The organism is Quyinboa ferrireducens, from assembly GCF_042436675.1.
GTDB lineage: Bacteria > Bacteroidota > Bacteroidia > Bacteroidales > UBA5342 > JBHJHP01.
Window position 1 is genome coordinate 57,672 of the sequence record NZ_JBHMVA010000003.1, and the last position, 57,671, is coordinate 115,342.

Here is a 57,671-nt window from a genome sequence, read left to right on the forward strand (position 1 = left end):
GTTGATAAAATACTCCCGCACCTCCATTTAGGATTATCGCGGGATAAAGCTGAAGGGATACATACAACATGGAAGCGAAGTGTGCTGCTTGTATTAGCGATCACCTTACATAACATACCTGAGGGACTGGCAGTTGGGGTAGCATTCGGGGCACTGGCTCACAATCCTGATCCTGCCCTTCTGGTTGGAGCAGTTGCTCTTGCTATGGGTATTGGCTTGCAAAACTTTCCCGAAGGAGCAGCAGTATCTATACCATTACGTCGGGAAGGTTTTTCAAGGCTAAAAGCATTCAACTACGGACAACTTTCCGGAATGGTTGAACCCATTGCCGGCGTGATTGGTGCATACCTGGTACTCTCAATGACACCTATCTTACCTTATGCCCTGGCATTTGCTGCCGGTGCCATGATCTTTGTGGTTGTAGAAGAACTGATTCCTGAATCTCAAACCGGTGACGAAACTGACTATTCTACCATTGGCGCCATGCTTGGTTTTGCAACTATGATGTTACTGGATGTGGCATTAGGTTGATCAGTTCGAATTATTGATCATGTCCATTGCCTCATGCACTGATTCTACAGGCTGCCTGCAGGTACTATCCTGGCACACATAGATTATGGTTTTGCCCTGAACCTGTCTGTTTTTAAGCAACGGAAGTGTACTGTTGCCATTTCCTCCGCAAAACAGCACATGTGGTAAATAATAATGATCCATTTCCTTACGCACCTCAACTGCTTCTTTACCTGCAATTGCCACTTCATACGGATTTTCCACGAACCAGGCTTTCAAAATACACCAGTTGGCAAAATAAGCACCTGATCGCTGCATCTCTTCCTTAACGCTGGTAAGCATGCGTTGGGCCATTTCAATGAACTCATTTTTCTCAAAATAGTGCCCCAGCATAAACAAATTTTTTGCCATAGCAGAATTTGAAGAAGGAATAACATTGTCAGTTACTTCATGGTTTCGGGCAATAAGTTTATGATCCATATCAGATGTATAGAAAAACATTCCCCCACTCTGATCATAAAAGTGCTCAACTGCATATTCTGTTAAAGCCAGAGCTTCATCAATATAAAACTCATTGAAGGTTGCTGTATACATTGCAATCAGTGCATCAATTAAAAATGCATAGTCATCAAGGAAACCATTTATAGATGATATTCCATCTTTGTAATTCCTGTCAAGCCTGTAATCCTGTTTCTTCAGCTTCGATAATAAAAATGCAAGATTTCGTGTGGCAATCTCCAGGTAATGCGGATCATCGAAAACACGGTAAGCATCAATAAAACCTTTACACATTAGGGCGTTCCATGAAGTAAGAATCTTATCATCCAGCCCCGGTTTTTCCCTGTTTTCCCTTTCATCAAAAAGCAGTTCATTCACTTTCTTAATTTTCCGGTGCAAGGCCTTTACGGAGATACCAAATTCATCTGCCACCTCCTTGTCCGAAAAGGAACGATGTAATATGTTCAATCCGTCTTCCCAGTTTCCGGTTTCGGTAATGCCATAATACTTATATACAATGGGAGCAATGTCGCCAAGTAAATGATCTAACTCCTTCTTTGTCCAGCTATAATATTTACCCTCAACACCTCCACTGTCAGCATCAAGCGCTGAATAGAACCCGCTTTCATGCGACATAAGTTCTTCTTCAACAAAATTCAGGGTTTGTAAAACAACGTTTTTATATTCATCCTTTTGTGCATTTTGGTAAGCATTAGCGTACAAACTTACCAGCTGACCATTATCATACAACATCTTTTCAAAATGTGGAACCTTCCAATCCTCATCGGTTGAATAACGGGCAAATCCACCTCCTAAATGATCATAAATTCCTCCCATAGCCATCTTATCCAAGGTCAGCATAACGGCTTCATTTGCTTCTTTATTTCCTGTTAAAAATGCGTAATGCATCAAAAACTGATAACTAACCGGCATGGGAAATTTAGGTGCACCCCGTGTTCCCCCTTTTTCAAGGTCAAGATGTTCTTTCCAGTTCTTAAAAATCGTATGAAGTTTTTCAAGCGAAAAAGATTCCAGATGTTGCACCGGTGTGACAATATCACTCTGAATAATTCCGTTTGTAAGATTCTCGGCATATTCCTCCATCTTTTCCGGATTCTTATCCGCAAAATCCACCAGCTGCTGTAACATATCAAGCCATTGTACCCTCGGAAAATAAGTTCCACCGTATACAGGTCTGCCATCCGGTAGAGCAATCACATTAAGCGGCCATCCACCTCGTCCACTAATCAGCTGAACGGCACTCATGTAGATATGGTCAATGTCAGGTCGCTCTTCCCTGTCAACCTTTATGGGAATAAAATGTTTGTTCATGAAGGCTGCCACCTCTTTATTCTCGAAACTTTCATGTTCCATCACATGACACCAGTGACATGCCGAATAACCGATACTGATAATCAGCATTTTTTGTTCCTTTGCTGCTTTTTCCAAAGTTTCATTACTCCATGGATGCCAGTCCACGGGATTGTGCGCATGTTGCAGTAAATACGGACTGCTCTCACTAATAAGTTGGTTGGAATGAAGATGTACGTGCATAGTTATACAGCTTAATGTTTTTTAAGAAACAATCCGGTAAAATGTAAGTTGATGATTTTAAGTTTTTTTGAATTTTATAGTCACTCTGGTTTAAAGCTGTTAAATTTCAACAATTACATAAACCGGGATGCTGTTGGAGCGTAGGTAAATTTGGATATTAAGACCAGCTAAAGTTTTTTATCAGACAATGAACCTTTATCGTCTGAAACGAGTTCTTTTGACAGTAACAACATTGTATATATGCGAATTTCATTCATTTTTCTTACCACTTTCATAATATTCTCCTGCAAAAACAAACCGGTTCAAAATAACGGATCAAATATGAACTCAGATTCAGCTGAAGTCTGTATTTCCCCTTCAACAGAATCAAGGTTTCAGTTGATGGTACAAAAGGGAAACAACACCTCTGATAACACGGTAATACAGGATAAAGATGGAAAACAAGATGAAATTCAGGTGCCTGATGACATGGTTCTGATTCCGTCAGGAGAATTTAACATGGGAGGACGGGATAAACAGTTTGCCAGATCCGATGAATTTCCGGTTCATAAGGTAAAAGTTAATGCATTTTTAATGGATCAACATGAAGTGACCAACCGCCAATTTTCAGCTTTTGTTGAGGCAACCGGCTACATCACTACTGCAGAAAAAGCCGTAAACTGGGATGAACTGAAAAAAGAGCTTCCAAAAGGAACACCAAAACCTCCTGATGAAATGTTACAGCCTGGGTCACTGATATTTAATCCGTCAGAAAAAGCAGTTCCCCTTGATAATCCAATGATATGGTGGAAATGGTCTAACGGAACAGACTGGAGACATCCCTTAGGAAAATACAGTTCTATAGAAGACAAAATGGATCAGCCCGTTGTACATGTAAGCTGGGAAGATGCAAACGCTTACGCTGAATGGGCAGGTAAGCGTTTACCAACTGAAGCCGAATGGGAATATGCCGCACGGGGTGGAAACGATGACTATATCTATCCATGGGGAAAGGAATCTGTTAATTCGGGTAGCCCTAAAGCCAACAGTTGGGAAGGAAAGTTTCCGTATCTCAATACCGAAGCTGACGGCTATTATTACACGGCACCGGTAATGCAGTTCAAACCTAATAATTTTGGATTATACGATATGGCCGGAAATGTTTGGGAATGGTGCAACGACTGGTACAACAATAGTTACTATTCCACATTTGACTTAAGCTCTGTGGCAGATAACCCTCAGGGGCCGAAAACAAGTTTTGATCCGAATGAGCCATATGCCCATAAGAAAGTGATTCGGGGCGGATCATTTTTGTGCAATGATGTATATTGTTCAGGATACAGAGCCGCAGCACGCATGAAATCCACTCCCGATACAAGCGCTCCTCATATCGGTTTTCGATGTGTAAAAGATGTGATGTAAAACTTAATCCACGATAAGATCTGAATGTCTGATCCTGATAAGAGGAATATTGGCTGTATTAAAAAAATTTACAGTCTCTTTATAATCACGGGTAAAACCTAACATATATCCCCCACCGGATCCAAGAAGTTTAAGATGAAACAGATCTGAATCCATCATACCTTGTAAATTTTCCGGAATAATATCGGAGTAGAACGCTTTCTGTTGCTGAGATAATTCTTTCAAATATTTAAACCAATCCGTATTATCACTATCTAAAATCGAACTAATAATCCGGTTAGTTAACGGCACCAGGTCTTCTGAATAACTCCTTTTAAACCCGGGATCTTCCATCCTTTTTTTAAAGGTTTGGATTAGCGCCCTTGTATTATTTTCCTGCTTTGCCTGTACAAGAAACAGTTTAATCTCATCCGTTAATTGTTGCTGCAAATTAGCAACATGTAATTCATTTTTGATTTTTGCAACCGGAACACAAAGGAAAGAGACTAAGGGATCCATTCCTGAACTGTTGCCATGAAAATTATTTTCAAGTGCAGCAAAAATCCGTTGTAGATTTTCTGTACTCTCTGCCAATACATTTATTCCGTAACGGTTTACAATTGTAGCAACCAGAGCACCGGAACTTCCAAAGCCGGATTGTCCCGGAATATCACTTTTGAACCAAAGACCACGCGACATGTCCGTTGCCATTTGTTCGATGTCAAACGAAAGGGAATAAGCTTTTGTATTTACGGTTTTTAATAAGTGATGATAAAACTCAAGCAATTGTCTGTTAGACCATCGTGCCATCTGTTCCTCTCCTTCAGCAGGTTCTTCCAGAGTTAACACACCACTATACCTTTTATATGGTAACTCAATGCAGTCTCCACCATAAAGCACTGTATATTCTCCAAAAAGCAACAGTTTGGCGTAGTTCATGATTTAGTTAATTAGTAGTAAGTTGTAAGTAATAAGTTGTAAGTAATATGTTAGTTATACATACCTTATAACATCCTTTTCGTATTCGTGAATCGTCAATCTTATGTCCTTTATTCTAATTCTTGTGTCTTATATCAGTCTTTCCGGCCCGGTCCCCATTTCATCGTCAATCCATTTTTTGTTTTCGCACAAATCCTTCAACTGATGTTTTATAAAATAGATTACTTCTTCCTTGTCCTCCTCAGGATATAATATATGAACATTAGGGCCAGCATCAAGTGTAAATGCCAATGGCACACCACTTTTTTCGCGGTATTCCCTTATCCGGTCAATAATATTTATGGTATTGGCTTTTATTTCAATATAGCCCGGAATGGATGACATCATTAGGGAATGTAAGGTTAAAGCCTCATGTTCTAAAAGTTCAGCAAACCCCATCTGGTCTCCATTTCTAAGTATTTCTATCATCCGGGATAAATTTACCCGTGCCTGACCGTACCGTTCCTGGGCAAAAGGATGATCTTCCATTAACTTGTGTCCACGAGTGCTCGCCATTGTTTTCTTTTTGCTGGATACAATCATCACAGCGTCCCTGTACGTTCGAAATACGGGCGAAACTTCAGTCACAGGTAATGCATACTTTGATGACGAATGAGGTATAAAAGCCGATTCTCCCCAAATAACAAAACCACCGTATAAAGAACGGGCAGCACTGCCGGATGCAAGACGACTAAATGAAGACGCCTCTTTGAGAAATTCCTCTTCATCCTTCTCAACACCAATAATTTCACTCTCTGCAACCAACATACATAATACAAAAGCGCTCATCGAGGATGCAGAAGAGGCCACACCAGCAGAATGTGGAAAACTATTGGATGAGCTCACTTTCATCTCCAGATTTCTCAGAAATGGTTTTTCACTACTGATATCATCCAGATAATGCATTAACCTGGCTGCAAATATCTCATCGTGCTTCCCCTGGAACCGAAAATCCAGAACAGGTCCGTTAGAGACGTTTCCAAATCTGTATTCCATTTCTGTTTCAGTATAACAGTTTTTCAACGTCATGCTAATAGACGGATTCCGGGGTAGCTGTCTCCCGTATTTTCCCCAGTATTTTATTAATGCTATATTCGACGGACTACGCCAAGCTACTTTTTTCCACGTTTGTGATGAACTCATACCATCAATTCATTTAGCTTTATTACCTGTTTAAATCCTTTTTCGGTAAAATATGCTTTTACCGATTTCTCATCCTCCCCTGTTAATGCCAGAATATAGTCGCCTCCCCACGCTCCCGAAGATTTTATCCAACCTTTAAAATCCCTGAAATACAAGTCTTTAATAGTCTTTCTTCTTAATACACCCGAAAGAAGCTTATCGTGCTCTTCCATCAATTTTCCATATTCAGAAACTGATTTTGCAACCACCATCTTATCAACAATGGCATTCATGGAAGCAACTGCTTTTTTCTTTGTCATCAACAATTTCAAATATAATGAAATTGATTTCTCGCTGTTCTCTTTTTTATTTAAATGAATCAAAAATAATTTATCAATTATTTCCGGTGCTATAATAACCTGTTGAATATCCGGTTCAGGACACTTTTTGACATAAGTGATGGCAGATTCGACCCTGGCAGTAGCAAGGTCGTATCCTGATCCCTTGCTCATAAGCCGGTTCAGCCGGTAAACATCCACATTGGCCCAATAGGCGATATTGGAAATCAGCGAAGAACTCTGACCAAAACCCGGTTTCAATCCTGTATCTAACACAGATTCGGCAACATAAAGTCCTTTTTCAGAAAGAAATTCCTTATTAATTTTTCGTGCTGAACGTAATAAACGTAAAAGATATCCACGTTCGCCTTCGGGTTTGTATCTTTGCTGATCAATATCTTCAATGGGAAAATTAAATTCAATGGGTTGTGATTCCCCTTCAAATGTTTTCCACAATACTTCGTGTGGTCCGTCAGCATTATAACTAATGGTTAGCTTTTGACCGAAATTTAAAGGTACGGAAAGGGATTTTGAACCGGCAAGCACCATGTACTCACCTGCCAGCATTAATTTACCTCTTGAATAAGCAGTGTAAATATCTTCCTCCATAGTTAATTGTTTTTTGTTAAAAATGAACGAACAGCACTTACAGAAACCGTCTTATCTTTAAAAAAACGTTGCGCTTCCTCAACTTGTTCGCTGGTGGCCCCCAACTGGTTTAAAATGTTCACCAGGTGCATTTTCATATGACCATGCTGAATACCGCTGGTTGTTAATGCCTTTACCGCAGAAAAATTGGATGCCAGGCCTGCTGCAGCAATCACCATCATCAACGTTTTAGCATCAGGTTCTTTTAGTATTTTCAACGCCGATGCCGCCAACGGATGTAATCTGGTTAAACCGCCAACCGTTCCCACAGCCAACGGAACTTCCAGTGATAAGCGAAATGAATTATCTGTCAGGGTCACCCCGGACAATGAAACATATTTACCGTTTTTGACCGCAAACGCATGACCCGCGGCTTCCACAGCCCGAAAATCGTTTCCCGTAGCCAGCAAAACAGCTGAAATACCGTTATAAATTCCCTTATTATGCGTTACGGCTCTCGATGTATCATTCAATGCAATATCCACTGCCTTTTTGAACCTAACCGCAAAATGTTTCCCGTCACCATTCGTATCAAATTTACCCAATGCCTCAAACGGTGCTTCAACATAACATTCCACCGTACATTCGGGAGTATGGTTCGAAAGAATGGCCATAATAATTTTCGCTTCCGGTTGATCCGGAAAATGCTGACCCATAAATTCCGGTATTTCTGTGGACATAATTTCCAGGCAGGAGTTAATGAAGTTCGCCCCCATAGAATCTGCGGTCTCAAACTCAACGTGCAGTTCAAAACACGCTTCAGAAACCGCCACATGATGAACCAGCGAATAGCCTGTAATTCCACCGCCACGCTTTTCCATGTTTTCAGTAATCGGCTTTGCAGCTTCATTCAATACAGCTGTAAGCTCAGGCAAAACTTTGTGTAACTGTTCAGGTGCGCCTTCCCACTCAAAAAATACCTGTCCAACTTTAACCGTATTTTTCACTACGCAGCGAAAGCCTCCATGTTGAGCCCAGAACCCTGCAGCAGCTGCAGCCGCTGCAACAACAGAACTTTCTTCGGTAACCATGGGAACCATGAAAAACGATCCGTTTATTAAGAAATTGGGAGCTACACTGAAAGGCAGATGATAGGATGACAGAACATTTTCGCTGAAACCTTCCAGCCTTTTGCGGAATTCAACCTGTGAATGTTCAGCCTTTATTAATTCAGTTAATTCGTTCTCAGAAATTAATCCTTCCCTGATAAGAATTTGCCGTTTTTCGTCTTTCGATAACCTTGAAAATCCTTTAAACATTGGGGTTGTTTTTCAGGTTTAATACTCTTTGTTAAGCTTTAAATATGCATATGCTATCTGCAGGCCCTTAATCTGGCTTTCAACAAAATCCCTTAATAATTCATATTCTTCCCTTGCATATTCCAGAAAAGCGGAAGCATGGCCATAAATCGTCTTAAACTGTGATTTTTGCAGAAAATAATATCCATCTAAATAATTCTTTAATCCTCCCGAAACAATAAGGTTTTCACATTTAAGATCGTTCTCCGATTGCATTATGGAATTGGCATAATCTAACATTTTATAGGCATCATTACCGATATAAGCCAGTGGCTCATACAATCTTTTACGTTCCGGGGTGCTACGTTCCAATTCTATCTGCGCAAAATTTGTACCTCCGAATGCACCAAACTCTACGGCAACCAGCGGAAGCTTCAGAAGTGCTTTTAAACTTTCGTAGCCCATTCCCTGACCAACCTCCTTTACAATAACAGGGATACCACTCTTCTCAATAAACGCCTGAACCGTTTCTATAGGCGGAACTTCAATTGCATCACCCTCAGGTTGTAACCATTCCTGAATAGGATTTATGTGAATGATGAGTCCGTCTGCCCTGATTTTTTCAACCATTGCAGCAATATCATCAACCGTATTATTTTTTATAGCTTTCTCAATCTGACTAATGCCAAGATTTGCAAAAAACGGCACTTCATTACCCAAATACTTCCGGAGGTCAAAGTGACTTAGATATTTGCCTTCTTCAAGTAAAACACGGCAGGAACCGAGGCCCATCCCCATTCCGAATTCACCACAGGCCCTCGCCAGATTTCGGTTTATATGCCCGGCATAATCAGTTCCTCCGGTCATACTTGAAACCCAGATTGGCACTCGTTGTTTTTTACCAGCCAAAACTGTTTCAGGAATATTATTCTTAGGATGTCCGCTAAACATCGGTTCATATATAAAGCGGTTATCAATTTCCGACATGTCAGTTCGCGACTGAAATGCCAGATTCAGGTGTTCTGTTTTCCGCTTCTTCATGTACTATCCGGGGTCTTTTTGTTTAAAAATTAAATGCCAATATACGCATTAAATACCTATGTGGCGCGAAATTACCAGCTTTAATATTTCCGATGTACCCTCACCAATCTGAAGGATACGCTGATCACGGTAAAAACGTTCTATATCGTTTTCATCTGTTAATCCATAAGCACCAAATATCTGAACTGCCTCATCTGCCACTTCTTTAGCAATTTCAGAACAATATAGTTTGGATATCGCGGCCTCTCTTCCAAATGGTTCACCCTGATCCTTTAACCAACAAGCGTTATACAAAGTATTCCTGGCCAGTTCAATTTTTTTATTCATATCAGCCAGCTTAAATGCCACCGTCTGAAATTTAGATATCGGACGGCCAAACTGGTTACGGTTCAACGCATATTCTTTTGCCATTTCGTAAGCTCCCTGTGCCAGTCCAAGCCCCATTGCTGCTATAGATAACCTACCGCCATCCAATGTTTCAAGCATGATTCTTGCACCCTGTCCCTTTTCCCCAAGCAGATTTTCTTTGGGCACAATACTGTTTTGAAAGAATAATCTTCCGGTGTCAGCGGCACGCCACATGAGTTTACCTGATATAAAACCGCGGGTAAAGCCTTTGGTATCCTTATCAACCAGAATTGCTGATAATTCCGGTTTGCCATTCTTTTCACCTGTTACAGCCTGAATTGTTACACCTGCAGACATGTCTGATGCGGAATTGGTAATGAATATTTTTGAACCGTTGATCAACCATTTATCACCCTGCAATTCTGCTTTGGTTTTAACGCCCTGAGCATCAGAACCTGCTGTCGGTTCTGTTATACCGAAAGCCCATAACTGATCTCCTGATGCAAGTTTTGGCAGGTACTTTTCCTTTTGTGCATCAGTGCCATATTTATAAATTGGATATAAACCAAGTGAATTATGAGCCGCAATGGTAGCAGCCTGAGAGCCGTCAACACGTGCAAGTTCCTCAACAGCAATTATATATGACAACGTGTCAAGCTCCTGTCCTCCATAAACCTTAGGAATCTGAATACCCAGCAAACCCAACTTTCCCATCTTTTTAGTTAATTCAACAGAAAAGCGGTTTTCCTTATCCAGCTGTCGTGCAATACCCTTAATCTCCTTTTCAGCAAACGTGCGTATTTTTTCTCTGTAGTTTCTGTGATCGTCCGTAATTAACGGATGTCTGTTAATACTATCCATTCAGTTTTTATTTATTCTAAACTATAACAATGTCGTACCGTTTTTGTTGTTCTAAATAAGGCGTGACGCTTAACAAACATCATTGAACAGTCTTATGTTTAATCCTGATGATTTTTTTATGATCATATAGTGAATGTGTAGATTACATTGAACAATGTCAATAAATGTTAAACAAGTGCATGAATTTATAGGCTATCCCATGTTTCAACCTATTATTCCAAAGCATGACACTCTGCACGATTAAAAATTTTGTTGTAATTTGAACCTAAATATTAAACTCTTATTTTTCCGTTATGACCCGAAAGAATTTAGTCCATTTAATGCTAACGGTCTTAGTTTTGATCGGTTTCGCATGCAAAAACAAACCAAAAGAACAATGTGCTGCAATAGAAGAAATTACAATTCCGGAGCTACAAGAATGTTATAAAGAAGGCACTAGAAGCGTTTCTGAAGTAGTAGCATATTACATTGAGCGTATCAAGACCATCGACTGGGACGGACCTGAATTGCATTCGGTCATAATGATTAATCCTGATGCGGTTGAAATTGCTGCAACACTGGATGAAGAACTCAAAAACGGACATTCAAGAGGGCCACTTCATGGGATTCCGGTTTTACTAAAGGACAATATCGATACGCATGACATGATGGAAACCACAGGTGGTTCAAGGGCTTTACTGGGATCCTATCCGACAAAAGACAGTTGGGTAGCAGCTAAACTGCGTGAAGCCGGTGCTGTAATCCTGGGTAAAACGAACTTAAGTGAGTGGGCCAATTTCAGATCATTCAATTCGTCCAGTGGCTGGAGCGGCGTAGGTGGTCAAACAAAAAATCCATACGTATTGACCCAAAATCCTTGCGGATCAAGTTCCGGTTCAGGAGTTGCTGTTTCTGCTAATCTGTGCATGGTGGCCATTGGCACAGAGACCAACGGATCCATTGTCTGTCCTTCCGGTGCAAACGGAATAGTTGGGATCAAGCCTACTGTGGGATTGATAAGCAGATCGGGAATTATTCCTATATCTTTCACGCAGGATACTCCGGGTCCTATGGCAAGAACCGTAACCGATGCAGCCATCTGTCTTGGATCACTAACAGGTATCGATTCTACCGATAGCAAAACATTTATGAGTAAAGGTATGCGTGAAAAGGATTATTCACAATATCTCAATCCAAAGGGACTTAAGGGTAAAAGAATAGCCGTGTATACAGGCCCGATTGGCATACTACCTGAGGTAGATTCACTTATGAGACTGGCAATAAAGGATATGAAATCCGGCGGTGCTGAATTTGTAACAGACATTCATTCGGTATTTGATACGTTAGCCTCGGATTATTCATTTGATGTTTTGTTATATGAATTTAAAGATGGCATTAACAATTACCTAGCTGCTCTCGGTGAAGCTGCACCTGTAAAATCGCTGTCAGAAATAATAGCCTTTAATAATTCTGATTCTGTTGAACTTAAATATTTCGATCAGAAAATACTTGAAATTGCTGAAGAAAAAGGAGATTTAACTTCACCCGAATATCAGAAGGCTTTAATGAAAATGAAAGAGATGGTAACAACAGGCGGTATTGACAAACTAATGGATGAATATGATCTGGATGCGATTATTGCACCTACCGGTTCACCGGCATGGCGAACTGACCTTGAAAACGGAGACAGCTTTGTACTTTCAAGTTCATCTCCTGCTGCCATGGCCGGATATCCCAATATCACAATTCCCATGGGATTTGTAAATGAACTCCCCGTTGGCATTTCGATTTTCGGCAGGGCATGGAGTGAACCAATACTGATTGAAATTGCATATGCTTATGAACAGGAAAACAAACACCGCAAAGCACCAAAATTTTTAAATTAATCGGATTGGGACTTCTCGCTACGCCCGAAGTGACAATCATTCATAAGTATACCGCGGATGCTAACCGAATCTTTAATTATGTTAGTACTTGCTGCATCCGCGAGGAGAAAAATGTTAGTGTCATTTCGAACGGAGTGAGAAATCTAAAAATTATTGCAACACAACGAACAGTAACAGATCTGCCCTCGTTTATTCATTTCAGTTGATTATATTTGAAATGAAATTGAGGCTGTCCAAAAAGTAATATTTGAAAAAATTTTACTTATGGATTGTAAGTAGCTTTTTATAAATCACCCCTAAGTCCCCTTGAGCCTCCGCTAAAGCTTCAGCGACACGCGGAAAGGGGACTTAAAGCCTCCCACTTTAGGGGAGGTTTGGAGGGGTATAAAGAAGAATAACTTTCAATTTATAAGTTCATAATATTTTTATTTGTCTTCTTAGACTGCCTCATAAAGCACAGTTTATGCAAACAACCACACGCAGTAAGTTTCCTCCTATCATAATCATAGGTGCACTTTTTTTTATATTTGGTTTTGTTACATGGTTAAACAGTATCCTGATTCCATACCTGCAAATATCCTGTGAACTCACCAATTTTGAAGCCATGTTCGTTGCTTTTATGTTTTACATTTCTTATTTCTTTATGGCTCTGCCATCGGCATGGATACTAAAACGAACAGGATACAAAAACGGGATGATGATCGGACTGTTTGTGATGTCATTTGGAACAATATTGTTTGTCCCTGCTGCTTTATCGAGAACTTATTCGGTTTTTTTATCTGGCTTATTTATCATGGGAACCGGACTTGCATTATTGCAAACAGCGGCCAATCCATACGTCACTATTTTAGGTCCTATCGAAAGTGCAGCAAAACGCATCAGCATTATGGGAATCTGCAATAAACTGGCCGGGGCCATTGCACCTCTCATTCTGGCCTATTACATTCTGAATGATGTTGATACTCTGACCAATAGTCTGGAGTTAATGGGAGCTGACGAAAGAATTATTACATTAAATGCTCTGGCCAGGCGAGTTATTGGACCATACATAGTGATGACAATCGCTCTTATTGCCATGGGAATTGGCGTAAAATTATCGCCTTTACCACAAATTGAACCCGACAAAAATGAAACGGTATCGGCTAAAAAAGACTCACATAAAACTGTTTTTAGCTATCCTAATCTTATTCTCGGCGTTATAGCACTGTTCTTTTATGTTGGTGTTGAAGTCATTGCCGGTGACACAATTGTGCGTCATGGGAATGCGATGGGAATCAGCATGAACCTGGCTAAAACATTTACATCTGCAACCATGGTGTTTATGACAATCGGTTATATCATTGGAATCATTACCGTTCCTAAATACATCAGTCAACAGGGAATACTTAAAATATCAGCCATATCAGGAATCTTGTTTTCCTTGGCAGCGATACTCCTAAAAGGTGAAATTTCAGTAGTCTTTATTGCCTTACTCGGACTTTCGAATGCAATGGTCTGGCCAGCAATATGGCCTCTGGCACTTAACGGTTTAGGTAAACATACTAATACTGGCTCTGCTATGCTGATAATGGCTATTCTTGGCGGTGCCCTTCTACCATTGTTATGGGGAAAACTTTTCGACCTTTACAATTCACAGGTAGCATACTGGATACTGGTTCCGTCATACCTGTTTATCCTGTATTATGCTATCAAAGGATATAAAATCCGGGGATGAATTTATTCACAGTTTATAAAGGTCGCTTGCTGCAATCAGTTCCAGTTTATGAGACTGCAAAACTTTAATGCACTGTTTAATATTATCAGGCTTTAATATAACATGAGCACTTTCATTTACTGAAAATGCATACAGATATTCAATCTCTAACCCTTCTCTGGAGATAATCTGAAGTGCTTTTGCAAGAGCTCCCGGTTCATTGGGACAACATAAACCTATTACCTCCGAAATCTTTACAGTAAATCCTGCAGCCTTAAGCACATTATATGCTTCCTTAGGGTCGGAAACAATCATTCTAAGGATTCCAAAATCAGAGGTATCGGCCAAAGTATACGCCGACATATTGATTCCTGCATCGCCAAGAAACTGAGCTACCTCAGTCAGCCGGCCGGTTTTGTTTTCTAAAAAAACTGAAAGTTGTTTCGCTATCATGATAGTATGTTATGTGTTTATTCTGTTGTGTCCTGTGTCTTGTGTCTCAATCATAATTTTCTGTTATCAATTACGCGTTTTGATTTCCCGGCTGTACGCTCAATTGTTTTTGGCTCCACCAGCTTTACATTAACAGAAATGCCAAGTGTTGACTGAATATTATGCCTGATTTTTTTACTCAATTCCTGCAGTACACGGATCTCATCAGAGAAAAACTGTTCCTGAACTTCCACCAATACCGTCAGCGTGTCCAGCGTTCCCTCACGTTCAACAATAAGCTGATAATGCGGCTCTGTTTCGCTCATTTCAAGCAATACACTTTCAATTTGGGAAGGAAATACGTTTACTCCCCTGATAATTAACATATCATCCGAACGGCCGGTACATTTTTTCATTCTAACCAGGGTTCTGCCACATTTACACGTTTCAAAATTCAATGACGTTAAATCCCGTGTCCTGTAACGGATCAAAGGTAAACCTTCCTTGGTAATGGTTGTAAATACCAGCTCGCCTTCATGTCCTTCCGGGAGAGGTTTTAGTGTAACCGGATCAATGATCTCAGGGATAAAATGATCTTCGTTGATGTGCAACCCGCATTGATGCTCACATTCAAAAGATACACCAGGACCTATTATTTCACTGAGGCCATAAATATCAATGGCTTTTATCTCCAGTTTTTGTTCTATTTCACGGCGCATGGTTTCGGTCCAGGGTTCCGCACCAAAAACACCTACCCGTAAATTCAGTTTCTTGCGATCGATCTTTTTTTCTTTGATCGCTTCTGCCAGAAAAAGTGCATAGGATGGTGTACAGGCGATAACATTGGTGCCGAAATCTTCCATCAACTGAAGCTGTTTATCTGTATTACCACCCGAAATTGGAATAACGGAGGCACCTATTTTTTCAGCACCATAATGTGCTCCCAGGCCTCCTGTAAAAAGACCGTATCCATATGCTATCTGTATGAAGTCGCTCTTTACCACTCCTGCTCCGGAAAAAGTCCGTGCCATCACTTCGCTCCATGTACCAATGTCCTTTCTGGTGTAACCAACAACCGTTGGTTTTCCCGTGGTTCCTGAAGAAGCATGCACCCTGACTATCTCACTCATCGGAACGCTGAACATACCAAAAGGATAATTATCTCTCAAATCGGTTTTTAATGTAAACGGAAGTCTTTGTAAATCTTCAACAGATTTAATATCGTCCGGTGCCAGGTTCAGTTCCTGAAGTTTTTTTCTGTAGAAAGGAGAATTGTGGTAAACTCTTTCAATCATATCATGGAGTCGCTTCCCCTGAACAATTCGCATTGATTCACGGTCCATGCATTCAAACGTTTCATTCCAGATCATGTGAGATTAATTTGAGTATAGTAAATTGTTTTGGAACGTATAAAACTATAAAATAAACGGCTTCTTAAAACACTTTGGCATAATTTAAAGACGTTCTAAATTTAATATGCAGAAATTTAAAATGCCATTAATTAGCAAGGTCGTGATCCTTTCATTCTGATTACAAACATTATTCATCATGACTTTTGGAAAGCTTCGATTTTATTATCTTTGCCACACTAAAAAATCAGGTTAAGCATTTTGCTTTACCAGACACATAAATAAAACAGAAATATGTCAACCGTTCGCGTAAGATTTGCACCAAGTCCAACTGGCCCGTTACATATGGGCGGAGTAAGAACAGCATTATTCAACTATCTTTTCGCAAAAAAAAATAACGGAACTTTTGTTCTTCGTATTGAAGATACAGATCAAAACCGCTTTGTACCCGGAGCAGAGGAATACATTATTGAATCACTAAAATGGTGTGGTATTTCACCTGAAGAAGGAGTCGGTTTTGGTAATGGTTCATTTGGTCCTTACAGGCAAAGCGAAAGGCGTGCTATTTATAAGGAATACAGCGAAAAACTCGTAAACAGTGGCTGGGCATATTATGCGTTTGATACACCGGAAGAATTAAATAATATCCGGTCATCCTATGAAGCAGGGAAAAAGACATTCATCTATAATCACACATCCCGTGGGAGCTTAAAAAACTCGCTTACCTTGAGCGACGATGAAGTTAAGGCAAAAATCAGTGCAGGTGAGGCTCACGTCGTACGTTTTAAGATGCCGGAAAATGAGACAGTAACAATCAGCGATATTGTTCGTGGTGATGTAACTTTCAATACCGGCGATCTGGACGATAAAATTCTGTTTAAAGCTGACGGATTACCAACCTATCACCTTGCTAACGTAGTTGATGATTACCTCATGCAAATCTCACACGTAATCCGTGGTGAAGAATGGTTACCGTCTCTCCCGCTTCATGCATTGCTTTACAGGGCTTTTGGCTGGGAGGATAAACGTCCGGAATTTGCTCATTTACCATTGATACTGAAACCGGTTGGACAAGGGAAACTTAGTAAACGTGACGGTGATAAAATGGGATTTCCGGTTTTTCCTCTTCAGTGGGCTGATCCGGAAAGCGGTGAAATTTCATCAGGATACCGCGAAGATGGCTATCTTCCGGAAGCATTTATTAATATGCTTGCCTTGCTGGGATGGAACCCGGGAACGGATCAGGAAATATTCTCGCTGGAAGAACTGAGCCAGATTTTTACGCTGGAGCGGGTGGGCAAATCAGGTTCAAAGTTTGACCCAGAAAAAACAAAATGGTTTAACCACCAGTATCTTGTGAATCTGGATAATCATAGCATTGCAGATCTTTACATGCCACTGCTTAAAGAAAAAGGAATTTCAGTTGATCAGGACAAACTTGCATTTATTTGCGGACTGGTTAAAGAAAGAGCAACCTTTGTTAAGGATTTATGGGAACAGTCATCATTTTTCTTTGAAGCTCCCGAGAGCTACGATGAAAAAACTGTCCGTAAGCGCTGGAAAGAACAAACCCCGGAGTTAATGCAACAACTGATTTCGGTTCTTGAAAAAGTTGAAATATTTGATACTGAACATACTGAAGAAGCGGTTAAAAACTGGATTACCGAAAACGAACTGGGTATGGGTGCCATAATGAATGCATTCCGCTTAGCAATTGTTGGTGAAGGTAAAGGGCCGCATATGTTTGACATTATTGCAATCATAGGCAAAGAAGAAACCATTCGCCGTTTGAAGAAAGCTATAGAAGTACTACCATAAAAACGATCTTCGGGTACTTTCAGATTTAATGGTCAGGTCTCCCGGAATCAGTTTTCCGATATCGGCAACACGTAAATGAATGATTCCGGCTTCTCGCCTGGATCGGATAATAACCTGACATTTGCCATTGTATGTGGATTTTACTGGTCCCTGAAAACTTTCTGTGTTCTGCGGATTTCCATTACCAATTCCCACAATTTCTCCGGGTCCATCCACCTGAAAATTTAAAGGGATTCTGTAATTTGGATTCAGAGCACCTTTATCATCGTGAATTTCAACATCCACAAATACCAAATCCTGCCCGTCTGCCAACATTTCGCTTTTTGAAGGTTTTAATACAATAACAGAGGGAAATCCTGCGGTTTTCAGAGTCGATGTTACTTCAGTTTTTTGGTTATTAATCCCGGCAGCAACCAATGTTCCAGGTTCATACTTCACTAAAAAAGTAACCGTATTTTTCATCGCCGGGGTCACTTCTTTTCCTGCCACTTCCTTACCGTTACTAAACAGTTTTACTTCGCTGCAATTTGTATAAACCACAGCTTCGAAAAACAACGATTCATATCCGTTCCAGGTCCAGACAGGACTAACATCATCCCAGCCCCATGCTATTTTACTGCGTTCTCCAAACAATGGTTTGGGATTTCTTACAAACAAATGAACTTCCGGTCTGGAACTCCAAAGCGTTGAACGATACTCTGCCTGAGGTCTTTTATTACCTGTAATATCGAAATCCCCGCAATATGCAGTAGTCCATGGATATAATATTTCCGGCTCATTCTGTCTGCTGTATTGCCCTAACCCGACATCTCCTAAATAATCAAATGCCGACCAGACGAAATCACCAATGACATAAGGATATTTTAGAACACTTTCCCAATAATTCCATGCCTCATACGGATAAGATGATGAATTCCATATTACTCTGGCGGGTACACGTTTATGATCTGCTGCATAGCTTTCCATTTCATAATTATAACCGGCAACATCCATCGTGCTAAAAAAGTTGTCAGCCCTTTTCCATTCAACTTTTCCCTTGCTGATTCCCGCAGTCACAGGTCGGGTATTATCATATTTTTTTATCTGATCTGATAACATTTTTGCCATATCCTCTACACCCGGATCAAACCGCTCAGGCACATCATCGCCAATGCTCCACATAATAACAGAGGGATGATTTCTGTCACGTAAAATAACCGATGTCAGATCGTCTTTCCAGTTATCATCAAAATACATATGATAATCCTGCGGCAACCTTGCCACACGCCATACGTCAAAGGTTTCCTCAACCACCATCATTCCCAGTTGATCGCAGGCATCCAGCAATCCTGACGAAGGTGGCGCATGAACAATCCTTACTGCATTATAACCTGCATCTTTCAACAATCTTACTTTTCTGTATTCTGCAGCATCAAATGATTTTGATCCAAGCGCGCCATTATCAGGCTGCAAGTTTCCACCTTTTAATACAATTGATTCACCGTTAATTCTCAATCCTTTATCCGGAGAAATATCTATGGTTCTCAATCCAAATGTAATGATATGCCCATCCATTGGTTTCAAACCTGAAAATAACGAAGAACGTAAGGTATACAAATTGGGGTGATCCGGACTCCAGAGTTTTGCATGGTCAATGTTCATCTTCATATTAAATTCATGAGGTCCACCAGCAAATACATTGATCATTTTTTCCTGAACGTGTACCTCCTCCCCATTTGCATCCTCTATCTGAACCAGCCATCGAAGCAAAATGGTATCTGAGGTAATATTCTTTACCCCGGCAACAAAATTTATGGCAGAAGATGCCGTGTCAACTTTCGGATAATCAATCCTGCAATACCGGTCATCGTGAAAGACCCTTTCACTCTTAATCAGCCATAAATGTCTGTATATACCGGAGCCGGAATACCAGCGACTGTTTTTACCGGTATTACTTACTTTAACGGCCAGCACGTTATCTTCTCCCGGTCTGATATATTCTGTTACATCGTATTCAAATGGCGTATAACCGTTGTTATGAATACCCATTTTGTGACCATTTATCCAGACCTCGGCATCTTTATAAACGCCATCGAATTTTAACCGGAATGCCCTGTTTATATCATTTTCGCTGACCCGAAATATTTTACGGTACCAGCCAGTGCCTCCAATCGTGTATCCGGTCTCAGGACCACCCTCGCTGTAAGAATCATAGGGACCACTGATTTTACGAATCGGTTTATCTTTATATATTCCCCCTTCACCAGTTTCCCGGAAGATACGTAAAGCCAATACATTTCTGCCGTTATAATTAATTGCAGACGGAGGAATCATATAAACCCTTTCTTCATTCTTTGCAGAAATAAATGCTGGTGGCATTTGTCCGCTTGAGCCAACCAGTTTACCATTGAAATAGAGTTCATCGGCATCACCTATTTTACCCAGTTGAACCGAAATATTTTTACCACGATCTTCTTCACCCAAAGATATTGAACGGCGGTACCATCCCCAGTGTGGATCAGCTTCCGGCAAAGGGTATGTCATCCAGTCAGCGGGAACCTGTACTAAATCCCAGTTTCCTTCAAAAACGCCATACTCTTTATACTCCATGTTATCGCCACGAATAAACTTCCAACGACCTGTAGATAAATTAATCACCTTATCATTTTCATCCGCAACAACAGGTAAATCTTCTATACTCCAGTCGTGCGGAAGGTTAACATCCCGCCATTTTTTATCGTTAAAATCAGATTGAGCAGCTCCGGCAATGGAACCTTTGGTGAATTTCCAGTCAAAATCGAACAACACCGTCTCACGCCCTGAAAACACCTGGGCGCGAAGCACGGACACAATCCATGCTGAAAACACGATTATTGTTACAATTCGTCTGATCATGGTCACTCAAACAGAGTCACCAATTTAGACAAATTGCATCAATTAAAACAATTAAGAAAGGCCTTACTTAAGAAAAGTTGGGAAATTACCCATGCTGACAAAATGTTAATATCAGGCAATCTTAGTCTTATAACCAGCTGATATTTTGCCCTTTGAGATGGCAATTAACTTATTTTTAATCAGTCTGCGTCTTAACGGAGATATTAAGTCCACAAATAACCGGCCGTCAATATGATCATATTCATGCTGAATTACGCGTGCAATCCAACCTTCGTATACTTCATCATGTGCTTCAAAATTCTCATCAAGGTATTTTATTCTTACCCTGTTTTTTCTTAATACACGTTCTCTTATATTCGGAATACTAAGACACCCTTCTTCCTCAAATTCATCATCTCCGGTTTTTTCCACAATTTGAGCGTTAATAAATGCTTTTTTAAACGTTGCAAATTCCGGATTTTCATTTCCCATGATGGAAAGATCAATGACAAACAAACGAATCGACAAACCCACCTGAGGAGCGGCCAAACCTATACCGTCAGCATTATGCATGGTTTGAAACATGTTTTCTATCAATTCATTCAAATGAGGATAGTCAGGTGTAATATCTTCACCAACTTTCCTTAATACAGGGTGTCCGTATACGACTACAGGAAGTATCATTTCATTTACCTTTTTGAATCCAACCAGGATTGTAATATAATTTGTGCACTGATTTCGTCCACCAGTGCTTTATTTTGTCTCTGTTTCTTTTTAAGTCCTCCCATCAACATGGCTTTTTGAGCCAAAACCGAAGTAAAGCGCTCATCCACCAGATCAACAGGAATTGTTTTAAACCGTTTTTTTAAACCATTAACAAATGGCTCCACATACTGCATTGATTCAGCCGGTGTATTATCCAGATTCATTGGCCATCCCACAACAAATGCTTCTATCTCCTCTTTTTCGGCATAAGATTTTAGAAATATATAAATCTGATCACTACTGACTGTTGTTAGTCCCTGGGCAAATAGTTTAAGCGGATCTGTCACTGCAAGACCTACCCTTTTTTTACCGTAATCAATTGCTACTATTCTGCCCATAAAATTTCTTGCAAATATAACCGAATATAATCGTTAATCAACTAACATCTTATGAGCTACCTCATTTGCAATATCCACTCCTTTTAACGCTTCTACTATTTTCAAAGCGAATTTTATTGCCACGCCAGGTCCTCTTCCGGTAACTACCTTACCTGAAATCAAAGCAGGTTCAATAACTTTAACAGCTCCATTGAGGTGATCCTCAAATCCGGGATAACAGGTTGCTTTTTCGCCTTCAAAAATTCCCAAATCTCCAAGTACATAAGGCGCAGCGCATACTGCACCTATCCATTTGCCTTCTTTTTTATACTGCAAAAGCTTTGATTCCAATCCTTTGTGTGCTCTTAAATTATGTGCACCGGGCAGTCCTCCCGGCAATACAAGCATATCTCCTTCAGAATAATCCGCATTTTCAAATAATACATCCGTCATGACAGGTATACTGTGATTTCCGGTAACAAGTTTATTGCCTGTAACCGATATCATTTTAACCGGTATTCCTGCTCTCCGAAGTACATCTACAATAGACACTGCCTCAATTTCCTCGAACCCTTCTGCGAAATGTACATATACCATAGTTTCGTGTTTTATTCAAAAGTTAAAACGTCGCCCGTTCTAACCTGGTTCATACCAAAAGTGTTAAAAAACATTGCCAAAGCGGGCAAATCAGTGCAATGCGACGGATAAACTTCTTTAATATCCAACTGCTTTATCTCTCTTATTGTCTGACGTGTAACTTCATCTGCCTTTTTAAGATGGAATCCTCCCATCACAGCCCTGACTTTTTCAATACCTGTAACCTTTTGGGCATGATTAATCGTATTAACTATTCCGGCATGAGCACATCCAGAAATAACGATCAGTCCGCCTTTTGTTCTTACTGCTACCCCGGTATCGTCAGGAATGTAATCTTCAGTTCCGGCATCATCAATAAAAGCTGTTGATTTAGATTCAAATTTATTCAGCCTGGGAATTTCACCAAGGAACCATATATTCCTGCCTAGCTGAAACGGTTTATCGGTAATATGCAGATCAAACCGCTCCTCAAAATCCGCCCTGTTAAAATCCAGACCAACATAATCTTCATTCCTTTCTTTATGATATCTTTTTTTAAACACCGCAGGATGCGCATAAAGTGGCAGACTTGGCAAGTATTTAAAACCATTGCCATGATCCCAGTGGCCATGGCTCAATACAACAGCATCAATATCGTACAAATCAATTCCAAGTTTATCAGCATTTTTCTTAAACACGTCACCCGGACCGGCATCCAGTAGTATTTTTCTGTCATCGGTTTGAATGTGAAAAGACAATCCATGTTCAGAAAGCATACCTCTTCCCGGGGTATTGTCATTTAATACAGTAATTGTAACCATGATTATCGTTTAAAAAGTGGCAAAGTAAAGAAGAACGTCGTTCCTTTATTTTCAACCGTTTCAAACCAGATATCGCCACCGGAGTTAATCACAATATTTTTTGTGATCGCCAGGCCAAGTCCCATTCCACTGGACTTTGTTGTAAAATTCGGTTCAAACAGTTTACTCCTGGAGTCTTCAGGAATACCTTTTCCGTTATCTGTTATCTGAACACGGGCAAAGCCGTTTTCTTCAGTAACAGTCACAGTTATAATCCCTTTTCGGTCCTGAGGTACAGATTGAATAGCATTCTTAATCAGATTATTAAAGACCTGTTTTAATTGCTCCCTGTCAGCATAAACAAGAATACTTTGACTGCTGTTTTTAAGTGATACTTTAACGTTGGGTGTATCCACGAAAAGATCCACTGCCACACCGGCCCGCTCAATAATATCAACTACTTCCGGTTTTGATTCCGGCATTTTAGAGAACGAAGAAAACTCTGAAGCAATCCGGCTCAGATTATCAATTTGTTCAACCAGTGTTTTGGTTGTTTTTTTGAAAAATTCATTAAACCGTTCATCGCCCTCTGTTCTTGCTCTTTGCAAATGCTGGATACTCAACTTCATTGGCGTTAACGGATTTTTAATCTCATGAGCAATCTGTCTTGCCATCTGCCTCCAGGCCATTGAACGTTCTGAAGTGGCTAACTGTTCAGCACTTTTCTCAAGTTCGTCCACAAGTCGGTTATAATCTTCAACCAGTTGGGCCACTTCGTCTCTGCCATGATAATCTATTTTTTCATTTGCTCCACGCAAACGGAATCCTGCAAGTTTTTCACGGATTAAAAGCAGCGGTCTGGTTATTTCCCGGGTCAACAATACTGTAAGAAATACCGCAATAATGACGAATATAAGATAGATATTCAACAGAACCACAATAAAATCACTCACATCATTTGACAGTTCATCAGAACTTACAAAATACGGCAGGTTAACATAACCCAGAAAGTTATTCTCCCAGTTACTAATGGGCTGATAAGCTGATAAATAATTGAGACCAACCAATGATTCATTGGTCAGCACAAAAGGTTGTTTATCATATTTAAGCTTATAGTAAGATGCAGGATCTATTCTCCGGCTTATTATTTCGCGTTGAAATACTTCAGGCCGGGAGGTAGCAGCCAGTCTTCCATCTGTATCGTATACATTAATGTCTATATACAAGGTATTGGAAAGATTCTGCAACAAAGATGTAAACTCACGTAAATCGATATCATTAAGAGAGCTGACCTGCCCCAGATAGCTATCCAGTGCCACGAGAACACTTTTATTTTTTTCCTGCAACACTTCAAGCTGCTTGTTTTTATATTGCCGTACGTTAAAATATATGGATGTAGCACCTATAAGCATAAAACTCAGAAGCAAAATCAGAATTACATTTTGCCTGATCCTGTATGCGAGTGTCCGGTTGTTTTTGGATCTTTGATTAAATAAACCTGTAAGGAAAATTGCGATATACGTTAAAATGAAAAGGTACAAAAACAGATAAACAAGGAATAATAACGTATCGAATGTTGAGCGTTCTGGCTTAGAAAGCACGAATAACTCATTGTTGCTTGTTTTATAGAACCGGTGAACATATCCGTTAAATACCTGAAGAGTCGTATCATTTTTTACCCAGTCACTTAAGGTATTATACTGGTAATTTCCGGCATAATTCACTAATTTACCGTCAACATACCGTGCAAAACTATAGTCATCATACAGGTTACTGAGATCAATATTATTGTCCGATAAAAGCTCAGGATAACCTATGCCTTTTGAAGTACTACGGGTTTCAAGATCGATAAATAAAGACACCTCATTATCCTGTCCCTGATTATATTTGATCCAGACAAAATAATTAACGCGACCGTTATAATTATCAAGATAGTATACATCAGATTCATTAATTTGCTCACCTATTTCATTAATCATCCCTGAAAAATAGCTGTAACAATCATTATTATCGCCATCCTCTCCCACATACAAATCTGTTCCGGGCCAGCATAATACCACCTGAATATCATATTTACGCCAAAACTCGTTCAGGTAAAACTTACGAAGGTACTCCTGAAGCTGGTCTACTTTTATATCTTCTCCTGAGACCATCTGCTTTATATAGTAATCATTGAAGATTCCTTCCGTTTTATTTATAAGGTTAATTTCAGTTATTGGATCGCGCTCTTTAAGAACACTGAAAGCAAGGTTACCAAGTAAGGTATCTTCCTTAGACCTGTCTGTTTCATCCTGCGTTTGCCAAAACATAATCCACCCCAGAATACTGAACAATAGAATAATGACAAAACGGTTCATAAAATTATAACCACCGGAAGTCCTGCTCCTGATAATATATGAAGCACCAGCAATTGCAATTGCCATCAAAGCTGGTAACGTAAGATTTATATCCCTGATAAAAGTAAACAACACCGTTGATGTGGCAAGAATTGCCAAAGATGAAAAAATGTATACTCTTGCATCTTTAACACAACTGATATATTTAGCAAATGCATCAACAATTAAGAACCATCCACCGAACATCAAAATAAAGATGAGATAAGCTAGTAAAGAATACATATCTACATCCTTAAGTAACTGCAATTGAAAATTGATAACTGAGTGCTCGATTACATTCACATACAATCGAATAATCTCCACAAAAATAACTCCCATCAGAATGGAGAATATCACGTTTTTGACATGAGTCAACTTTCCAAATGCAAACCTTTCCTTAAAAAGCAACGCTGACAGGATCCAGAGCATCCCAAAAACCAGTATCAATCCCAGGTTTTTAAATAACCCCGGCATTGCAAAAACAGAAGGTGAAAATAATTCTGTATAATTCAGCAAAACAGGATATTCCAAACCTCCGATAAATGCCACTATCAAAAAGATAATTCCGAAAGATAGCAGAATAAGAAGGTTTCTCTTTAACTTATTTCTTATTCTGGCAATATGTAACAGGAATGCGCCCCAAATAAAGAGCAGAAACAAAAGAAATGAAAAGAGCCCCACTATTTTGAAAATATTGGCTCTGGTATTAACCGGACCAATATCCAGATAACATAAAATCTGGTTATCAATTCCACGGATACTCGAAGTTTTTCCAAGATTGGTCAAATATATGACCGAATGCTCCGGAATTTCCAGTTCAGGCTGAAAATAACTCTTTATAAATCTATTTTCAATACGGTAAATAAATTCAATGGGATAAAACCCATACAGTGTTTTAGTGCCCACATTTACACTATCCCACACACAATATGAATTGGGAAATTCGACAACCGTATTAGCCAGGTGACCAATCTCAGTTGTATCGATGATTATCTTGTTGGAATTCCAGAATGACATTGCTCCGTCCTGAAAACCAAACAAATAGAATTCTTTTTCCGACTGATGAAGTAATGTATTAAAGTGGTCAATATAAAATGAATCAGAAGCCAGATCCAACCTATAAGAATTCAGCAAATTTTTGAGTTCAGCCTGTTTACTCTGAATGCGAGATTCTATTTTATTTTTTACTTCAGATTTCTTAGGTGGAGACAAATAAATATTTTCAGACAGGAGTCCGGTTATGATAAAAACCGTACTCAGAACCAATAAGGTAATAAAATATTTATTTTGTTTCTCTTTATTCATGATGATAGGGTTCACCTTTTATAATGGAAAATGCCCTGTAAAGCTGTTCTGCAAACAAAACGCGTACCAACTGATGTGAGAATGTCATTTTTGAGAGGGACAATTTATAATTACAACGTTCTTTTACGTCCTCGCTAAAGCCGTAAGGCCCTCCAATAACGAATACCAGCTGTTTAATTCCGCTGTTCATTCGCTTTTGAATATACTCCGCAAAATCAACAGATCGGAGTTCTTTCCCGTTTTCATCCAGTAAAACGAGAAAATCACCCGCCTGCAAATTTTCCAAAATCAGTTTCCCCTCCTGCTCTTTCTGAACTTCTTCCGATCTTTTTTTTGATTTCTTCAGATCAGGAATTGCCAGAATATCAAAATTTATATACCGTTTTATCCGTTTAGTATAAAGCTCTGTACCAACTTTAACATGTTCTGAATCGGTTTTTCCTACAGTTATCAGTTTAATGTTCATCAGTTCCTTTTTATGCAGGCCTTTACAAAGTTAACATTTATCCCAAATTTGTCATTGGATAATGATAAATTTGCCTTTATAGGTGAAGAAAGCATTGGAAAACAAAGCTTTGTCAGGATCAACCCTGACATTGAAAATACAAGAAGATCTTAATCAACAAAAATGTGTAAATTATTTCATTTTCAATCGTCAGCACGGAGTGCAAAAATGGCTAATGACATTTTTGGGTTTACCCAACAACCTGCTAAAAATGCCAAATAATTTTTATTATTGCGTATTGGTATTAAATTTGCATAAGGCAAAAGAAAATTGATGAAACAAATACTTATCATACTTACCTTGGTTTTATCCGCTACATTGCTAAAAGCTCAAACCGTGGATAATCTAACCTCTGCCATTAAAATGGGAAGTGCTGGTCAACTATCACAACTCTTTAATTCTTCTGTCGAGATTGTTATTAATGATGATGATAAAATGTACACTAAACCCCAGGCTCAAATGGTAATGAGCGAATTTTTCAAAAAGAATCCACCGGTCGATTTCAATATTGCCTACGACAGTACACGGGAAGATGCACGATATTTAATCGGAAATCTTACAACAAAGAATAATAAAACATACCGTATTACTTTTTTACTTCGTGGTAAAGGCAGTACAACGTTAATCCATCAGATCAGAATTAAATAAATAATATTCCCTACACATGATTTCAAACGCATACATTGATGCACTCATTGAGCTGGCATTTAAAGAAGACATTGGCGATGGCGACCATTCCACTCTTTCATGTATTCCGGCAGATGCCATAGGAAAATCACGTTTAATAATTAAGGAAGACGGCGTATTAGCAGGTGTTGAAGTAGCTAAACTGGTTTTTCACCGGTTTGATCCGGAATTAAAAATCAATGTTTTTATACAGGACGGATCGCGCGTAAAAGTTGGTGATATTGCTTTCGAAGTAGAAGGAAAAACACAAAGCCTGTTGCAAACCGAGCGTCTGATGCTAAACATTATGCAGCGCATGAGCGGTATTGCAACGCGCACTGCTGTTTACGTGGATAAGCTTAAAGGATTACACACAAAAGTACTTGATACCCGAAAAACAACGCCTGGCATGAGAATTCTGGAAAAGATGGCGGTAAAAATTGGTGGTGGTGAAAATCACAGAATGGGGCTTTTTGATATGGTGATGCTGAAAGACAACCACGTGGACTTTGCCGGAGGTATCGAAAAAGCAATTAAAACCACTCAAAAATATCTGAAGGATCATAACAAAGATCTGAAAATTGAAGTGGAAGTACGTAATTTCGATGAACTGAATCAGGTTCTGGAAGTGGGCGGAATCCACCGGATTATGCTGGATAATTTCAATACCGGGGATACAAAAAAAGCAGTGAACATTATCAACAACAGGTATGAAACAGAATCATCCGGCGGAATTACTCTTGAAACATTACGGGATTATGCTGAATGTGGTGTGGACTATATTTCGGTTGGTGCGCTGACTCATTCCGTAAAAAGTCTGGATATGAGTTTAAAAGCAATTTAAAAAATAAAACTTCATAAACGAAAAAGAAGCCATCTTTAATAGAAAGCCTCTTCTTAAATAATTTCCATTTTGGAATTTTCATGTTTCTTAATCATTATTTACCATTTAGTTTTTGACAAATAGTGATACTTTTATCGACTATATTCAAAACTAAAAGGATAATTGTGATTACAAAAATCACTACTTCCATATAAAAATTTTAAAATTATTCCAAAGCTATTGAAAAAAATTAAATATAGAATAACTTACCTTTAATCTCGCCATTAAATATTCATTATTAATTTTTAATCACTGTTATCCGGCTAAAAAATCAATATTACTTAAAGATTCTTCGCTTCATTTTATTACGCTCAGAATGACAGTCTCTTAGGTTCATATGGGGCTGGAGGAAGGGTTGGTTTTCGAATCTGTAGCAAACCAACCCTTCCTCCAGCCCAAGAGCCAGCAACTGCCTGTCGTTCCGAGTGAAGCGAGGAATCTCTGAAGCTTTAACCGGACAACAGAAATTTTTAATTATGCATTATTCCACCGGTTCCAATATTCCGGCAAAACCACCGCCTTTGGCCATTTTAACGTGAAGATTGGTTCCTTTCACAACCTTAGATTCTGACAGTTTATAATCTTCGGCCATACGGTTTGCGTTCACCCCATCACTAACCATGGTCAGTTTATATGTTTTACCGTCCGGCAAAAAATCAAGTGACAGCTCAAATTCGCGTTCAGTCCAGTCTGTCATGCCACCAATATACCATTTGTCTCCATGTCTTCTGACCAGTACCACATAGTCACCAACATTAGCTTCAAGTACTTTTATGTCGTCCCAGGTCGTAGGAAATTCAGCAATGAACCCGGTATATTCAGAATCTCTTAAATAATTGGACGGACAATCAGCCAGCATCTGCAATGGCGCTTCATAAATCACATACATGGCAGCCTGATGGCAGCGTGTACCCTGACTCATTGGACGTTCAAATGATATACTGAAATTAATTTCCTGGGCATTTCGCATGGCACCAGGGGTGTAATCCATTGGACCGGCGAGCATACGTGTAAACGGAAGTGTTACATCATGTTCGGGTGTTATGAGATCACTCCACTTATCGTTTTCAAGACCTTTTACTCCTTCATAGTTTACAACATTGGGATACAAAGCCTCAATACCCGACGGTTTAAATGCACCGTGAAAATCTACCAGCAAATGACGTTTTGCCGCTTCACGCGCAACATTTTCATAATATTCAACCATGAGTTGATCGGCACGTTGCATAAAATCGACCTTGATTCCTGCCACGCCCATCTTCTCATACAGATCAAGTGCCTCAGTTAGATGCTCTTCAAGCGGCTTCCATAAAACCCAAAGTATTATGTCCACATTTTTTTGTTTGCCATACGAAATCAACTCATCCAGATCAATATCATCTGTTGATTTCAAAATATCAGTTGTGGTTTTTGACCAACCTTCGTCCAGTATAATATATTCCAGCCCATACTTCGAAGCAAAATCAATATAATATTTGTAGGTTTCTGTATTGATCCCCGATTTAAAATCAACGCCGTAAATATTATTGGCATTCCACCAGTCCCAGGCCACTTTACCCGGTTTAATCCAGTCTGTCGGAATCTTTGCCCCACTATTAAGACACACAGGTAAATCGTTTTCCAGAAGGGCTTTATCGTTATCTGCAATCATAAACACGCGCCATGGCAGATCCTTTCCAGGCTTAACTTTAGCAATATAATCTGCCTCTTTCGTAATAACTACATTACGGTCTCCTCCACGTTCTGCAGGTTCAATTCCCAAGGGATATTGTGGATAAAGAGACGATAGTCCCATGCTGCCATTTCCCTTCAGAAACAATTGCGGGTAGCCCGTAACATCTGCCTCTGTTATTCCAATACGAATGCCGTTTACAGTTGCCAGCATGGGCAGGGAACAAAACATATCACGTTTTATATCATCAATTTTTAAATCAAGATATTGTCTTTCATAATGCGAAATTAACTGATCCTCTTTAGGAAAGAGCAACGACGAACCTGGTTCAAAACCAAATTGTACAACTTCATTTTCTATCGCTGATTCTTTTCTGAAATCAGTTAATATGCGGTATGCCACACCACTGTTATATACCCTGAATACCAGCGTTAATCCGTTTTTCAACACCAATCTATCCTGATTGTACTGAACGGTATGATCCGCATATTTTAACGGAACTGAAGGTTTTACATTTTGAATAACCAATCCTGTGTAAGATTTTCGAATCTTTTGTTTTTTCATTAAATCCTTCCCATTCGTAACCAGCCCAATCACTCCATTTTCAATAACTGGCTGACCATTGAATGAAACGCTCCATGTCACCTGATCCGAAACATCATATGTGAGTGTAATTTTTTGGTCAGGCGACTTAATCTGATTTTCAGAGAATACCGAAAACGATACAATCGTCATTACGGTAAATAGTAAAAGCTTTTTCATATAAGTATTATTAATCGGTTATAGTTTCCATAAATGCGTTCCATAAGTTATCATTTTTGGGTGGATCCGCCGTTATCGTGATTTCCTTTTTCTGAACAGGGTGAATAAACTGTACCTGTCTGGCATGCAACGAAATTCCTCCATCAGGGTTAGAACGTGCAAATCCGTATTTAAGGTCCCCTTTTATAGGAGATCCTATTTTAGCCAGCTGACTTCTTATCTGATGATGCCGGCCCGTTTCCAGCTTTACTTCCAGCAAACTATAGTTTGTAAGTATAGACAATGTACGGTAACTCAGGATAGCTTTTTTAGCATCCTTACGCTCACTTTCATAAGCATACGATTTATTCTGTTTTTGGATCCTAACCAGCCAGTGAACCAGTTTGTCCTCCGGCTTTTCTGGCTGTTGTTTCACCACAGCCCAGTAAATTTTGTCAACCTCCCTATCCTGAAAAATCTTATTCATTCTGGCCAGTGCTTTTGAAGTTCTGGCATAAATCACCACACCACTTACAGGCCTGTCCAGTCTGTGCACCACACCAAGAAAAACATCTCCGGGTTTATTATACTTAACCTTGATATACCTTTTTATTTTGTCTGCTAAAGTCTCGTCGCCTGTTTTGTCTCCCTGAACAAGATCTGAAGTGCTTTTATTTATTGCAATCAGGTGATTATCCTCGTATAAAATATTTATATCCTCCATCCGGTAAACCTGAATTAATAGGACTCTTTTTTATTTGGGAAGTCAACAGATTTTACATCCTGCACATAATTTTCAACGGCACCTTTAATTTCGGCAAATAAGTTATGATAGCGTCGTAAAAAACGGGGTGAAAATTCCTGATTTATGCCCAACATGTCATGCAACACAAGTACCTGTCCATCCACCCCCGGACCAGCTCCAATGCCAATTATCGGAATGGTCAGCTCTTTTGCAACTTTCTCGGCCAAAGCTGCAGGTACTTTTTCAAGTACTATGGCAAAGCATCCTGCTTCTTCAAGCAGTTTCGCATCCTCCACCAATTTATTGGCTTCAGCCTCCTCTTTTGCCCTAACGGAATACGTTCCGAATTTATGGATTGATTGCGGTGTCAGGCCCAAATGCCCCATAATTGGTATTCCTGCAGACAATATTCTGTTGACAGATTCAAGTACTTCACTTCCACCCTCCAGTTTTACAGCATCCGCATGTGTTTCTTTCATAATACGAATTGCACTGCTTAAGGCTTCCTTGGAGTTCCCCTGGTATGATCCAAACGGTAAATCCACCACAACAAGCGCTGTGTTCACAGCTTTTACTACCGAACTTCCGTGGTAAATCATCTGATCCAGTGTAATTGGCAGAGTGGTCTCATTTCCTGCCATAACATTTGATGCCGAATCACCGACAAGAATAACATCTATTCCTGCATGATCCACAATTCTGGCCATAGAATAATCGTAGGCTGTTAACATTGATATTTTTTCACCACGCAGTTTCATTTCAGAAAGGCGGTGTGTTGTTACTCTTTTTCTGTCTCCTGTAATTGCTGACATAATACATCTGTTTGCGGGAAAGCAAGTCCCTGATTCGATCAACAAAGGTAAAAAAAGTCTTTATATGGATTATTCAATTTATTTTTATATCCATAAAAAAAGGGAGGCCTAAGCACATCCCTAAAGACAAAATTTCTTAAATCAATTTTTAAATCACGTATTTCATTTTTTAATAAAACGCTTAACAACAGCGTTCTTCCCATCAGATAGCTTACAAAAATAGATTCCGGGATTTAATGTTGATACATCTACAGTCTTGTTTCCAGCTTTATCCCTTTTAAGCTCCTCCCCGTTTAATGAATAAATAATGATTTCACGGATTGGTTGTCCGTTACTTATTTTTAATTCGCGGTGTACTGGATTTGGATACAATGTTACGGTTTCAAAGTTGATAGATTCAACAGCCAGATTTGTTTCGGTACGCCATATTTTAGGAGAATTATAGTTCCCAATTATGGCATTGCTTGTGAAAACAACCGTATCCATGATTTCAACTGTCTGATTCATCTTTTTAAAATAAACTTTAAAATTCACTTTTTCATTTTGCGTATTACTGTAAACCATCAGGAAAACCTCATGTTTGTTTACTTCAGGAATATAAACCGACTGATTAACTCCCCGGCATTCGCCTTCAACAAATGCAGCAATTGTAACAGAATCATTTACGACAGCCCAATCATATCGTGCCATACAGGTTATGGTCATTGTATTCTGAAAATTTGCCGGATTAACCGTCCATTCATCCTGAGCATTTATATTCAAATGACATAAGCAGAGAAACAATAAGCTTAATGTAAAGAGTTTTTTCATGATATATATTTTTTATTCCGGACAGGAATATTCTGCCCGGAAATTTCATTTTATAATTTAATAAGTTTTATAACTGTCTCTTCCGATCCGGCCTGAACCTTAACCATATAGCTTCCTGGTGCAACATTATCAGAACTGTCATCTGTTCCATTCCAGGTCACCCTGTTACTATCAACCTGAATTACTTTTACAGTTCTACCTGCCATATCCTGTATTATTATTCGTTCTGCCTTTGATGGATCAACATAGATATCAACGACTGAAGCAAACGGGTTGGGATAAACATAGATACCCGAATTTCCAAACCCTGCCCTGGCATCTTCTGTAAACAATTGCACAGGACTTTTTACAGTGCCCAGAATCTGATTTATACCCAGATGAATTTCACCGGGACCAAACAGCTCTATTGATTGCTGCCCATTAGAAAGTTCAAAACGCAATTCCGAATCATCCCCGTTTTCTCCACCAACAGAAAGAAAATAGACCGGTACTCCGTTTACAATTTCCGGTTCAACAATGCCCCTGAAATTATCACCAGTATAAACCATAAGATTATAGTCCCTGCTGTCCATTCCGACAACTTCGGCCACAATATTCATTGAATTACTGTACTCTGCGGGTATAATGCTAAGATTGCTATTTACGTTCATCACAGCACCTTTTGTGTAAAGCGACTGCTCAGGATATAAGAATGATACATTCTCAGATGCACCGGAATAGTACATGTATCCTTTGTTTGGTTCGAGATATTCAAGACTTCCTATCCATCCCATAACCGGATCGTACATTGCAAAACGTGTTCTGCCTTTTATCAGGTCATCAGTTTGTGGCGTGTAATAAGCCAACGCATCATTAACCGGCATCATCGTCTGAGGCACGTAACCTATCCAGCTCCAGCCGGGCTGCAGAACAATCGGATAATCCGAAGTTTTGGCCGGAATACCGTAATATATCAGATTGTCGCTGTAGCTGTTCTTCATCATGTAAAGCTTGCCAATTTCGAGACCACCTGCTGCTGACAAAGAGCCATTCCAACCCAGACCGGTCACATAATTATCGAAAGCTGTCGATCCTTTTATAATATCTCCGGTGGTCGATTTTACATCTTTCATCAGACCATCAACGGAACTTAATGTATCGGTTTCAAGATTGAAAGAGAGCCAGTTCCATCCGGCATCAATTGTGATATCAGCTTCAACATCATCGTTTGCGACAATTTCGATCGGAGTAGACGGCCTACCCATAATATCATCCGCCTGGAATATCAGTTCAGGTGTAACATTTCCATGAGTTCGGCCTGTACTGGCATCCCATACTTTAAATATTACTGTCTCACCTTCTTTATTGGCATAAATCTGGATAGGCACAAGATAGATGTTATAATCGCTGTAATATTTCAAATTACATACGCCTCGACATTCGTCTCCAACAAAAGCGCCAATCCTGTCATCAATATCTGTGGAAACCTGACCATTAATGATCAGCTTACCAAAAACAGACATGGAATATTCAAATTCCTGATCCTCTATGCTCCATTGCACATCTTCACCTCTTACTTTCACGTTGACAATCAACTTCTCATCAAAACCATCAGTAGATGTGAGATAAACCGCTGTTTGATAGTCTCCAATATTTAATGCGCCGGATATTGTAAATTCAATATGCTTTTCACTTTCCGGATCGATGCTGCCTGACGACTCATTTACGGTTAACCAGTCCGGAAGATTTGTGATCAAAAAGCTTTCAACAGCACCACCCTTGTTATAAATTAAGACGTCGAAGGTTCCTGTTTCACCAACCATCTTTTCAGCTTCAACTTCAGATGACGACCATAAAAGATTATTCTGATGAACATAAGCACTCCATTTCGCAGGTGATGCAATAGAGTTTCCATGAAGGTCCTCAACACCAACGACAGAAATATCCAGAATACACTTTTCAATGCGCTCAGGCTCAACATCAGGTGTGAGTATAATCTTATCTCCGTTGGCTGTAAAGATTACGGGCACTTCCTCTGCCGGTTTAACATCCTTAATATTTGGTGCATCATCAGAGAATGTTACCGATCCTGTAAAAATAGCCTCAGCACTGATCTTTGATGCATCAGTTTTTGAATCATGCTGTACAAGCTGATCAAAGTTATCCTTTTCATACCGTTCAAACGGGTAATATGCAATCAGCCCTGTTTCACTGCCAGTCAGCCTGTTATTGCTGTTCAACGACAATTCATTTTCCTTAATTTCTGCATTCCAGATGCGTATCTCATCCACCAAACCATTGAAATAATGCATCACCTCACCATCAAATTCGGAAGCAGTACGCCGTTTCATTGCACCAATGAGTATTTCATAACCTGCAAATCCGTTGACCTGACTATTAGTTACGGTCCAAGTGATTTCACCATCAAGGTAAACTTTTGCTTCACCAATCCGTGAAACTGTCAATGCAAATTTATGCCATGTATTATCAAAAGTGTTGAATGAGGTTATTTCCATATTACCATTCATGGTTCCAAGCATGAGATGACCATTCGGTAATGCAGCAATTTCAAGACAATGTTCAGGTCTGGATTTTCCCTGTATACCACAACTGAACAATGCTGCAGTGTCAGACTGAATATCTGCCTTGAACCAGAATTCAATGGTATAATCCTCATCCTGGCTAACCGGAATCAGTGTCGCATCCAGTGAAATATAACTATCTGAACCGATATTTACCGCTTTTCCTTTGGGATCAACACTCCATTCTGCTCCATTTATTTCTGCATGCCTGTTTTCGGCAATATCCTCAGCAAGAGTTCCTGTTGCATCATCCATTGGCCAATATCCAATTAAGGAAGGATCAGTAAATGCAGGTGCATTATACATCTCGGAATATACCACAGAAAGATTTCTGGCTTCGCTGTATATTCTTACATCATGCATATTTCCGTTCAGGAATTTACCATTTGCCAATGACGTTCCAAAATTTAAGGGCCCGTTTCCTCCATATAAATAAGTATCCGGCATATCGTGAATTATAACTTCCTCATCATCCAGATAAATCTTAAACCTGTTTCCACCAAGATCGTATACAAACGCATAATGATGCCAGTTTTCTGTATCTGTACTAACAGAACCTGATGCAGATTCCGTTCCAAGATAAGCTGTCAGACTATTTCCACCTGATATTTCCAATCCAACAGATTGATCCGGAGAACCATATGAAAAGAAAGTTCCGTCCCCTGTTGTTTTTGCCCAGAATTCAAGCGTAAACGATTTATATGAGAGGTTTACACCGGCAGGAACGGTGGCATAGGACGCTGAACCATCAAACCCGAGACTTGCCTGATGATCGATTTCATAGCCATTCAGAACGCCCCTGACCACAAAGTTTTCTGAAGTCAGTAAACCTGTTTCTATCTCCTCACTAAATTGAACAGAGATATCTTCTCCGGCAGATAATATACCATCCGAAGGTTGCGGATGCCCAAATACATAAGGCCTGATGCCGTCCAGAATACCTGCTTTTACATCAGAATAATTCTTGTTACCATCATTACAATAGGTTACAGCTCTTAAATCGTATGCCCTGTCTCTGAGTTCAGACATATTCCACTGCAAACGTGCATTGCTGCTGCCACTTAGACTAAACGTATCTTCAACAGCATCATTATTGGCCAACAACGGATCATTTACCCACCAGTATAATGTTGTCCATGTAGATGAACTTTGTGGTTTATATTGGAAGCCGATGCTTTTCAACCGTTCATGTTGCAGGTTATATCCATTAATAAGAACCGGCAAGGTATCGTTCATATCAGCATTTACAATCCACTGATCCAAAGGTTCAGCCAGATTAACCGGTGAACATGAAGGAACAAAATGAGCTGACAATAAAACCGTATCTGCAATATCTTCCCAGAAATTGGTAGGATCAAACTGACATTGCGAATGAATTATCATTGCAAGATCATCGTATTCATCCACATCAGATTTTCCTTTATAAACTTCTACCGTTTTATAAATTGTTTTACCGGCAGGTAACAAAATTGCTTTACCTTCTGCCCCCATTGAAGTCCCATCCACATAAATTTTTGCTCCGTCAGGATTACTGGAAGGATCAGCAATTAAAATATACCATCCGTCATCGTTTGTCTCGGATGTATTGGCCAGCTCTAAGGTAAAGACTGCCGGTTCTGTTTCCGGCACACCTGAAACAAACAACTGCGGTGCAGAAATTGAAGGTTTCTCAATCTGCATGGTAGCTTCGTTCAGCACCTCTCCTGGTTTATAATATTTCGATAAAGTAACTCCTTCATACGGACAGGAACTTTGTCCTCCACGGGTTCTAAACACGGGCCCGTTACCCGACTGACATTCCCTGATATCTACTGTATAATAGTCGCCTGCATCTTCATCTGCCAAAACAAAACCAACGGTATTGTTTTGCGTGGTGGTTGTTTCACTGTCATGCGTGTAATCCAAATGCCAGGTTTGTTTTGTTTCGAGTCTGAACCCGAATTTATTGACAGAAAATCCCAGTTCGAGAGCCAATCCTGCATTCATTTCGTATTCAAAGGAGCTGGTTTCTGTTGAATCCACACTGTTTTCGATACTGGCTTCGTAGCTGGTACCCGCATCAAACGACACATTTTCAGGAATGCCTGTTTCTGATTTGAATTTTTTAGCCTTGACTTTTTGCTTTTCGTTAAGCCTAAGCTTGCTTTCCCACTGTGCTATCTGCTGATTATAAAACCTCACGGAATCGGAATCCCACATGGGATGGCCTTCTGCATCGTTATCAGGCATATACGTGTACGAAAGACCGTTATGCGGATCATCGGGCGTAGCGTCGCTGCCCCACACTTTTTCATCGTCGTTGTTCGACAGGTACCGGGGATCGTCCTGACTTAACACATGTGAAACGTAATTACCTGGATGAGAAGTAAAAAACAGGTTTCGCAACATTATTAAATTGGGAATCAAGGCATTTTCAATATGATTTTGGGTATATACAAACGTTGTCTTCACTTCCGGAGACATTCTTAATCCTTTTCGCTGTCCAATACAATAAATTGTACCATCAAAATCAACAGAATCCTTTAGTGTACCCTGATCCAGTGCATCACCGGGTTTAAGAACCTGCAAAAATGTAGCGAGGCCATAAATCATATTGGTACTGCGTCCGAAAAACACATCGCCCATGTCGCCCACATAATCCGGTGATTCACTGGTGCTAAACCCCTGATTATAGGTAACCGTGGTACTTTCGCTACTTCCGGCGCCCCAGTTTAATCCGGTTTGGACTGTTAAGCCCACAGAATTGTCTGATTCAAATTCATTCTGAACTGAGAAAAAGGGTGATCCGGCCTGGGTAGCTATTCTAACACCAAGCATGTGCACCAGACTGGTTTCCTGCTCCCAGCCATTAATCAGGTTGGTTGTGCTAACCTCTGTGGTGGTAAAACCTTCTTCAAAAAAGGCGTAGGAATTTGATCCTGGAGGGTCACGCAAAATAAAATCTACTTTGTCTGGTCCCTTTGTCACAAAATTATTCCCGGTAGGAACAGCGCCAAACACATAGCAGACCAAAGGCGCTTCGCTCCACTGGTATGCCACATTATCGACCATCAACTGAATATCCATACTATGCGTATACGGATCAGCAAGATTTGGCATTCCCGCACTGAAGCGGTAAATGGCATAACCTTCTTCATTTAATCCGATACTGTAATTATCACTGTTAACGGCACAGTCATTCATTATGTAAACTTCGCCATCCGTAACAGGAACCTTATCTACAACTTCCGGCTGATCACTGTTTTCATAGCTTTCAATGGCTACGATCAACAAACTGTACGGATTTCCCATGGTAAATGACGGATGTCCGAATTTATATTCCGGCATACCATCACTTGCTGTTGATGCTATTGTTAAAGGCGCATATTCACCAAGACCGTTATCATATAAAATAATGGAATCACCCAGTAACGATGAACCATTTCCATTGTAAACTTCCAGTTCCGGTGTATTTCTCCAAATCCAGTTTCGCTCCTGATTATAGGTTAAAACAGTATCCACTCCTGTCAGTGTTTCAGAACCATCGGTATTTGTCTCAAATAAAGAATCCACCACATATTTTTCGTTGAAAACACTTCTCAGATCAATGGTTGTTAAATCCTGATCACGATTAAACTTATAAGTTGTGTTACCTATTGATAAGGCATCTTTGGGTTTATAAACTTCCGGCAAAAGATCAATTTCAAAATTACCATCATTCGGACTTGTATAAAATGTGGTATCACGTTTGCCATTAGGTAAATTATACTGTTCGCCTAAGCTGGTCAATGTTATTTCAACTACTCCCAGGTTATTCTTTGCAGGATTGTTGACCGAACCGGATTGTTTAGCTGCTTCAACCGGCCCCCCAACTACTTTCCCAATCAGTTTAACCCTGGTTTTATCATAAAAATTAAGATTATCAATAGGTATATTAAAATAGTGCTTCAGTATATCTCCATTTGAATCTTTTCCCGGATAATAAGCAGATATAAATGTGTGTCCGTTTTTCTCAACCTCAATAAAGTGTTGCCCAATAGGAACATCCACCTGATACGTACCATCCTCTTTAGTTGCCACCGGCATATTGTCGGCTCCCTTAACATAATCGCCATCAACTTTTATGTACACATCTTTTACGGGGAAATTGGTTCCTTCGTAAACAATCTTTCCTTTAACTACAAACGATGAAATATCGGTAAAATCAATTTTATTATGAACCGGAGAATTATCCCCAATAAATAATTCGATATCGGCCGGATCAAACTCATGCACACCAAGCATCGGAATGATCCTGAATGTACCACCACTTCCGTCATACCGAATAGAGGAAATCTTGTAATTGCCATATTCATCAGTTATGCCTGATACGTGCAACAGCTCTTCCGGGGGAACCTGGGTGCTCCAGATAATGGTATCGGCTGCAAAATGATTTTTATGATAATTTCCTCTGATATTGGACACATCATAAGTGCTGTTTCCAAAACCTTCATCCATACGAAGATATGAAATCAGGTCTTTTTCTTCTCCTGTCAGAATACGTTTATAATCGCGGTAAATATCTTCTTCAGGCCTTTGAGTATTCCAAAACCTGACTTCATCCAGATAGCCTTTATAATTATTATCACCAATACCGATAACAAATGTTGTGTCACCAGCTTCAAATCCATTGATATTTACAGCGGTCCAACTTCTGAATCCTGCCTTTTTTGAAGCCTTATGTTTACCATTTACAAACAAGGATATTTCAGTTGGTGATACATTGATCGCCACATGCGTCCACTGTCCTGTCGGAATTGCGTCCGACCCTGAAAGAATGGACGTAAATATATTTTCATTAACCTTTTCTGCAATTTTAACCACCGGAATACCTTCCAGAAAATACAATTTAAATGCTCCTGCTGAAAGCAAGGTAAAGTTTAACCGTTCCGGTTTGATCCAGGCTTCAAAACCAAATGGCTTTGTTTGCAACGAATCAAGGTCGTTTAGTGTTTTAACAAAATATAAAGGCTCAGTACTTCCATCCTGATAAATACAATGCGACGGAGAAAAATAATTGCTTTCCACCCTTATTTCCACTCCCTGAACAGCATTACCTCCCGCGAATGATGTTTTACCGCTAACGATTCCTACATTGGTTCTGAATCCTTCGGTAAATTGTTCTTCGGAATATTCGTAACTGCTGTTACATTCGGCTCGCGCAATAATTTTGTATTGATAAAGCACGTTGGCATCCAAATCCTTATCAACATATTCTGTAGCATTTGGATTTGTAACGGTTGAGAGCAGAGTAAAACTATTTGCTTTGGATGACTTGCGATAAATTTCAAAAGCATTAATATCCGGCCGCTGATCCGGGTCAACAGCCCATTCCAACACCACACGATCGTTAAAATATCCTTTCGAAGCGTCTATGCTCTCAGGAATGAATACATCCGTAAAATCAAGGCTTTTATTAAAGCCCGCACTCCAAGCTGATTCACCATTATGAGTGTCATACGTACAGCTGTTAACTGCCTGAATCATATACTCATATTCAATACACGATCCGGCAGACTCATCAATATAAAACCTGACATTCGGCTGATTTTCCAATTCATCAATTAGAATGGTATTTCCGTTAACAACTCTTCTGTAAATTCTGAAACCGGTAGCCAAAGCCGATGCCGGCTGTGTAAAGTCCCAGTCAATTCTTATATTTCCGCCTTCTTCGCTTGCCGTTATATTCTGTGGATTTTCGGTACATGGCTTATTTGTCCTTGCCAGCACATCGCCTCCATCTTCAAAATAGGTACAGCCGTCATTTCTGGCTTCTATGGCATATGTTACCGGTTCTCCGTATTGTTGATCCGGAACATCATAGGCATAATTTGTAGTCCCTTTATCTGTAATATCTGTAACAAGATTCCAACTTTCATCCGAAGTTTTTGAAAATATGGAATAACCATAAATGGCCTCACTGCTTTTAGTCCAGGAGAACACAAGCTTTCCATTACAGGTCTGATCATCTTCAACAGAAAAATTACGTGGATAAGCATAAGCTTTTGATCTACCTCTGATTAATTCCCCTTCTGATATATATATTCCCTGTTCCCTGTTAAGAGGGTTGTCCGGGTTATACCATCTCGATTCGACTTTATATTCGTACTCTGTCTCTTTTTCGATGCTGTTGTCCTGATAATAATCTGAATTTGTCTGACATAATAACGTAAAATCATACTCTTCAACGGGTGAAATTTGTCGTCTAAATATCGCTGAGGTTCCTGAGAAAACAGATTTATCCCAATGCAGGTAAATATCATCACAATTTTCGGTTAGTGTCAGATTATAAGGTTTCACAGGATTTGCAGGATGATGCTCATTATAATGAGCCGGAATATTATATTCCACCATTCCTATACCTAAAGCATCATAAGTGGTTGAAGCAATGTTATTATTATTATTTGCATCCCGGTACATATTGACCCTCAAACTGTTGAACAAATACTGATATTCTGGTTTGAATGAATTTATGTCGAAAAAAGTTTTGTTTTTAACGTATTGAATCTCTGTTGAAGTTAACGCTCTGTCCCATAACCTTAACCCGGACATATAACCATAGAAAGCTTCATTATAACTAGTGTAAGGAGACAGGCCTTCGCCCAGATAACTGTACTTCTGATAACTGATTTCACTATCTCCGCTTCCATATGATATCATATCAAAACCGGTTTGCGAACTTTTGTATGATCCATTCACATAAAGCTTTACGGTTGCATCTCCATCCTTATCGCTCGGAGAATCAAGAACTACGCAAATATGAGTCCATTTATTGTGAAAATTTGCCTCATAATAATCTGGAGTAAACTTCCAAAGCAGATCGCTGTTACTACCATCATCATTACCATCAGACACCCTAATGGCCCATTTGTCCCCTGAATGATCCTTACTCTCAAATGCAACAAAAAAACTATTATGATCATCATCCCACTTACCATAACTATAAACAAAATAGTAGTTGCTGGCATCTTTTGAAAATTGTGGATACACCCATATATCTACTGTAAAATCTTCATCATGATAAACCTGCATTCCTCGTGTGTCATCATTTCCATTACTTATTCTTACATATGAGTTACGTTCAAAATCTGCTGCAAAGAATGGTTCCTCCAACTCACTTGCATTGCTTATACAAGTTTGAGAAAATGAAATTGTTAAAATTGAGATGAACAATAAAAGAGTGAGATAAATCCGTTTCATGGTGATAGTATTGATTAAACAGCCAAAATATTCAATTAATTAATACAAAAATAACAAAAAAGGTAATACTTAAAACTTTTTTAACACAAAATCTACTTTCACACAAAAAGTATATTCAGTAAATATATTTTAGCATAAATAAATAATAAACAGCCACTTGTCAATATTTAAAGGCATAAACCATGCGATTAAATTAAAAAAACGGATCAAAAAATCGTATCAAAGTTAATTTTTAATTAACCAATGCTATAACATTTATTGTATAAGTGGCATACCACCACAACACATCAATATAAAACCGACACTGATTATTAAAAAACTTCTGGTTTGAATCTGAAGTTTCACTTTAATTGCAAAGGACTATTGATTCAAATATAAATATACTGAACCAAGAACATTCTAAATAACATATCACTACCCAACATTTGGTAAATACATATAAATGTTATACTGTCATCAAATAAAAATATAACGTTTTGGAAATACACTGGATTGATGCATTGATATTTATCCTTTATCTGGCAGCAATGCTGGGAGTTGGCTTTTATTTTTTAAAAAGAAACAGTTCTGATGAAGATTATTATGTGGGTGGCCGTAGTATGACTGCCAGACATGTAGGCTTATCAGTTGTGGCTACCGATGTTGGTGGTGGTTTTTCCATAGGACTGGGAGGTCTTGGTTTTACGATAGGACTATCTGGAAGCTGGATGCTGTTTACCGGACTTCTGGGAGCATGGCTTAGCGCCGCACTCCTCATTCCTAAAATATACCCTGTTGCACGAAAATACAATTTACTAAGCTTCCCAGAAGCTTTAAAACATTATTATAATAAACCGGTGGCTGTTCTTGCGGGAGTTATTTCACTAATTGGATATATCGGTTTTACAAGCTCCCAGATTTTAGCCGGTGCAAAACTGGCTACTGCTACATTTCCTGCAATAACTATAATTGATGCTGTACTAATCATGGGAATAATAGCTGCATTATACACTGTTATGGGAGGTATTAAGGCCGTAATTTACACCGATACCATTCAGTGGATCATCCTTATTTCAGGTTTATTTTTGATAGGTATTCCCTACGGTTATTACAGACTTGGAGGATGGCAGGCTATTCAAAACAATATTCCGGATCATCTTTTTTCATTGACCAACATCACATTTATGCAATTTTTCAACTGGCTCATTACCATTGTTCCCATCTGGTTTGTAGGCATGACACTTTACCAACGCATATATGCCTGTAAAGACGAAAAAACAGCAAAAAGAGCATGGAGAATTGCAGGATTATTTGAGTGGCCTGTTATGGCTTTTATGGGAGTGATCCTGGGATTATTTGCCCGCATAGCATTTGAACAAGGTTTATTTTCAACCTTTGGTTACGCACCAGGTAATGAACCCGACCCAGAACTGGGTCTGCCTTTATTTCTTGTACATATTTTACCGGTTGGCCTTATGGGACTGATGATGTCTGCTTATTTTTCAGCTATCATGTCAACAGCTGACAGCTGCCTGATGGCAGCCTCAGGTAATCTTCAAACCGATATTATAGGGGCATTTTCGAAAAAGCATACTAAAAATAATATTAAACGCTCCCAGTTGATTACACTTGTTATCGGTACCATTGCTATTCTGCTTGCGACTACCATGCAGAATGTACTTGAACTCATGCTATACTCTTATGCCTTTATGGTATCAGGTCTGTTTGTTCCGGTTCTTGCAATACTGATTCTAAAAAAACCGTCAGCTTCTGCTGCATCCTGGAGCATGATAAACGGTGGATTTACCACATTGATCCTTATTGTTTGTGACCTGAAATTACCTTTAGGTCTGGATGCTAACTTTTTCGGAATTGCGATATCCGCCATTGTGTTCATAACGGTTCAACAATTTAACTCTGATAATGGTTATGCAACAACCAGTACAATAAGTGGATCTATTGAAAAAAAATAGATTAAGGTAAAATGTGTGAGGATAATTTATTTTTAGATCCAAGGCCTTTTTTGACAAAAAACCGTGGTTTGAACAGTAAGTACTTTCGGACTTTAAACAGCGTAAAGCATTAGTCTTAATGGATTGAGTTTAAACAAAACACATTGAATAGAAATTAATATATTATGGCATTGTATGTTTTAAGCATTCAAATTCTCAAAAGATATAGTATTATAAATCAAAAAAACTAGCACAAATGGTCCTGCTATTATTCTACCTGTTTCTGGCACTGTTTATTTCTGCAACCTGTTCTGTTATGGAAGCAGTACTGTTGTCAACCCCTTTGTCGCATATTAATGTTAAGGCAAAAGAAGGAAAAGCATTTGCACTGTTATTTCTCAGACAGAAGAATAACATAGACCGTCCTCTTTCAGCCATTCTTTCTCTTAACACGGTAGCTCATACGGTAGGTGCTGCCGGTGTTGGGGCTCAGGCAACTGCCATATTTGGAGACACCTACTTTGGGCTTATCTCTGCCATACTTACAATACTGATACTCATTTTCAGTGAAATTATTCCGAAAACCATCGGAGCCACCTACTGGAGAAGTCTGGCCAAACCATCTGCACATATCATCCAGGTAATGATATTTATAACTTATCCGTTAGTTCTCTTTTCGGCTTTACTTACAAAGTTGATTTCAAAAACAAAAAAATCCCAAACCATCAGTCGGGATGAAATATCAGCACTTGCCGTTATTGGTAATCAGGAAGGCATATTTACAGATACTGAAAGTAAAATACTGCAGAATCTTATCCATCTTAAAAACATGAAGGTGAGTGAAGTAAGAACCCCCCGTGTTGTTCTGACCTCTGCCAATGAAAACATGTCATTATCCGCATTTTTTGATAAACGCGAGGAATACAGGTTTTCCCGCATTCCCGTTTATTCCAAAAATATAGAGAATATTACTGGTTATGTATTTCGTCAGAACGTATTTGAAAAAATAGCCGAAGGTGAGACAAAACTGGCGCTCAAAGATATTCGAAGGGAGATAACCATCGTGCCTGAATCCATGGCATTGATTAACGCCTGGGATATCCTTCTTGGGCATAAAGAACACCTTGCCCTGGTTGTAGATGAGTTTGGTGGCACAGAGGGTATCATTACAATGGAGGATATCATTGAATCCCTTTTAGGATTTGAGATCATCGATGAAAAAGATGAAATAAACGACATGCAGAAATTCGCAAAAGAACGATGGAAAAGAATTAAGAGTCTGAGAAACACGCAAAATAAATGAGAGTCTTAATAGCAAAAATTACTTCAACTAATTCAGGGATGACACTATTTTAGTTTTGAATTATATATCACTTTATCGGAGGTTTATTTCATTACAAATTCATTCCCTTTTATAACTTAATCACTGTTGTCCGATCAAAAATAAATATGAAATACAGATTCTTCGCTTCATTTTATTACGCTCAGAATGACAGCCAGACAGGTTCATTGAGGGTGAAGCGAGGAATCTCTGAAGCTTTAAGCTGTCAACAGTTCAACTTAATTTAAAAAGTACTAACTTTATAACTGTTAACCACCTTCACTTTACTTGCATTAAATAATTAATTTATTTATGCCTTATGAACAGTTGGCTTACCATAGATCCTGATAATCAGGGAAATCAACATTTACTGTTTTACTTATTCGCACTGGTAACAGTTGTTGTAATAATCACCGGATATGGTCTTCGTAAAAAAATTCCGCTGACTCCGCTAATATTACTTTTATTTTCCACTTTTTTATTTTCAATCCTTGGCGGCAAACTTTTTTCCTTTGGTTTTGACGAATGGTTGAACATTTTAAAAACCCATCAGATTCCCGAAACCAGAAACAAGACCATTTTAGGATATCTTATTTTTGGAGTTATAGGGTTTTATCTGACCCGATACCTTTTAAAATTCAAATATCCGGTTGGTACGGCCTTCGCTTTTGCGTGGCCTGTTGGCTTAATTGTTACGAGACTGGGCTGCCTGACAGGTGGTTGCTGTTATGGTAATGTCACAGATTCTGTCTTAGGCATCTCATACGCTAAAGGTTCCTTGGCATATAACTCTCAGCTGTTTTCCGGTCTGATCCAACCTGGACAAACCGTCTCTCTTCCGGTCCATCCGGTTCCGTTGTACGAGATAATATTTTGTGCTTTAATACTTTTTATGCTGTATACCTTTCACAAAAAAAGAATATTAAAACATGAGAGCAGTTTGTTCTTTTTATCCATAATGCTGTATGGGATATTCAGGTTTTTCGAAGAATTCATACGCCCGGGCCAATCCGGAGTCCTGGGATTACAGAAGGCACAGGTCATTTCTCTGTTATTATTTATCCTATCTACAGGATTTGTTTTCATTGCAGAGAAATACAGAAAAGGCAATAAGGAATCTGAGAGATTGGTCACTGATATTAACAGGTATATTTTTGTACTCGCGGGACTGCTGCTCCTTTTGATTTCGATTTCGAACTGGCTCACATTTACTGAACTTATATTTCTGCAGTTATTGAGCTATTCAACACTTTTTATCACTTCCATAAATGTAATTCACACGCTAAAGATCAAGGTTGCATATGCACTGCCTTCGCTTATGATATTTATGGCATTTTTATTTATGTCTCAAACATTAAGTACTCCGCTGGATTCTGTTTTTACATCCAAAAAATATTTTACAATTGGCGCTGGTGGAAGTTACGGAAAGGAGGAAGAAATATGTGGTGGCGTCAATGAGTATAGTGCATTAGGAATGAATCTTGAATACACGAATGAATATAAAAAAGATAAAAAGTTTTCTTTTGGTAGTCAGCTCTATACAATTAACTATGACTATGCTAACTATTTGGGTTTTACCCCCTATGTGAAATGGGACAGCAAGTACATCGGAGGGAAATTAGGCATCAACCTGAGCAATCTTGAAAGTGAATATAAAGGTTCGGAGATTGTGCCTTCACTAGCTCTGAGAATAGGACCTGAAAATATCTTTTTTGTGGATGCACATTATGCAGACTATCTCCCCGGTGAACTACCCGCATTTCAGGCTGGGCTTGGAGTCGGATTCAGAAATCATCCGGGAAATCACGTACGGTTTGGAATATGTGAGTCCGGTTTGTATTTGAATCCCAGGCTTATGTTGAATGAAAATTTCAGTTTGGATCCGTTTCTGGCATACAGCACAGCAACCAATTATCAGTTGGCGCTGAGAATTCATTATACATTTTATGAAAAGTAAACATAAAAAAACCTGCTTTGTACAAAAGCAGGTTTTTTATTTATTATTCTGTTTCCTTTTCAATTAGTGCTTTAATCTGGCTGTTTTGCAAATGTGGTAAATGAGGATTAATGACCTCACCATCTTTACCTACAAACACATAATGCGGAATACCGGATATTTCGAATTTACCACACAAATAATTCCACTCATCTTTCGATACCCGGTAATGTTCCCCTTTTATATCAGGGATCATGTTATTCCAGGTATTTTCAGGAGAAGAGGGACCCGTAATATATACAAATGCTACTTTTGATGTATCCATTTCTTCCTTTAACGGCTTGATCCTTTCAATGCCTGAACGGCAGGGTCCACACCATGTCGCCCAGAAATCAACATAAACTGCTTTTCCTCTGTACTTTTTCATAATGGCTTCAAACAATTTGTCGCCCTCTGTTTCCGGCACATCGTTAACAACAAAACCTAATTTATTTTTTTGCGACTTAATTTTCCGAAGGGTTGCCTCATTGGAATAAGCAATGTAATCTGAGATAAATTTATTGTCAACCTGCTTTTGTGCATCAGCCAAATCTTCATCGCTTAGCGGCGTAAATTCAGACACAACTTTTCTAAGTATATCCTGAGACTTAAAAATATTCGTCATCAGTCCTAACTCAATATTAAAATCCTCAATCAGAATGCGTTCCATCTCCTTATCCCTCATCGAACGATAATAATTGTTTAATGCTGCATTTGTTTTTTTAGCGAATGCATTCAGTACCTCACTATTATTTTTTGCAAATTCCATTCTTTCTTTAACAGGTTCCAACGCTATATATTCCAAATACTTCCTGACTAGCTCCTCTTCATCTTTGGTTAGCTCAAAGCCTTTTGCTTTATATAATTCGGCAACTTCTGACGGATTCTTCCCATTCATTTCATCTCTAGGAATATGCTGCATGCACTTCCTGTAGAAAGGAGCCATTTTATCACGACTTAATTCAATATAGGCTTTTACTTCAGGCAATTCATTTATATAGTCCTGTGACTTATAAAATTCAATTAATTCCATTTCCTTTTCTGTAAAACTATATCCGTCTTGTACCAGACCATCATATAACTCACCAGCTTTAAAATTTAACCGTATATTTCGCAACGGTTCACAGTATTTTATCCTGTTACTCACAGAAAAGTAATCATTCGAAATTGCACCATACGGATCATTCACAAAGTCATTGGTTAAAAAATCAAAATATTCAACATTCAAAGGTTCCAGGTTTATATCCAGTTCTCTTTGCGTTCTGGGTATATTATTTTTTTTCCGGTATGCAGATTCATAATAGTTTTTATAATAAATAATTGCACTTGCATACCTGTAATCAATATTCCGTTTTTCGATCATGTAAGCTTTTTTGCAGATATTTTTCCGGTTGCTTATTTCATCCAGCTTATTTAAATCCTTGTCCCACTGGCTTATCAGATACATTTTATATTCCCAGGCATTCATATGCAAAATTGTATCCATTAATTCAGAATAATTATAGCTTATTATATGATCATAATAGGTTCGTTCCAGATTTATTGCTGCCAGATCTCCCTGAAACTCGGCCCATCTTGACCCTGTATTTTGTACATGAAATAACTCTTTACCTGGTTCCAAAAACACATCGGCCCTGTAAAAATCTGAGTTGATATAAATTTCTGTTGGAGAATACATTGGGATCTCAACATAAAATCCACCATTTTCATCAATTGTTGCCACATACGTTTGCTGACGACCTACAAATACATCATTCAAGTGCACCTTAAATGTTTTTGTTTTACACCGGGGATCATAATTGAGCACGAATCCTCTGTAAATACCTGTATCAATTCTAAAAAACGGTTCATCAAATCCTGAATTGTCAGGAATCAGGGGCTTATCTGAGAGTGCTGAGCCTCTTGTTAATAAGATCAGATCATCTTTTGATTTACCTAGATACAGACCATCCTTTTTGACTTTATAAAATAGCCTATTTACTCTTCCTGAACTGTCAATTATTTCTATTTCCCCGGAATTCTTTTTTGCATATACAGAACCATACTTCCAAAGATTACTATCGTATACTACAGCTTTATCATATAAACCTAATTTCCATAATTGCGATTCATTGTCGAACCAGTCGCCTTTCAATTTATCAGGTACAGGACAAACATATTTATCATTGCTAAGATTTATATCATATATGAACCAATCTCCTCCATCATTACCTTCTCCAAAATCAATGTATTTAACTGATTTATCAACCGGTGGGAATATCAGTGAATATCTAAATTCTCCGGATTCCGGCATTTTAGTACTTTTCGATAATTCAACACCAATTGATTTTTTCACGTATAACCTGTCCTCTTTACCAATTTCTTGAATGTATGATAATTTTGGTATTGCAAACGACCAGTCTTTTCTTTTTACCAACTTAAAATTCAGAATAGTTGCTGAATCCTGTAACTCTAAACTTTCTAAAGTTAGATAGGTCGCTGTATTAAAACCTGTTTCCGGATTTTCAATTTTTGCCTGAGAGTAAACATTTGAAGTTAAAACAACAAGACAAGCCAATAATAATAACTGTTTCATGATTTTGGGGTTTTATAATAAACATTCAGGTTATTTATGTAAAGTACTCATAAGCAGATTAGTACATTCATCAAATATATAACTTTCAAACGGTTTATAAAATAGTTAAGGTATTTTACGCTTGATATTTTGTAATAAAAATAAAACTTCTATATTTGTTCGTAATTTTACGAAATACGAAATGAAGGTATCAATTTTCACAGAAGAGCAGACTCAGACAGCAAGATATGCCAAGGCATTAAGTCATCCGGTTAGGGTATATATTCTGGAATTGCTTTCCAAACAGGCCTGTTGTTACAGCGGCGATTTAAGTGATGAACTTCCAATTGCCAAATCGACTTTATCACAGCATTTGAAGGAACTGAAAGAAGCCGGGCTTATACAGGGCGAAATTGAAGCACCTAAAATAAAATACTGTCTGAATAAAACAGCATGGCATGATGCCAGACAATTGATAGAGACTTTATTTAATAAAGAGATACAGACAAACGATTCGTGTTCAACCGAAAAATAAAAACAAAATGGATATTAAAGTATTAGGTACCGGCTGCAAAAAATGTAATATGCTCGCCAACGTTACAAGGGAAGCCGTGAGACAGTCAGGCATTGATGCTACCGTTACTAAGGTAGAAGATATTGTTGAGATTATGCAATATGGCGTTATGACAACGCCCGTTCTGGTAGTAAATGGTGAAGTTGTAACCAAAGGAAATGTACCATCCGTAAACGAAATTATTCAGATACTGCAAAGCAAACATAGAAACTGATGTATAAACGTCTTCTATTCTTCTTTTCCTTATTGCTGCTTTGGGTGGTTTTCTTTACAAAACTGCCATTTATTGACTACACTCCGTTGATGTTAAAATACCCGGAATGTTGCTCAGGACAAACAAACCTTTTCGTTTACATCTGCGACTATTCCCTGTATGAGATCATTGGAATGAACCCAAACAGGTTTTATACGTCTGCTATCCGATTTTTTATTTACGAAGCCCCCAAAATCCTGCTACTGCTTGCCATGGTGGTATTTGTAGTAGGATTTATACAATCCTGGTTTTCACCCGAAAAAACACGAAAAGCACTGGAAGGAAAGCCGCTGTTTGCCGGAAACATTTTCGCCTCCGTTCTTGGCATCTTTACGCCATTCTGTTCCTGTTCTGCCATTCCTCTGTTTATCGGATTTATTGAAGCTGGTATTCCCATTGGAGTAACCTTCTCCTTTTTAATTGCGGCTCCAATGATTAATGAAGTAGCACTTGTATTGCTGGGTGGTTTATTTGGATGGAAAATTGCAGCCATTTATGTCGGAACCGGACTTATCATAGCTATAGTTTCGGGATTTATAATTGAGAAGCTTGGCATGAAACGCTATGTTGCCGACTGGGTTTTTCAGATTAAGGGTCAGCAGCAAACCATAGATAACAGAAAACTTCAGTTAAGCGACAGGCTCGATGCCGGATATAATCTGGTAAAAGAAATCATAAAAAAAATATGGGTTTACATTTTGATAGGAATTGCGGTTGGAGCCGGAGTTCATGGTTACGTTCCTGATGACCTGATGGCAAATATCCTGGGAGCACAAAACTGGTATTCCGTACCATTAGCTATTCTGGTTGGTGTCCCGCTATATTCTAATGCTGCAGGTATTATTCCTATTGTCAGTGTACTAATAGAAAAAGGCGTTTCCATGGGAACTGCTCTGGCATTTATGATGTCCGTTATTGCACTGTCATTTCCTGAAATGGTAATCCTTAAAAAAGTCTTGAAATGGCAATTCATCGCCATTTTCATAGGTATTGTTGCCACAGGGATTATGCTGGTAGGCTTCATTTTCAACTTGATATTATAACTATAACACATATGAAAATTTTAATCTTATGCACAGGAAACAGCTGCCGTAGTCAGATGGCACATGGTTTTCTTCAATCATTTGATCCCGGATTAACAGTATGCTCTGCCGGCACCAACGCTTCGGGTAAATTAAGCAGCAAAGCTGTAGAAGTCATGAAAGAGGCAGGTATTGACATCAGTCACCATACTTCTGATTCAGTTGATAAATATCTGAATGACGAATGGGATTATGTGATAACTGTATGCGGCGGGGCCAATGAAACCTGTCCGGCTTTTTTAGGCAAGGTTAAACACCGTTTACATATCGGGTTTGATGACCCATCACATGCAACCGGTACAGATGAATTTATTTGGAGTGAATTCATCAGGGTCAGAGATGAAATTAAGGAAGCATTTTATAATCTCTATATCAATGAGATAAAACCACAAATTTAAAATGGAATCATCGGAAAGAAGAATAGGTTTCTTTGAAAAATACCTGACACTTTGGGTAGCTCTGTGTATTGCAACAGGAATTGCCTTAGGGCATTTCACCGGTGATACCATAAAATTTCTGAGTGAGCTGGAAATCTTCAACGTTAATCTGCCGGTAGCAATCTTGGTATGGCTGATGATCTACCCGATGATGTTGCAGGTGGACTTTTCGAGCCTGAAAGATGTGCGAAAAAGACCCCGGGGCTTGATTCTTACCCTGGTGATAAACTGGCTGATCAAACCGTTTTCGATGGCATTCTTCGCATGGATCTTTTTCTCAAAGATTTATTCTGCCATTATTTCTCCGGAAATGGCAGGTGAATATATTGCAGGAGCCATACTGCTTGGTGCTGCGCCATGTACTGCCATGGTGTTTGTATGGAGTTATCTTACCAACGGTGATCCCAATTATACACTGGTACAGGTTTCCGTAAATGATCTGATCATCCTGGTCGCCTTTGTACCTATCGTTGGATTACTTTTAGGGATCACCAATATTACAATACCCTACAATACACTCGTTGCAAGTATTATTATTTTCGTGGTCATTCCACTTCTTGCAGGTTATCTCACCCATAAGGTTCTGATACGAAAGAAAAGCGAGGCCTGGTTTACATCGAGTTTCCTTCCAAAATTCAAACCTGTTTCAATCATTGCATTATTGTTAACTCTTATTCTTTTATTTGCTTTTCAGGGATCTACAATCACCCAAAAGCCACTGATAATAGTCTTAGTCGCAGTACCACTGATTATCCAAACCTATTTCATATTTTTCATAACATGGTTTGCGGGACGTTTTTTAAAGTTGCCTCATGCCATTTGTTCCCCTGCCGCAATGATTGGCGCCAGCAACTTTTTTGAACTGGCCGTAGCCGTTGCTATTGCATTGTTTGGCCTGCAGTCGCCCGCTGCCCTGGTAACCGTTGTGGGTGTATTGGTAGAGGTGCCTGTTATGCTTTCACTTGTTGCACTTGCCAATAAATGGAGATATTAAAAATGGGATTGAAAATATTCTTCAATCCCATTTTTATATTTTTGAGTTACAAGCTTATTCTACAGTAACAGATTTAGCCAGATTTCTGGGTTGATCCACATTTCTGCCAAGTTTAACGGCTATATGATATGAAAACAATTGTAAAGGTATAACTGATAGTAATGGAGTTAATGCGTCATGCGTCTCAGGAACCTCTATCACATGGGTAGCCATCTGTTTAATTTGTTCATCTTCTTCAGTCACAACAGCAATAACAATTCCCTTTCTGGCAATTACTTCCTGAATATTGCTGACTACTTTTTCATAGTTTACATCCTTTGCCGCGACAAAAACAACCGGAAGTTTCTCATCTATCAATGCAATCGGACCATGTTTCATTTCTGCCGCAGGATATCCCTCTGCATGAATATAGGATATTTCCTTCAGTTTTAAGGCACCTTCCAATGCTACAGGGAATTGGATACCACGTCCTAAGTAAAGCGAATTAGTCGCTTCGGCATACTTTTCTGCAAGTTCTTTTATATGATCATTCTGTTTGAGCAATAAACGAATTTTATCCGGCATGTTCCTTAAACCAAGTGCCATTGCCTGAAATGTATCTTCATCAATAGTGCCTTTACGTTGTGCCAGCATCAATGTCATCATGGTAAGCACGGTAATCTGACTCGTAAATGCTTTTGTTGAGGCTACGCCAATTTCCGGACCGGCATAAGTATAAACCCCGGCATCTGTCTCACGTGATATACTTGAACCAACCACATTACAAATACCCAAAACAGTGGCGCCAGCTTTCTTAGCCATACGAATTGCCGCTAACGTATCAGCGGTCTCACCACTTTGCGTGATAGCCAGCACAACATCATCTTCCGTTATTATTGGTTCACGGTACCTGAATTCTGAAGCATACTCCACCTCCACAGGAAGTTTAGCGTATTTTTCAAATAAATATTCCCCAACCAGACCGGCATGCCAGGATGTTCCACAGGCAATTATGATTAAGCGGTTTGCCTTCTCAAGTTTCGGCATCACCTCCCTGATTCCGCCCAGGCGTACCGAACTTCCATCTGCAGCCACACGTCCACGGATGGTATCCAAAACGGCTGTAGGTTGTTCAAAAATCTCCTTCAACATGAAATGGTCAAATCCCCCCTTGTCAATATCATTAACATCCATATCCAGTTTATGGATCAAAGGTGTCATATTCCCATTTCCATGAATATTTTTTAATTGTAATGAATCATTGGTTAAAATAACAATATCATCATCATCCAGATACATCACCCGCTTGGTATATTCAATAATAGGTGTTGCATCTGACGCCAGAAAATATTCATTATCACCAACACCAACAACAAGCGGACTACCTCTTCTGGTAGCAATCAACTTATCGCCTTCTTCTTTACAAATAATAACCAATCCAAAAGCACCTATAACTTTGGCAAGAGCAGATCTGATTGCTTTTTCTGCAGATATGTTCTCGCTCATATACACATATTCAATCCAGTTTACCAGAACTTCAGTATCTGTTTCGCTTTTGAATTTATAGCCTTTTGATAGAAGAAATGTTTTAAGTGTATTGTAGTTTTCTATGATTCCGTTATGAATGAGAACAAACTTTTCATTCATTGACATATGCGGATGTGCATTTACATCATTCGGTTCTCCATGAGTAGCCCAACGCGTATGACCTATACCAATTGTACCTTCTGTATCTTTTCCCTGTAATGCCTCTTCGAGTGCTGAAACCTTACCTTTTTTCTTGAATACTCCAATATTTTCTTTGTTATACAAAGCGATTCCTGCCGAATCATACCCCCTGTATTCCAACCGTTTAAGTCCGTTTATCAAGATAGGACAAGCATCCTTTTCTCCTATATAACCAACAATTCCACACATAAAACCAAGGTTTAGTATCTTGTATATACAATTTCCAGTTTTAAATTGTCATTTGCATTTGTCAATCCTTTCAAAAAAGCAAATCCCGGATTATTTCTGTTTCCCGCTACCGAAAGGATCAAATCATCCGGATTATCCTCTTTCCTGTCCAAAATGTCTTGTATATATTCAGCGATGTTAAAAACATAAGTATAAGTATCAGTTCGAATACCATACGTATAAGTTGCATTTTGTGATACATATACAGCCTGATCCGGAATATAGGTAACGTTCCCGATAGTATCCCTTCCAAGTGTGTCCCTTCTTAAGTATAGCTGATACGGTGCCAGATATTGCCCCTGGTCCTGAATATCCTTATCAACATACAAGGTCAGCTTTGCGCTGTTTATGGCAATTCTTGCACTGTCTTCACCTGCAAGAGGTTTAAAAGCATCCAAATCATATACCGGTGGAAACTTAAGTTTGACTTTGGAGACATTAAGTCCCTGAACATACAATACACTTGGCTGTACCGTATTTTCATTATAGGAGAAATCATAGTTTCCATAATCCTTCCGGATCACATTAAACCGGGGACATTCATTGTTAACCACGATACTCTGAACGGCATAGTACGATGTATCACGCTCCGGATATGTAATTACAGTATCTTCACCAATAATTGCTGTATCTGCAGGATTATAGTGGTAAACAAGGTTCAATGCACTAAAGTCAATATAGCTAAACGTTGTAGAACTAGAACTCAAATACGGATAAATGTACATCATTGCCTTAGTACTAAAGGTTGTTTTAACATAAACCCCCTTAAACAATTCCCTGAATTTATCAACGCTGTCACGTATCTCATCATAATTATCAATTATTCTCTGACCTATCGATTTAGAAAGAGGTATGGAAATATGATGAATATATCCGTTTGCCCATCTAACGCTATCAGGAATGGTAAAGTCAATAGTCTGGATTTGCTTTTCTCCAATTTTATCATCTTCGGAATAATAATCCAAAGGATTTTCATCTGAAAAATAATCCTCACTGTTTGATAAAAGTTTGTTCAATTCATAAACCTCAAAATAATGCAGTGCCGTTGAATCACCATAATAACCGTTTTGTAATAACACCAGCAACACACTATCTAACACCAATACACTATCAGGGCTGGACTGCTTTATATCAAGATGCTTGTACCAAAATTCCATGGCAATGTCCCCTTTTACTCCTGCCGCTTCCTGAAGATCCGGTTTAAAGCCGCCCAACAGAAAATAGTTGTTATCACTGATTCCACCATCGGTTCTCATGGTATGTGCAGCCGGTTTAAAACTAAATGCTTTAAAAGGAATTGAATCTACATACGATACATTGATTTTATCTTTAAGCGGA

The 57,671-nt window shown here is 39.0% G+C and carries 40 protein-coding genes (2 of these 40 cut by a window edge); 16 read left to right on the plus strand and 24 right to left on the minus strand.

The annotated features are described in order from the left end of the window. Positions 1 to 531, plus strand: partial view of a ZIP family metal transporter gene (locus tag ACE01N_RS06410; protein WP_380585979.1) — the 3' portion only. Its footprint begins 285 nt before the window's first position; the window shows 531 of its 816 coding nt (coding positions 286–816); its start codon lies off the left edge, out of view; it ends in the stop codon at positions 529 to 531. On the opposite strand, the gene ACE01N_RS06415 is transcribed toward ACE01N_RS06410, so the two are convergent. Then, positions 532 to 2,562 carry a thioredoxin domain-containing protein gene (locus ACE01N_RS06415; protein ID WP_380585981.1) on the minus strand — a complete coding sequence of 677 codons (2,031 nt, stop codon included), beginning with the start codon at positions 2,560 to 2,562 and terminating at the stop codon, positions 532 to 534. A gap of 321 nt (positions 2,563 to 2,883) precedes the next feature. Here ACE01N_RS06415 and ACE01N_RS06420 point away from each other — a divergent pair, with 321 nt between their 5' ends. Then, positions 2,884 to 3,963, plus strand: a complete 1,080-nt coding sequence (locus ACE01N_RS06420) for a formylglycine-generating enzyme family protein (RefSeq protein WP_380585983.1) — start codon at positions 2,884 to 2,886, stop codon at positions 3,961 to 3,963. A 3-nt stretch (positions 3,964 to 3,966) separates the two neighbouring features. Here ACE01N_RS06420 and ACE01N_RS06425 read toward each other — a convergent pair whose 3' ends face one another. The 6 genes from ACE01N_RS06425 to ACE01N_RS06450 form a co-directional block, all read right to left on the minus strand. Beyond that, positions 3,967 to 4,881 carry a GHMP family kinase ATP-binding protein gene (locus tag ACE01N_RS06425; RefSeq protein ID WP_380585985.1) on the minus strand — a complete coding sequence of 305 codons (915 nt, stop codon included), beginning with the start codon at positions 4,879 to 4,881 and terminating at the stop codon, positions 3,967 to 3,969. Positions 4,882 to 5,010: 129 nt separating this feature from the next. Then, complete coding sequence (locus tag ACE01N_RS06430; RefSeq protein ID WP_380585987.1) at positions 5,011 to 6,063, minus strand: diphosphomevalonate decarboxylase; 1,053 nt, start codon at positions 6,061 to 6,063, stop codon at positions 5,011 to 5,013. Next, positions 6,060 to 6,989 (minus strand): GYDIA family GHMP kinase, encoded by a 930-nt coding sequence (locus tag ACE01N_RS06435; RefSeq protein ID WP_380585989.1) that lies wholly within the window; start codon positions 6,987 to 6,989, stop codon positions 6,060 to 6,062. The genes ACE01N_RS06430 and ACE01N_RS06435 overlap by 4 nt, the downstream gene beginning before the upstream one ends. Positions 6,990 to 6,991: 2 nt before the next feature. Continuing rightward, positions 6,992 to 8,287, minus strand: coding sequence for a hydroxymethylglutaryl-CoA reductase (locus ACE01N_RS06440; protein ID WP_380585991.1), 1,296 nt, complete (start codon positions 8,285 to 8,287; stop codon positions 6,992 to 6,994). A gap of 18 nt (positions 8,288 to 8,305) precedes the next feature. Beyond that, entirely contained in the window at positions 8,306 to 9,307 is a 1,002-nt protein-coding gene (locus ACE01N_RS06445; RefSeq protein ID WP_380585993.1) for a beta/alpha barrel domain-containing protein, read from the minus strand. Positions 9,308 to 9,355: 48 nt separating this feature from the next. Next, on the minus strand, positions 9,356 to 10,516 hold the full coding sequence (locus ACE01N_RS06450) for an acyl-CoA dehydrogenase family protein (RefSeq protein ID WP_380585995.1): 1,161 nt from the start codon (positions 10,514 to 10,516) through the stop codon (positions 9,356 to 9,358). A gap of 320 nt (positions 10,517 to 10,836) precedes the next feature. Between ACE01N_RS06450 and ACE01N_RS06455 the strand changes: the two genes are divergently transcribed. Both ACE01N_RS06455 and ACE01N_RS06460 read left to right on the plus strand, forming a co-directional pair. After that, positions 10,837 to 12,381 carry an amidase gene (locus tag ACE01N_RS06455; protein ID WP_380585997.1) on the plus strand — a complete coding sequence of 515 codons (1,545 nt, stop codon included), beginning with the start codon at positions 10,837 to 10,839 and terminating at the stop codon, positions 12,379 to 12,381. 463 nt (positions 12,382 to 12,844) lie between these two features. Continuing rightward, positions 12,845 to 14,095, plus strand: coding sequence for a sugar MFS transporter (locus ACE01N_RS06460; RefSeq protein ID WP_375728477.1), 1,251 nt, complete (start codon positions 12,845 to 12,847; stop codon positions 14,093 to 14,095). 6 nt (positions 14,096 to 14,101) lie between these two features. Here ACE01N_RS06460 and ACE01N_RS06465 read toward each other — a convergent pair whose 3' ends face one another. Further along, positions 14,102 to 14,527 (minus strand): acetolactate synthase, encoded by a 426-nt coding sequence (locus ACE01N_RS06465; protein ID WP_375728476.1) that lies wholly within the window; start codon positions 14,525 to 14,527, stop codon positions 14,102 to 14,104. Between the two features lie 50 nt (positions 14,528 to 14,577). Continuing rightward, on the minus strand, positions 14,578 to 15,849 hold the full coding sequence (locus tag ACE01N_RS06470) for a phenylacetate--CoA ligase family protein (RefSeq protein ID WP_380586000.1): 1,272 nt from the start codon (positions 15,847 to 15,849) through the stop codon (positions 14,578 to 14,580). Between the two features lie 300 nt (positions 15,850 to 16,149). Here ACE01N_RS06470 and gltX point away from each other — a divergent pair, with 300 nt between their 5' ends. After that, positions 16,150 to 17,673, plus strand: coding sequence for a glutamate--tRNA ligase (gltX, locus tag ACE01N_RS06475; RefSeq protein WP_380586002.1), 1,524 nt, complete (start codon positions 16,150 to 16,152; stop codon positions 17,671 to 17,673). Here the strand turns inward: gltX and ACE01N_RS06480 are convergent. From ACE01N_RS06480 to rlmH, 7 genes are all read right to left on the minus strand, one after another. Beyond that, positions 17,665 to 20,547 (minus strand): glycoside hydrolase family 2 TIM barrel-domain containing protein, encoded by a 2,883-nt coding sequence (locus tag ACE01N_RS06480; protein WP_380586004.1) that lies wholly within the window; start codon positions 20,545 to 20,547, stop codon positions 17,665 to 17,667. The two genes, gltX and ACE01N_RS06480, sit on opposite strands and share 9 nt — an antisense overlap. A gap of 111 nt (positions 20,548 to 20,658) precedes the next feature. Beyond that, positions 20,659 to 21,210: a peptide deformylase gene (gene def / locus ACE01N_RS06485; RefSeq protein WP_380586006.1), complete on the minus strand. Its 552-nt coding sequence runs from the start codon at positions 21,208 to 21,210 to the stop codon at positions 20,659 to 20,661. A gap of 5 nt (positions 21,211 to 21,215) precedes the next feature. After that, positions 21,216 to 21,629, minus strand: coding sequence for a Holliday junction resolvase RuvX (gene ruvX, locus ACE01N_RS06490; RefSeq protein ID WP_380586008.1), 414 nt, complete (start codon positions 21,627 to 21,629; stop codon positions 21,216 to 21,218). A gap of 33 nt (positions 21,630 to 21,662) precedes the next feature. Continuing rightward, positions 21,663 to 22,205, minus strand: coding sequence for a DJ-1 family glyoxalase III (locus ACE01N_RS06495; RefSeq protein ID WP_380586010.1), 543 nt, complete (start codon positions 22,203 to 22,205; stop codon positions 21,663 to 21,665). Positions 22,206 to 22,216: 11 nt separating this feature from the next. After that, complete coding sequence (locus ACE01N_RS06500) at positions 22,217 to 23,005, minus strand: MBL fold metallo-hydrolase (RefSeq protein ID WP_380586012.1); 789 nt, start codon at positions 23,003 to 23,005, stop codon at positions 22,217 to 22,219. A 2-nt stretch (positions 23,006 to 23,007) separates the two neighbouring features. Continuing rightward, positions 23,008 to 26,664, minus strand: coding sequence for a sensor histidine kinase (locus tag ACE01N_RS06505; RefSeq protein WP_380586014.1), 3,657 nt, complete (start codon positions 26,662 to 26,664; stop codon positions 23,008 to 23,010). Further along, the gene (gene rlmH, locus ACE01N_RS06510; protein ID WP_380586016.1) at positions 26,657 to 27,130 is read right to left on the minus strand and encodes a 23S rRNA (pseudouridine(1915)-N(3))-methyltransferase RlmH; all 474 of its coding nucleotides are present in this window, start codon (positions 27,128 to 27,130) and stop codon (positions 26,657 to 26,659) included. The genes ACE01N_RS06505 and rlmH overlap by 8 nt, the downstream gene beginning before the upstream one ends. An 82-nt stretch (positions 27,131 to 27,212) precedes the next feature. Here rlmH and ACE01N_RS06515 point away from each other — a divergent pair, with 82 nt between their 5' ends. Genes ACE01N_RS06515 through nadC form a run of 3 tightly spaced genes read left to right on the plus strand, consistent with a single transcriptional unit; the run spans position 27,213 to position 28,679 of the window. Beyond that, on the plus strand, positions 27,213 to 27,443 hold the full coding sequence (locus ACE01N_RS06515) for a hypothetical protein (RefSeq protein WP_380586018.1): 231 nt from the start codon (positions 27,213 to 27,215) through the stop codon (positions 27,441 to 27,443). Further along, positions 27,443 to 27,817, plus strand: a complete 375-nt coding sequence (locus ACE01N_RS06520; RefSeq protein ID WP_375728466.1) for a DUF4783 domain-containing protein — start codon at positions 27,443 to 27,445, stop codon at positions 27,815 to 27,817. The genes ACE01N_RS06515 and ACE01N_RS06520 overlap by 1 nt, the downstream gene beginning before the upstream one ends. A 16-nt stretch (positions 27,818 to 27,833) precedes the next feature. Next, positions 27,834 to 28,679, plus strand: coding sequence for a carboxylating nicotinate-nucleotide diphosphorylase (gene nadC / locus ACE01N_RS06525; protein ID WP_380586021.1), 846 nt, complete (start codon positions 27,834 to 27,836; stop codon positions 28,677 to 28,679). Between the two features lie 520 nt (positions 28,680 to 29,199). Here the strand turns inward: nadC and ACE01N_RS06530 are convergent. The 5 genes from ACE01N_RS06530 to ACE01N_RS06550 all read right to left on the minus strand — a co-directional run bounded on the left by ACE01N_RS06530 (position 29,200) and on the right by ACE01N_RS06550 (position 43,277). Then, on the minus strand, positions 29,200 to 31,152 hold the full coding sequence (locus ACE01N_RS06530; protein WP_380586023.1) for a glycoside hydrolase family 97 protein: 1,953 nt from the start codon (positions 31,150 to 31,152) through the stop codon (positions 29,200 to 29,202). A gap of 10 nt (positions 31,153 to 31,162) precedes the next feature. Beyond that, complete coding sequence (locus tag ACE01N_RS06535) at positions 31,163 to 31,855, minus strand: RluA family pseudouridine synthase (RefSeq protein WP_380586025.1); 693 nt, start codon at positions 31,853 to 31,855, stop codon at positions 31,163 to 31,165. A gap of 14 nt (positions 31,856 to 31,869) precedes the next feature. Next, positions 31,870 to 32,688, minus strand: a complete 819-nt coding sequence (gene panB / locus ACE01N_RS06540; RefSeq protein WP_375728462.1) for a 3-methyl-2-oxobutanoate hydroxymethyltransferase — start codon at positions 32,686 to 32,688, stop codon at positions 31,870 to 31,872. 162 nt (positions 32,689 to 32,850) lie between these two features. Continuing rightward, a complete protein-coding gene (locus ACE01N_RS06545) occupies positions 32,851 to 33,498 on the minus strand; it encodes a T9SS type A sorting domain-containing protein (protein WP_380586028.1) in 648 nt (215 codons plus the stop codon). A 50-nt stretch (positions 33,499 to 33,548) separates the two neighbouring features. Then, positions 33,549 to 43,277, minus strand: a complete 9,729-nt coding sequence (locus ACE01N_RS06550; protein ID WP_380586030.1) for a LamG-like jellyroll fold domain-containing protein — start codon at positions 43,275 to 43,277, stop codon at positions 33,549 to 33,551. A 476-nt stretch (positions 43,278 to 43,753) separates the two neighbouring features. Between ACE01N_RS06550 and ACE01N_RS06555 the strand changes: the two genes are divergently transcribed. From ACE01N_RS06555 to ACE01N_RS06565, 3 genes are all read left to right on the plus strand, one after another. Beyond that, positions 43,754 to 45,229, plus strand: a complete 1,476-nt coding sequence (locus ACE01N_RS06555) for a sodium:solute symporter family protein (RefSeq protein ID WP_380586032.1) — start codon at positions 43,754 to 43,756, stop codon at positions 45,227 to 45,229. Positions 45,230 to 45,464: 235 nt separating this feature from the next. Continuing rightward, positions 45,465 to 46,511, plus strand: coding sequence for a CNNM domain-containing protein (locus ACE01N_RS06560; protein ID WP_380586034.1), 1,047 nt, complete (start codon positions 45,465 to 45,467; stop codon positions 46,509 to 46,511). Positions 46,512 to 46,848: 337 nt separating this feature from the next. Next, positions 46,849 to 48,486, plus strand: a complete 1,638-nt coding sequence (locus ACE01N_RS06565) for a prolipoprotein diacylglyceryl transferase (RefSeq protein ID WP_380586036.1) — start codon at positions 46,849 to 46,851, stop codon at positions 48,484 to 48,486. Positions 48,487 to 48,529: 43 nt separating this feature from the next. Here ACE01N_RS06565 and ACE01N_RS06570 read toward each other — a convergent pair whose 3' ends face one another. After that, positions 48,530 to 51,079, minus strand: coding sequence for a TlpA family protein disulfide reductase (locus ACE01N_RS06570; protein WP_380586038.1), 2,550 nt, complete (start codon positions 51,077 to 51,079; stop codon positions 48,530 to 48,532). A 181-nt stretch (positions 51,080 to 51,260) separates the two neighbouring features. On the opposite strand from ACE01N_RS06570, the gene ACE01N_RS06575 reads away from it, so the two are divergent. The 5 genes from ACE01N_RS06575 to arsB are packed head-to-tail and all read left to right on the plus strand — an operon-like array spanning position 51,261 to position 54,398. Continuing rightward, positions 51,261 to 51,593 (plus strand): ArsR/SmtB family transcription factor, encoded by a 333-nt coding sequence (locus tag ACE01N_RS06575; protein ID WP_380586040.1) that lies wholly within the window; start codon positions 51,261 to 51,263, stop codon positions 51,591 to 51,593. Between the two features lie 7 nt (positions 51,594 to 51,600). After that, positions 51,601 to 51,846, plus strand: a complete 246-nt coding sequence (locus ACE01N_RS06580) for a thioredoxin family protein (RefSeq protein WP_380586042.1) — start codon at positions 51,601 to 51,603, stop codon at positions 51,844 to 51,846. Beyond that, positions 51,846 to 52,928 (plus strand): permease, encoded by a 1,083-nt coding sequence (locus tag ACE01N_RS06585; RefSeq protein WP_380586044.1) that lies wholly within the window; start codon positions 51,846 to 51,848, stop codon positions 52,926 to 52,928. Before ACE01N_RS06580 ends, ACE01N_RS06585 begins: the two co-directional genes overlap by 1 nt. Before the next feature lie 11 nt (positions 52,929 to 52,939). Continuing rightward, positions 52,940 to 53,365, plus strand: a complete 426-nt coding sequence (locus tag ACE01N_RS06590; RefSeq protein ID WP_380586046.1) for an arsenate reductase ArsC — start codon at positions 52,940 to 52,942, stop codon at positions 53,363 to 53,365. 1 nt (position 53,366) lies between these two features. Further along, a complete protein-coding gene (gene arsB, locus ACE01N_RS06595) occupies positions 53,367 to 54,398 on the plus strand; it encodes an ACR3 family arsenite efflux transporter (RefSeq protein WP_380586048.1) in 1,032 nt (343 codons plus the stop codon). A gap of 54 nt (positions 54,399 to 54,452) precedes the next feature. Here the strand turns inward: arsB and glmS are convergent, their stop codons facing one another. Both glmS and ACE01N_RS06605 read right to left on the minus strand, forming a co-directional pair. Next, positions 54,453 to 56,294 (minus strand): glutamine--fructose-6-phosphate transaminase (isomerizing), encoded by a 1,842-nt coding sequence (gene glmS, locus ACE01N_RS06600; RefSeq protein ID WP_380586050.1) that lies wholly within the window; start codon positions 56,292 to 56,294, stop codon positions 54,453 to 54,455. 11 nt (positions 56,295 to 56,305) lie between these two features. Further along, a protein-coding gene (locus ACE01N_RS06605) for a DUF4270 family protein (protein WP_380586052.1) crosses the window boundary here: on the minus strand, positions 56,306 to 57,671 show its 3' portion. The gene runs 92 nt beyond the window's last position; only the last 1,366 of its 1,458 coding nucleotides appear in the window; its start codon lies off the right edge, out of view; it ends in the stop codon at positions 56,306 to 56,308.

Excerpts from the sequence above, each read along its gene's own strand:
- ACE01N_RS06415 (WP_380585981.1), bottom strand. The coding sequence starts at position 2,562 with ATGCACGTACATCTTCATTCCAACCAACTTATTAGTGAGAGCAGTCCG.
- ACE01N_RS06420 (WP_380585983.1), top strand. The coding sequence starts at position 2,884 with ATGAACTCAGATTCAGCTGAAGTCTGTATTTCCCCTTCAACAGAATCA.
- ACE01N_RS06425 (WP_380585985.1), bottom strand. The coding sequence starts at position 4,881 with ATGAACTACGCCAAACTGTTGCTTTTTGGAGAATATACAGTGCTTTAT.
- ACE01N_RS06430 (WP_380585987.1), bottom strand. The coding sequence starts at position 6,063 with ATGAGTTCATCACAAACGTGGAAAAAAGTAGCTTGGCGTAGTCCGTCG.
- ACE01N_RS06435 (WP_380585989.1), bottom strand. The coding sequence starts at position 6,989 with ATGGAGGAAGATATTTACACTGCTTATTCAAGAGGTAAATTAATGCTG.
- ACE01N_RS06440 (WP_380585991.1), bottom strand. The coding sequence starts at position 8,287 with ATGTTTAAAGGATTTTCAAGGTTATCGAAAGACGAAAAACGGCAAATT.
- ACE01N_RS06445 (WP_380585993.1), bottom strand. The coding sequence starts at position 9,307 with ATGAAGAAGCGGAAAACAGAACACCTGAATCTGGCATTTCAGTCGCGA.
- ACE01N_RS06450 (WP_380585995.1), bottom strand. The coding sequence starts at position 10,516 with ATGGATAGTATTAACAGACATCCGTTAATTACGGACGATCACAGAAAC.
- ACE01N_RS06455 (WP_380585997.1), top strand. The coding sequence starts at position 10,837 with ATGCTAACGGTCTTAGTTTTGATCGGTTTCGCATGCAAAAACAAACCA.
- ACE01N_RS06460 (WP_375728477.1), top strand. The coding sequence starts at position 12,845 with ATGCAAACAACCACACGCAGTAAGTTTCCTCCTATCATAATCATAGGT.
- ACE01N_RS06465 (WP_375728476.1), bottom strand. The coding sequence starts at position 14,527 with ATGATAGCGAAACAACTTTCAGTTTTTTTAGAAAACAAAACCGGCCGG.
- ACE01N_RS06470 (WP_380586000.1), bottom strand. The coding sequence starts at position 15,849 with ATGGACCGTGAATCAATGCGAATTGTTCAGGGGAAGCGACTCCATGAT.
- gltX (WP_380586002.1), top strand. The coding sequence starts at position 16,150 with ATGTCAACCGTTCGCGTAAGATTTGCACCAAGTCCAACTGGCCCGTTA.
- ACE01N_RS06480 (WP_380586004.1), bottom strand. The coding sequence starts at position 20,547 with ATGATCAGACGAATTGTAACAATAATCGTGTTTTCAGCATGGATTGTG.
- def (WP_380586006.1), bottom strand. The coding sequence starts at position 21,210 with ATGATACTTCCTGTAGTCGTATACGGACACCCTGTATTAAGGAAAGTT.
- ruvX (WP_380586008.1), bottom strand. The coding sequence starts at position 21,629 with ATGGGCAGAATAGTAGCAATTGATTACGGTAAAAAAAGGGTAGGTCTT.
- ACE01N_RS06495 (WP_380586010.1), bottom strand. The coding sequence starts at position 22,205 with ATGGTATATGTACATTTCGCAGAAGGGTTCGAGGAAATTGAGGCAGTG.
- ACE01N_RS06500 (WP_380586012.1), bottom strand. The coding sequence starts at position 23,005 with ATGGTTACAATTACTGTATTAAATGACAATACCCCGGGAAGAGGTATG.
- ACE01N_RS06505 (WP_380586014.1), bottom strand. The coding sequence starts at position 26,664 with ATGAATAAAGAGAAACAAAATAAATATTTTATTACCTTATTGGTTCTG.
- rlmH (WP_380586016.1), bottom strand. The coding sequence starts at position 27,130 with ATGAACATTAAACTGATAACTGTAGGAAAAACCGATTCAGAACATGTT.
- ACE01N_RS06520 (WP_375728466.1), top strand. The coding sequence starts at position 27,443 with ATGAAACAAATACTTATCATACTTACCTTGGTTTTATCCGCTACATTG.
- nadC (WP_380586021.1), top strand. The coding sequence starts at position 27,834 with ATGATTTCAAACGCATACATTGATGCACTCATTGAGCTGGCATTTAAA.
- ACE01N_RS06530 (WP_380586023.1), bottom strand. The coding sequence starts at position 31,152 with ATGAAAAAGCTTTTACTATTTACCGTAATGACGATTGTATCGTTTTCG.
- ACE01N_RS06535 (WP_380586025.1), bottom strand. The coding sequence starts at position 31,855 with ATGGAGGATATAAATATTTTATACGAGGATAATCACCTGATTGCAATA.
- panB (WP_375728462.1), bottom strand. The coding sequence starts at position 32,688 with ATGTCAGCAATTACAGGAGACAGAAAAAGAGTAACAACACACCGCCTT.
- ACE01N_RS06545 (WP_380586028.1), bottom strand. The coding sequence starts at position 33,498 with ATGAAAAAACTCTTTACATTAAGCTTATTGTTTCTCTGCTTATGTCAT.
- ACE01N_RS06550 (WP_380586030.1), bottom strand. The coding sequence starts at position 43,277 with ATGAAACGGATTTATCTCACTCTTTTATTGTTCATCTCAATTTTAACA.
- ACE01N_RS06560 (WP_380586034.1), top strand. The coding sequence starts at position 45,465 with ATGGTCCTGCTATTATTCTACCTGTTTCTGGCACTGTTTATTTCTGCA.
- ACE01N_RS06565 (WP_380586036.1), top strand. The coding sequence starts at position 46,849 with ATGAACAGTTGGCTTACCATAGATCCTGATAATCAGGGAAATCAACAT.
- ACE01N_RS06570 (WP_380586038.1), bottom strand. The coding sequence starts at position 51,079 with ATGAAACAGTTATTATTATTGGCTTGTCTTGTTGTTTTAACTTCAAAT.
- ACE01N_RS06575 (WP_380586040.1), top strand. The coding sequence starts at position 51,261 with ATGAAGGTATCAATTTTCACAGAAGAGCAGACTCAGACAGCAAGATAT.
- ACE01N_RS06580 (WP_380586042.1), top strand. The coding sequence starts at position 51,601 with ATGGATATTAAAGTATTAGGTACCGGCTGCAAAAAATGTAATATGCTC.
- ACE01N_RS06585 (WP_380586044.1), top strand. The coding sequence starts at position 51,846 with ATGTATAAACGTCTTCTATTCTTCTTTTCCTTATTGCTGCTTTGGGTG.
- ACE01N_RS06590 (WP_380586046.1), top strand. The coding sequence starts at position 52,940 with ATGAAAATTTTAATCTTATGCACAGGAAACAGCTGCCGTAGTCAGATG.
- arsB (WP_380586048.1), top strand. The coding sequence starts at position 53,367 with ATGGAATCATCGGAAAGAAGAATAGGTTTCTTTGAAAAATACCTGACA.
- glmS (WP_380586050.1), bottom strand. The coding sequence starts at position 56,294 with ATGTGTGGAATTGTTGGTTATATAGGAGAAAAGGATGCTTGTCCTATC.